This is a genomic window from Streptomyces rubellus (assembly GCF_036323805.1).
Taxonomy (GTDB): Bacteria; Actinomycetota; Actinomycetes; order Streptomycetales; family Streptomycetaceae; genus Streptomyces.
Window position 1 is genome coordinate 112,813 of the sequence record NZ_JAZDCX010000015.1, and the last position, 44,883, is coordinate 157,695.

Sequence of the window (44,883 nt, forward strand, 5' to 3'; positions counted from 1 at the left end):
GGGGTCGCCGATGCTTCCCCGGGCGAAATCCTTTCCGAGCGGGGCCGGGCCGTCCCACCCCAGTGCCTCTTCGATGGCGCGGACCAGACGGTGCTCCATGGGCTGTTCCCTTCCTTGCGTCAGATGGGAGGTGGAAGGTGGAGGGGCCGCGTGCGCGGCCCCTCCACCGGAGAGCCGGCGGTTACGCCGCGTGGTTCAAGCCGTCGCCACCGGGCCAGGGGCCGTCACCGGAGCTGCCCTGTCCCGGGTCGGAGGCGCTGCTGTCGTGCCGGTCGTGGACGCTCGCGAGGACTTCCACGGCGACCAGAAGACCCTCCTCCACGGAGGGGGTGGTGTCTCCCACTTGGTGCTCCTTCCTCTACCGGTTCTCCCGCCGGGTTCGGCGGGAAGCTGTGGTGTGCGGAGGTGCTGGTGTTGCCGGGGCCGTCCCCGTGGCCGTAGGGGAGTCGTCCACGGGGACGGGGTAGGAGGGGGCGGCTCGCCGGCCCGGGCGGTGTTCAGCCGCGCCGCGGGAAGCCGCCTCGCGCTCGGTGCCTTCCTCCACGTCGCCTGCCGGGCGGTTCGGCTCCGGCGGGAGCGCCGGGTTGCGCGGAGTGCGTCGGTGCGTCGTTGAGGAGGACGGCTTGCCAGACCTGCTCCTGCAGCTTCCGGATGCAGGGGCCGCAGGCGTACATCGGTGCCTGGACACCGGCCACGTTCACGGGACCGATCCACAGGACGCGGGTCCACCGCCGGCCGCAGTAGAGCCAGCAGGAGCCGTCGACCCACCGGTTTCCGTCGTCGGTGGCCGCCGGGGCGGGAAGCCCGCCCCGGGCGAAGTCGGGGATGCCCGGTGCCGCCCTGTGTGGCCCGGCCGGTTCCGGAAGCACGGTGCTCCCCCCGGGGTTCAGGTGCCCTGGGTGGGCACGGGGCGGGACTCGTCCTTCTCGGAGTCGGCGAAGAGGAGGGTGGGCTCGGAGAGGATGTCGCGGCCCGCCTCGCTCTTGTAGATCTCGTCGACGCTGCCGAACCGGGCCTCGGAGTAGTCGAGTTCGAGGAGGGCGGCGGCCTGGCGGACCGATGCCTCGTCCGGTCCCTCGATCTCGACGAAGGTGGGGAGATCCGGCCAGGTGTCGAAGTCGAAGACGACCTCGCCCAGGCGCCACTCCTCCCGGTAGTTCTCCTGGTAGCGGACCTCTCGCAGCCCGATACGGCGAAGGATCTCGGCCATGGCGTGCAGGTCGGCCACCTCGGTCTCGACCTCGGTGGTGCCGTCGATGGTGGTGGCGTCGGTGACCTGCTTGAGCGTGAGCGTGGACCGGGTGCCCTCGTCCCGCAGGCGGATCCAGGCGCCGACGTCGAGGGCGTCGTTCTCGAAGATCTTGCGGGTGAGGAGGGTGCGCGGGAGCACCTGGACGGCGCCGAGCCGGGTCAGCCTGGTCTGCAGGTCGGCGACGTCGACGGCGAGGAACTTCGCCTCGTACTCGTGCTTCATGAGTCCTTCTTCCCGTAACGGTGGGAGGGGCCGGGCGTACGGGCCGCGAGGAACAGACCCATGCGGTGGGTGTGGTCCTGGAGCCGGCCGACGTGGGCCCGCTCGGTTAACTCGTTCGTGCGCAACGTGAGCAGCACGTTCCAGTCGCCGATGAAGTGGCGCCGGAGCCTCTCCGGGGACGTGTAGTGCTCGACCAGGTGGTGGCGGTGTTCGACGGGCATCATGAACTCCGCGCCGAAGAGGCCACCCGGACCGACCAGGCACTGCATGCGGCGGACGAACTCGGCGAGCGGGCGGTGGTGGTTGGCACTGTAATGCCAGGAGCAGCTCGTCCAGACCGCGTCGCAGGGCGTGCCCAGCGGCTCGTCCTGGAGGAAGTCTCCCTCGATGACCTGCACCCGGTCCTGGAGCTCCTCGACCTTGAGCCGGTCGATCAGGCCCGTCATGTGGGCGTGCTCATCACCCGGAAGACGGACCTCGCCGCCGTGCAGGGCCAGCGGGTCGCGTTCGACGGCGACGACGCGGTAACCGGCGGCCGCCAGCGGCAGGACGAACTTGCCGTCGCTCGCGCCGACGACCGCGACGGTGGCGTCAGCGGCGGTGTGCTCCCTCAGCGCGGCGAGGAACTGGGGGAAGAAGGTGAGGGTGTGCTCCCACAGGCTCTGTGTCCGCACGGTGGTGGGCTCCTTGCGTGTCGAAGGTGAGGATCGCCCGGAGGACCTCGTCGGGACCGAGGCCGGTGGTGTCCACACGGTGCATCGGGAACAGGGCGTAGGCGGCGGTGAGCCGGTCGACGGTGGCCTCGGCGAGGGCGTCCCAGTGGGTCACCGGCTTGTCCCGCCCGGCCAGGCGCCGCCGGCGCTCGTCCTCGTCGCAGACCAGGTGGTAGGTGACGGGCTGCGGCAGGTCGGGCGGCAGCGTGATCCCGAGGCGGGTGCCGAAAGCGTGGTGGGTGGCCAGGCAGCGGGCGAAGTAGCTCTCCACGACGACCGGGATGCCGAGGGCGAGATGGCGCCGTATCTCGTCGGCCGCGGTGAACAGCGCGGAGAGGTAGAAGCACATCCGTGCCTCGACGTTCCCCCGCGTGTCCACGTCGCGCCGCAGGCGCTGGTAGGCGGGCGGTACGGTCGGGACCAGCACCGCGCCGCGGGCCGCCGCCAGCATCGGCGCGATGGTCGACTTGCCGGTGCCGCGGAGTCCTTCGAGGCTCTCGAACAGCGGGCGCTCAGACACGGCCGTACACCACGTCCGGCACCGCGAGGGCCAGTTCGTCGGTGGCGGTGGGCCGGTGGACGATGCGGTTGGCGCGCTTGTCGTACCAGAAGGCGTGCGCGTCCCTGCCGACGGCCTTGCAGGACATGGTGAGCGCACCGCGCGGGTCGGCCTCGATCCGCTCGATTTCGGCCGGGCCGCCGGCGGGTGCGCAGACCTCCGGGGCGCCGTGCTCGGACAGGTCCTCGTCGACGACCACCTCGATGGCCGGCTGGGCCTCCCGGAGCCGCTCGCGCAGGCGGGCGTACGCGGTGGGTTCGGTGACCAGGAGCTCCGGGTGGGCGGCGGCGTTGCCGACCGGACGCAGGCAGTGCATCTTCAACTGCCGTACCCCGAAGTGTTCCAGGACGCGGGCCAGCGGCAGTACCTCGTCGATGTTGCGGGAGGTGACCGTCATGGTCGCGCCCGTGGGGACGCCGAGTTCCCGGGCGAGGCCGAGCGCGTTCAGCGCACTCTGGTAGCTCCCGGACCTGCGGATGTGGTCGTTGGTCGAGCCGACACCCTCCAACGAGACCCGCAGCAGGTCCAGGTGCGGGGCGATCTCGGCCAGCCGGCGCTCGATCCGGTAGCCGTTGGTGCAGATCTCGACCCGCAGGCCCAGCTCCTGCCGGGCGTGCCGGACCACCCGGGCGAGGTCCTTGTAGACGAACGGCTCGCCGCCGAGGAGGGTGACGGCCTCGGTGCCGTACCGGTTCCGCATGAGCGTGAGGAGGTTGGCGGCCTGCTCGGCGGTGAAGGCGTCGGCGTGCTGGAGCCGTGTGCCGTGGAAGCAGTGCAGGCACTCGAAGTTGCAGCGGTACAGCAGCTGCAGATACAGCATCCGGATCCTGCGGATACCGGTGACTTCCGCGATCACGTGGGCCTCCTCCGGCCAGTCGCCTGGTTGGAGACCCGATGGTGGCGGAGCGTACGGGGACTGCGTCACCGCGTATCCGGACGCTCCGGGGACGTCCCGGGACGTTTTCAGTGCGCCGCGAAGGACTCCAGAATCCTCAGGAGGTCCGCGGTGTCCGACAGGTCGGGCAGTACGACGGACGCGCCGGCGGCGGCCAGCTCCTCGGCGCTGTGGATGCCCGAGGCGACCGCGACGATCCCGGAGCCCGTGGTGAGCGCGGACTCCACGTCCCGTGGCGTGTCACCCACCAGCACCACGGGCACGTCGGAACGCACACCGCGAAGAAGGCGGGCGCGCTCCCGGGCGACGGCCACGAGGCCGGGGCGCTGGAGCGCGTCGGCACCGTAGGCTCCGACCGACAGGTCGAGCAGAGGGTCGAGGTCGAAGGCCGACAACTTCACCCGGGCGTTGGCCGCGATGTTCCCGGTCAGGATCGATGACACCCAACCGTCCTGTACCGAGACGGCCTTGAGCGCGTCACGCACGCCCGGCAGAGCCGTCCCACGCCTGCGCAGCTCCTCAAGCCGCTCCTGGCCGGCGAGGGCGAGGGCGGCCTCGACGGCGGCCCAGTCCGGCTCGGGCAGGCCCTCACGCAGGAACATCTCCCGCATGATCAGGCGGTCCGTGCGGCCCTCGGTCCGTGCCGGTCCGGCCGGCGGGCGGCCTGCCAGCGCCGAGAACGCGGCCGCGTAGATCTCCTTGCTCACCCCTGCGTTGTCGATGAGCGTGTGGTCGATGTCCCACAGGATGATGAGCTGCATTCCGCCAGGGTAAGCACCTGGGCGCGGCACCAGCTTCGCAGGAACGTCCCATAACGTCCTTGCCCGATCACGCCCGCCTCGGCTTCCATGGGTTCTGTGAACGAGCGACTTCACTCCGTACTCGCCCAGCGCGGCGTCCCGCCCGAGTCGCTCGCCGAAGCCTGCGGGGTGGACCCCAAGACCGTCAGCCGCTGGCTGGGCGGGCGCGTACCCCATCCGCGGCACCGCTTCCGTGTCGCGCAACACCTGCGGGTGGAGGAGACATTCCTCTGGCCCGCCCCGCAACCCCGGACCGGCCGCCCCGCCGCAGGATCAGGCGCCGAACTCATCGGCACCTACGCCAACCGCGCCAGCGTCCCCCGCGAGACGTGGCTCTCACTGCTGCGGGAGGCCCGGAAGGAGATCGGCGTACTCGTCTTCTCCGGCACCTTCTTCGCCCAGTCCAACCCGCACGTCGCCAAGATGCTCGCCGAGCGCGCGGCCGACGGGGTACGGGTCCGCCTGTGCTTCGGCGACCCGACGGGCCGGGCGGTCGCCGTCCGGGGCCGGGAGGAAGGCATCGGCGACACCCTCGCCGCCAAGATCCGCGCCTCCCTGACCTACTACCGCTCCCTGCTCTCCGAGAAGGGCTGCGAGGTGCGGCTGCACGACACCACGCTCTACACGTCGATGTTCCGCTACGACGACAACCTGCTGGTCAACCCGCACATCTGGGGCCAGCCAGCCAGCGCCAACCCCCTGCTCCACCTCCGAAGAGTCGACGCCTCCGGGTGGTTCGACAACTACGCTCAGAGCTTCGACGCCGTCTGGGCCAGCGCCAGGCCCTGGACGCCCGACCAGGAGGGGATGGCCGCCCATGGGCAGGACTGAGTACTACCACGACCCCGACGCACCCAAGGCGAACACCCTCATCCCCGCCAGCAACCTGCTCGTCGTCGACGCGGATGGCGCCATCCTGCTCCAGCGCCGCCGCGACACAGGCCAGTGGGCCCTGCCCGGAGGCGCCCAGGACATCGGCGAAACGGCCGCGCAGTGCGCGGTCCGCGAGTGCCTGGAGGAGACCGGCATCATCGCCGAGATCACCGGCTTCCTCGGCGTCTACACCAACCCGCACCACATCGTCGCCTACACCGACGGCGAGATCCGCCAGCAGTACGAGAACACCTACATCGGTCGCCCCGTCGGCGGCGAGCCCACGGTCAACGACGAGGCCGACGGCGTCCGCTTCGTCCTCCCGGCCGACCTGGACCGGTACGACATCCACCCCAGCATGCGCCAGCAGATCGGCGACTACCTCGCCGGCACCTACCCTCACCTGGGCTGAGCTTCCCCCATGGCCCTCTCGGGCATGGGAGGTGCCCCCAGCGCGTCCGCCACCCGCCCCACCGCGGCAAAGATCTCCGGCGCCGCCCGGCGGATGAACCGCCCCACCACGCTGTCGTCCCCGTAGCGACCCCGAATCTCGGCCACCCGCTCCCCGGCGGTGGTCCGCTCGCCGTCGGGCGTCGTCGTCATGTCGCAGTAGACCAGCGCGTCCACCAGCAACTGGTCCTCCAGCAACGGAAACTCCGCCTCCAACACCTCCCGCAACCCGCGCTCCTCGGCCTCCAGCAGAGCGAACGAGTGGTTCGCCACCAACCGCACCAACCGCTCGTCCGCACCATGCTCATCACGCAGGAACCGAGCCCCGTCCAGCGGATGGAAGCCCGTCTTCGTCAGCCGTGGCGCGTATCCGACATCGTGCAGAGTGGCAGCAGCAACGAGCAGGGATGCCCCCTTGCCGAGTACCTGGCTTACTTCGACCGCGCGTTCGGCCACTCCTCGCGTATGTGCCCACCGTCGTGGAAGCGCAGTGCTGAGTTCGGCTTGCGCTACCTGCGTCGACCACTCCACAGTCAGATCGCCCATGTCGCACTTCCTGCCCTGAAGAGTTCCTGGTCACGCCACGCTGCACACCCCCGTGACTCAGCGGCGTATGTGTCATGTCTCGTGAAGCTGATTGGCAGCTCTTCACAGAGATCACCTACGCCCGACAAGCCCCTTTCGGTAGCATGCTCCGAACCGGGGGGGTCCGGCTGGTGTGGGGCGATTAGTAGCGCACTCAACACGTGAAGCCCGAGAAGTCCTACCACATGCGGCTCCCCCGGAGGACACAGAAGAATCGACCGCACAGGACTGACCGGGTGCACCGGGTACGGAGCGTGAAGATGGACTTCGACGTCGCCGCTCCCGACCCTGCCGGCATGGTGGCATCGCTCAGTTCGCTCGGCTACTCGCTTCCTGCCGCCATCGCAGATCTCGTGGACAACAGCGTCTCGGCAGAGGCCAAGAACATCGACATCGACTTCACGTGGGACGGACAGAGCTCCTGGATCGCGGTGACGGACGACGGTAAGGGGATGACGGAACCCGAACTGGTGACCGCCATGACGGTGGCTGCTCGCGGTCCGTCCGCCGAGCGGAGCGCCACGGATCTCGGTCGTTTCGGGGTGGGGCTGAAGTCCGCCTCCTTCTCCCAGTGCCGCAAGCTCACCGTCGCCACAGTCAGGGACGGGATCTGGCACATCCGAACGTGGGACCTCGGTGTCGTCGAGCACTACAAGGAGTGGCGGCTTCTCCGTGACCCCGGCGGCACGACCACGGCCCTACTGCGTCGTGTTACGGGAAGCATGCAGCACGGGACCGTCGTCCTGTGGGAGCAGCTCTCCGGCTACCACAACACCGCCGTGGCCAGTGACGACGAAAAGACACAGGCCCAGTTCTATGCCGAGGCGGAACGTACCGAAGCCCACCTCTCAATGGTTTTCGCCCGTTTCCTGCAGCCCCCGGCCCGGCGCCGGATCCGGGTTCGCGGCTCCGACCTCTCCCCGTGGGACCCGTTCCTGTCCAAACACCCGTCGGTACAGCGGATTCCCTGGGAGCCTCTGCCACTGGGACCGGAGTCGGTGCGTGTGGAGCCCTTCGTCCTCCCGACGGCACAGCGTCTCTCGGAGGCCGAGTACGAGTCGGCTGCCGGGCCCAGAGGATGGCTGGGGCAGCAGGGGTTCTACGTCTACCGCCGTGACCGCCTGATCCTGGCTGGCGACTGGCTGGGGATCCGCGGCCTGCGGCGCGAGGAGAAGTACAACCTCGCGCGGATCGCCGTGGACATCCCAGCGGAGGCCGACGCCGACTGGGGCGTGGACGTGCGCAAGGCGAGCGTGGTTCCCCCCGTCTCCTTGCGTCGTCACCTGGAGAGGATCGCCAAGCACACCCGCGAGATGGCCGCCCGTTCCGCACGACAGCGTGGTCAGGTGGTGTCACGGGCACACGGTGACCCGCTGAAGTTCGCCTGGAACGTGAAGCGTCAAGACGGCCGGATCCTCCTGCGCATCAACAGAAAACACCCCCTGGTGAAGGCAGCACTGCACGGCCAGGGCGGCAGTCCGGACGTCGTACGCTCAATGATCCGCCTCCTTGAGGAAACGGTCCCGGTAACGGCGCTTCGCATGCTCCACGAGACCGACACGGTCGACGACCCCGAGCCCTTCGGCGGTCCGGGGCCGGCCACTCCGGAGACCGTCAGCATCGCCCGCCAGGTGTACGAGGCACTCCTGGGGCAGGGTCGCTCCCCTGAGGACGCCCGGGAAGTGCTCAGCTCCATGCCTCCCTTCGACGAGCAACAGGGTTTCTGGAACTCCTGACCAACCTGGTAACCGCCTACTCCCAACTGACCGGCCACTGGAGGTCGCTGTGAGCACCGCCCCCGAAGACAGTCTCGAAAAGGCCGAGCAGACCGCGGTACTGCTCCTGCCGGGCGACCGCCAGGCAACGCCGGCCGAGGTGGACTTCGCCGTGAACACCGCGGTCAGCATCCTCGCTGCTCAGGGGATCACAGTGGAGCGGGACCAAGTGCGGAAGGTGCTCGAGGCCCGGGCTTCCGTGTTCCAGGCCGATTCTTCCGCGATGAAGAACGACGAGGGCCACGTCCCCTGGCTCGCCGACGCGAAGGCCGACCGGAAATGGGACTTCTGGGACCGCTACCGGCGCTACCTCCTGAGCGTCTCCAAGCTTCCGACGCAGGTCGTGCGCCGACTCGACCAGAGCACCGACGACGTCCTCGGCGAGCTGGAAGACCCTCAGCGGGAGGGCACCTGGCGCCGGACCGGGCTCGTGATCGGACAGGTCCAGTCCGGCAAGACAGGGCAGTTCATCGGGCTCGCCGCGAAGGCGGCCGACGCCGGCTACCGGCTCATCGTGGTGTTCGCCGGGATCCACAACGATCTGCGCAGCCAGACCCAGCTCCGTATCGACGAAGGACTCCTCGGGTTCGACACCCAGTACCAGTTCCGCTCGGATGACGACGCGCACCGTCATATCGGTGTCGGCGCGATGTCGCACGGCAAGCGCCTGAAGGCCGCGTCTCTCACCACCAGCCACGAGAAGGGGGACTTCGCCCGGAAGACAGCGATCTCCGCGAACGTCCCGGTGGGCAGCGTCCCGGTGGTCCTCGTGGTCAAGAAGAACCGCCGGATCATCGACAACCTGCGCGACTGGGTGATCGACAACCACGGCGTGGAGGAGCCGGAGACCGGCCGGATGGTCGTTCCCGACCTCCCCTTGTTCGTGATCGACGACGAAGCCGACAACGCCGGGGTGAACACCTCCAAGGACCCCGACACCAACCCGTCGGCGATCAACAAGGCCATCAGGCGGTTGGTCAACAGCTTCACCAAGGCGTCCTACGTCGGCTACACCGCTACTCCCTTCGCGAACATCTACATCAGTCCCGACACCGACCATGACGAGCTGGGCCCCGACCTCTTCCCGGAGAGTTTCATCCGCACTCTGCGTGCACCGTCCAACTACCTCGGTCCGGAGCGTCTCTTCGGTCTGCAGACCGACGGCGACGAGGAGGACATCGAACCGCTGCCGCTCATAAGGCATATCAAGGACACAGACCTCTGGGTGCCGGACAAGCACAAGTCCCACCACCAGGTGCCCGACTTCCTGCCCAAGTCGCTACAGCGTGCCCTCCGGTCCTTCGTCCTGGCCTGCGCGGCACGCCGAGCACGCGGACAGGTCGCCGTACACAACTCCATGCTGGTGCACGTGACCCGCTTCACCGCCGTACAACAGCAGGTCCGCGACCAGATCGACGCCCACGTACGTCTGCTCTTCGACGTTCTCCAGGACAGGTTCAGCAGTGCCCGTGAAGAACTCGAGGAAGAGCTGCAGCTGCTGTGGGAGGAGGACTTCGTCCCCTGCACCGAGAACATGACCGGGAACAGGCTCGATTGGGAGGACGTGGAACCCCATCTCCACGCCGCTCTCGCGAAGATCACCGTCATGGCCGTCAACGGTGCGGCGAAGGATGCCCTCCAGTACTACGAGCGCCGGGAGACCGGCCTGTCGGTCATCGCCGTCGGCGGCGAGAAGCTCTCCCGCGGTCTGACCCTCGAAGGGCTGTCGGTCAGCTACTACCTGCGTGCCTCCAAGACGTACGACACCCTGCTGCAGATGGGCCGCTGGTTCGGCTACCGCCCCCGCTACGAGGACCTGTGCCGGCTGTACACGACACGTACGCTGCAGCGCCAGTACGCAGAGATCACCGCAGCCACCGACGAACTCCGGCGCGACATCGAGGAGATGTCCGCAGTGGGACTCACCCCCCGCGAGTACGGCCTCAAGGTCAGGACCTCGTCGCTCGGCCTGGGCATCACGGCCTCCAACAAGATGAGGCAGGGCACGCGTGTCCGCCTCAGCTACTCCGGTGAGCTTCCCGAGACGACCATCTTCGACCTGTCCGAGAAGGTGGTTCGCCACAACCACGAGCTTCTCGGGTCGTTCATCGCACGCCTCGATGCTCTCTCCTCCGGGAAGGTGGACAAGCGGAGCGGGAGCATCACCTGGGGTGGCATCGCGGCCTCGGATGTCACCGAGGGTTTCCTCGACTCCTACCTCACCGACCGACACGCCCAGCGGGTTCGTCCGGCCTTCATCGCGGAGTATGTACGTCAGTGCGCCAGACAGGGCGAGCTGGGAAACTGGACGATCCGTCTGGCCAGCCGGCTGCCCGAGGGGGAAGCTGCCGAGATCGCGGGCCATTCCGTCGGCCTCATCACGCGCAGCCACTCCAAGTCCTCGGAAGTCGTTCCCGGCCGCTACACGATCAAGCGCGTACTCAGCCCCGCCGACGAGCTCTGCGACCTGACCAAGGAGCAGCGCGACCGTGCGCTGAAGGCCACGAAGGAGGCCGCGAGAGGGAAACTCAACAGGAAGGGCGAACCACTCGACCCCGACACTCCCCGTGGTCGGCCTCTGCGCCACCAGCGTCACCCTGACCAGCCATTGCTACTGCTGTATCCCCTCGACCCTGGCGAGGTGGCCAAGTCGCCGGAGAACTCCAGGCCTGTCGCTCCTCTGGTCGGGTTCGCCATCAGCTTCCCGTTCTCCCAGCACCAGCTGAAGACCGAGTACGTGGTCAACGACATCTGGTTCAAGCAGGACATGGAGTTCGACGACTTCGAGGACGAAGAGTGATCGACGAGAGTGTGTGGCAGGAGCTGGAGACTCGCCAGCAGACCCCGGGCAGGTCCACCAAGCGGCTCCACCCCGACTCCCCGCACGACATCCAGGTGTCGGTGACGCACCCCGCTCTGCGACGGATGCTGCTACTCGGCACCGACGCCAGGACCGCCAACACCGTACGGCAGGAGATTCACGAGCTGCCAGCCACCCGTGGCCTGCAGCTGAACCTGTCGTCGGTGTCCGGCAACCACTACGAGCTCCAAGTCGTGCTCACCGACGACGAACTCACGGAGGTGTTCACTCCCCTCGTCACGGACATCGCGGACGTGGTGCGAGACGCACCGACCACCGAGACGGCGGCGGAGGCCGCGGTTCGCCGCTACGTCCGATGGCAGCAGCTGCTGCGCTCCGTGTCGCGCGAGGGTCTTTCCCGGCAGGCCCGGTGCGGCCTGTTCGGTGAACTCCACTTCCTCCTCGAGTACGTGCTTCCGGCTGTGGACCAGCACACGGCCGTCAGCTCCTGGACCGGCCCCCGGCAGACGAACCAGGACTTCCAGTTGCCCGGTGCCGCGGTCGAGGTGAAGACGACCACAGCCCGTTCACCCCGGACGGTCCAGATCGCGAGCGAGCGGCAGCTGGACACGGCCGACTCGACGCCCCTCGCGCTGGCTCACGTCGTCCTCGACGACCGGCAGCGAGGGCTCGGCAGGAGCCTGAACGCCTTGGTGGGCGAGATACGGGCCCGTCTGACCTCGCCGTCCGCCTCCCAGCGCTTCGAGAGCCTGCTGGTCCAAGCCGGTTACCTGCCGAATCAGCGGGACCTCTACGACCACGATCGCTACACCCTGCGTCGCAGCGAGTTCTGGACGGTCGGGGAGGGTTTCCCCAGAATCGTCGAGGCCGAACTGCCGCTCGGGGTAGGCAACTGCACCTACACCATCGACGTGTCGGCCCTGGCCGCCCACAGCGTGACCGCCGAAGCACTGGTCGATCTGATCCGAGGAACCAATGGCTGAGCACGACCTCTACGAGTACTCACGCGCCCTGGTCACCGACATCCAGGCGCTGGCGGATGCCGAGGGCGGCTCGATCCCGAACACGTTCACTCAGCACGTACTCGAGATCCTCGAGGAAGCCGGTGTCGTCACCGACGCCGCACTCGCGTACCACTCCTCCCGGGGACTGGAGATCTACGGCTACGGTCTGCCCGAGGACGGTTCCAGCCTCGACCTCTACACCACGGACTTCAACCTGACCCCGTTGAGCAGCAAACTGACCAAGTCCGAGTCCGACAGGCTGTTCCGCAGGCTGTTCGCGTTCCTGGGCAAGCACGAGGCCATCCGCCCCAACCAGGAGGACAACACCGATGTTCACGACATGTGCGTGGGTGTGGAGAAGGCGCTGTCCAGCGTTCCGAAGATCCGCCTCTTCCTTCTCAGTAACCGGGTCAGCACGACGAGCGCCCCGGAGCCCAGGGAGTTCGAGGGGATCCCTGTCACGCACGAACTCTGGGACCTTGCGCGGCTCCACAGGCACGAGACCTCCGGGAGCATCGGCGAGCCCATCAAGGTGACCTTCGGCCGGCCCCTTCCCTGCCTGGCAGCACACAGCGACGAGCCGAACTACTCGGTCGTTCTGGCCGTCATCCCCGGCCGACAGCTTGCCGAGCTGTACAAGGAGCACCGGACCCGGCTGCTCGAACTCAACGTCCGGTCCTTCCTCCAGACCCGCGGCGCCGTGAACAAGGGCATCCGCGACACCCTGCTGAACGCTCCGGGCCGCTTCCTCGCCTACAACAACGGCGTGACCGCCACCGCCTCGGACGTGGACTTCGAGACCGACGAGTTCGGCAGTCCCATCGCCATCAGGAGCATGACCGGCCTCCAGATCGTCAACGGCGGTCAGACCACCGCCTCGCTGCACCACGTCCTGACTCGTGACAAGCGGGACCTGGACGGGGTTCATGTGCAGATGAAACTCACGATCGTCGATCCCGCGCACCTGTCCGAGATCGTTCCGAGGATCTCCCAGTACTCCAACACCCAGAACAAGGTGACGTTGGTCGACTTCAGCTCGAACCACGAGTTCCACGTCGCCTTCGAGCGTGTCTCCCGCAGTCTGTGGGCTCCTGCGACCGACGGCAGCGGTCAGGAGACGCGATGGTTCTACGAGCGGGCACGGGGCCAGTACACCGACAAGTCCGCCGAGTACGAGACCCGTGCCGCCCAGCGCAAGTTCAAGCTGATCACGCCGAGCCGGCAGAGGTTCAGCAAGTCCGACCTGGCCACCTTCATACACTCCTGGGAGCAGCTCCCGTACTGGGTGAGTCGCGGCGCCCAGAAGAACTTCGCTCACTTCATGGAGCGGATCGAGAAGTCCGATCCGGTCGTGGACGTGCAGTACTGCAAGCGCGCCATAGCCACCGCCCTCCTGTTCCAGGCTGCCGACCGGATCGCCCGTGCGCACTCGGCCGGCAGCCACAAACGGCTGATCACGACCTACACGGTCGCCCGGCTCTCTCTCGCCGCCGAGAAGCGGATCGACCTCGACCGGATCTGGAACGAGCAGGGCACCACGGACGCCCTGAGGGGCGCCCTCGACGAACTCTGTCCCTTGGTCATGGAGACGGTGATCTCCAGCGACCGACACGTGTCGGAGTGGGCGAAGAAGCCCGACTGCTGGGACGAGGTGTCCCGCATCCCGTGGACTCTCCCCGCCGCGCTGGCCGCCGAGCTCACAGCCGAGCCCTTCGAAATCGCCTCCCTCGAGAGCACCGAGTCCGACGAGGCCGAAGCCGCCGTTGAGGACATCCCCAGCGAGGAGTGGCGGGCTCTCGCGGACTGGGCCCGCGAAGGCCGGGTCCTGCGCTCTGTCGACAGACAGCTCGCCGACCGTGTCGCGCAGCGTCTGTCCCAGGGGCGACGGGTCGTCGGGGCCCAGGCAAGGCAGGCGATGGAGGTCTACGAAGAGGCTCTGCGGCAGGGATTCCACCCCGTACCCGTCAGCCTCGACCAAGAGACTGCATGAGCGCGGCAGTCCCGGAAGAGCTGGGGCTGCCGTTACAGGGTTCCCTCGCCCAGCAGGTCGTTGATCGCGTCTTCTGCACGCCTCAGTGCGATGCGTCCGTCTCCGTCGCTGAACGCGACAAGTGCGGCGCCTGGTGCAATACCGGCTTCGGCCAGCAGGCCGAGTGGCAGCTCGACACGGCCCTGGTCATCGACACGGAGTTCGGCTGGTTCTCGGAGCATGAGGAGAGTGTGGCACTCTCCGTCTCGGAGGGCGTGGAAAGGCTGAAAAGATGATCATGACCGAAGACGGCAGAACGCCGGGGCAGCAGTGGGTCGCCACTCCTGAAGGGGAGCACCTTCGTGGTCGACGGGTGAGGGACACCAAACCCGAGGTCGCTCTCAGGAGGGCAGTGCACCGACTGGGCCTCAGGTTCCGTCTCCAGCGGAAGGTGGCGCCGCGGTGCACGGCTGACTTCGTGCTCCCCGGGCGTCACATTGCCGTTTTCGTAGATGGCTGCTTCTGGCACGGTTGCCCCGATCACACTCCGAAGGAGTTCAGAGGGCCCAATGCCGCACTCTGGCAGAGGAAGATCGAAGCCAACAGAGAACGCGACCGCCGTAACACGGTGCAGGCCACGGCAGCCGGGTGGACCGTGGTTCGGATCTGGGAGTGCGAGATCCGCCGCGACGTGGAGGGTGCCGCACAGCGGGTGGCCGAGACTGCTGGCTCGAACGGCTCGGAGTGACGCCGCCGACCGGTCAGTCCTGAGGGATGGCCAGGGTCAGCTGGTCATAGGGCAGCTCTGGCCGACGAGCACAGTGAGCGACGAGCGGGCACTCCGAGCACCTGGGCTGCTCGTCCCTGCACAGATCCCTACCGATGAGTCGAATCGCACCCATGCGCAGAGGAGCATCCTTGCCTGCGCCCACGAGCTTCACCAGATTCACGCGGCCCTCGCTGAGGCGGTTCGCGTGGTACGTTTCGACACCGTTCACGCGAGCTGCAACCCGCAGCGTGCTCTGGCCGACCAGCATGAGGTCCTCTCCGATCAGCAGTCGGTAGAGGGATGCCTCGGCCGGCTTCATGGCCACCTTGGCGGGTACATCGAAGCGCTTTTTCCACTGCCAGTCGTAAGGCTTGTCCACCAACGGTGCCAAGCGGTCGAGGCGGGAGCGGACAGTCGTCGTGGGCGCCACGTCGATTAGCTTCTTGAACAGTGCCGCGGTGAGTGTCTTCGACCTCTTGACGGTGGTCATCAACTCCGCCATCACGACTGGCTTGATCTTCGCGCCGGAGAGTATGGCTACCACGGCAGCGTGGAGCGGTACCGGCTCCTCACCAGGCAGCTGATACCAGTCACCGCCTTCGCGCCTGCGCTTCGCCCAGTCCGTGAGGTCGTTCCTGACCGCACGCCAGTGGGGCTTGAGACCGACGGGCTCCACCACGTCATCAACCGGCTGGAGTACCTCGGCAGCGGCCTCTCCCAGAAGCGGGGGTACAGCGTTTCCGATCTGCCGGAAGGCGTCGCTCCGGGTGCCGGCAAACCGGAAGTGATCCGGGAACGTCTGCACGCGTGCGGCCTCCCGCACGGTGAGGGTTCGTAGTTGCTCCGGGTGGATGTACCAGTAGCCGTCCTTGGCGATGTGAGCGGTGATCGTACGGCTCAGCTCGTCCCACGCCAGCTTCTTGTACTTGTCCGTGTACTTTTCGGCGCTGTACCGCTGGTACCCCTTCTCGTCCTCGGCCAGCTTCTCCCGAAGCTGGGAGTACTTCGTGTCGGATTCCATGACCTCGAAGATCCGGTGGTCGTCCTTCCGGACCCTCCGGGTCATGTGGTCCCAGACCACACCACGCGGCGCCTTTTCGCGCATCTTCATGGCGAAAGGCGACAGTTTGTGAGGCTTCCGGTACTTCAGTACCCGCTCTCCCACCCGCTCCGTGGGGACGACCTCCAGCTCGGGCAGGTCACCGATGGCGTCGCGCAAGGTGGTGCGCCGGGAGTCGGGCTTCCGCCAGGTGAAGTCGTCGACGTCCTTCCTCGCCAGGAGGATGAGACGCTTCCGGTGTTGCGGGACACCGTAGTTCCACGCGTCAACAAGCCGCACCTGTGTCGCGTAGCCGAGCTCCTCCAGCTCGTCCTCAATCGTCCGGATGACGAAGAAGTCGTCGTGAAGCCCCATGTCGGGGACGTTCTCCATGAGAACCGCCCGCGGACTGATCCGCTTCACCATGTCCAGGTAGGCGCTCCAGAGCTCCTTGCGGCGATCTTCGGGATCGCGGCCATGGTTCTTGACCAGATCACGGATCTTGTTGCGTCCGGCCCTGCTGAAGGGCTGACAGGGAGGCCCCCCAGCCACAAGGTCGATCGCGGCTGGCTTGAGGATTGTTTCAAGCCGGTCGCGATCAGCGGGGTCACCAAGATCCATCTTCAGACTGAGCCCCGGGAAGTTCGCCCTGTGAGTTTCCAGCGCCCGCTCGTCGAAGTCGACGGCTGCTGCTGTAGTCCATCCCGCGCGCTCGAGGCCAGCGCTCAGTCCACCGGCGCCGGAGAAGAGATCGACAGCCAGCCTCTTACCCTTACCGAAGCCCTTCAGCCAGTCCTGGAAGCTGTCAGGGGTGCAGCTGTGATCGTTGGGGTCCAGCTTGAGGTAGTCGCTGCGTTCGAGAGGTACGCCGTAGTGCCCCTGCTTCACAGCACAACCCTTCGTACGCATGACATGAACCGGGACCAGGAGATCACAGAAGCGCTGGTGGAAGCAAGGATTCCAACGAAGTGAACCTGTGGAAACCTGCTGCTCACTCACCGCGCATCCCAGCTACCGCGGATCCTCGGACCCCCCGCACCCCAGGTCCGAGTTGGTGCTCTGTGGACTCTGAGACGACCAATCGTAAACGACTGAGAGATGATGATCCTCATCGGTTCAACGAGGGACTTCAGCAGAGACACAGTTGCCAGGTTTTCCCAGCTCAGCCAGCTGACGTACCAGCTGACCCCTCGGACGGGCAAGCTTGGCTCGTTCCGATGGACATCCGAGAGCAGGACTTGAGTGAGCCCTTCGGAAGCATGCTCACCGCAGGGAGCGCGGGGAAGAAGGAGTCGCGCCGTCGTCGCTCGTTCACTCCGGACCTCAAAGCCGAGGTTGCCGAGCTGTGCCGACGCAAGGACCTCTCGGTCGGCCAAGTTGCCAAGAACCTCGACCTGACCGAGACCACGGTGCGCGGTCGGACCAAGGAGACCGAAGTCGGCTCGAGCAAGCGGGAGAGCCTGACCACCACACCGCTGGCACCCGTCAAACCAGAACAAACTCAGCCAACCACCTACCGGGCAGACTGGCAACGAAACCGGGACCGAAGACAGGCAGCCGTGGTAGTCCTGAAGCCACGCTACTGCGATGAACGGACGACGAGGGGCATGGACATCTCCGATCTTGGGGCACTGGTCATCACACGCCGCAGTGGAAATGAGCCAATAACGGTCGGCGACGCGTCCGTGGGCACACTCGGCGAGTTCTGGAGTTGGGCGTGCTCAGATCTGGCCAACAACACCATGCGCGGCGTCCTGGCCGAGTACCTCGTGGCCACGGCCTTGGGCGCCGCCGCAGGCACCCGCACCGAATGGGACACCGTCGACATCCACACGCCTGAGGGCTGGCGCGTCGAGGTGAAGTCAGCGGCCTACCTCCAGTCGTGGACACAGTCCCGGCTGTCGGACATCTCGTTCTCCATCGCACTGGCATCCGGCTGGGACGCCCGGACCGGTACCGCCTCGGCCGATGTGCTGCGCCGTTCAGACGTGTACGTCTTCTGCCTCCTACACCACCAAGACAAGCAGACCCTCAACCCGCTGAACCTCGACCAGTGGACTTTCCACGTCCTGCCCACCCGCGTACTCGACGAGCGGTGCCCCGACCAGAGAACCATCCGGCTCTCCAGCCTGGAGTTTCTCAGCCCGCTGAAAACCTCGTTCGGCGGCCTGCACGAGGCAGTGGCCGCGTGCGCCGACAGCATCCATGACTCCTGAGCGACCGTGTGCTGCCTGGGCCGCCCCGGTCACGAACAGTTTCGTGTCCACCTCGACGAGCTGCCGGAGACGGCCCTTCCACGGGCGGTGCACTGCCAGGCAGTTCAAGGGTGTCCATCACTTGGAGGTCACCCTTCCGACACGATGCCGAGGTTTCCATGCTGGGAGCCGTCTGGGAGCCGACCTGCTCCCCAGACCCCTCCCAGACCACCCGAGAGCAACCGTGCCTCCCTCTCTGACCTGCTGAAACGTCATCGCGGCCGGTAAGATCAACAACCGGACCTCGTTCGGGACGAAGAGGTCTTGGGTTCAAATCCCGCCACCCCGACAGAGAAACACCAGATCAGGGGCCTGATCCGCACAGCGGATCAGGCCCCTGACGCGTTCCCGGGCCCGCTTGGGAGCCGTTTCGGAGCCAGGCTCCTGATCCAACTCCCGGAAGCACGGTGAGGCGGGCATCCGCAAGCAGGACCCACGTGATCATGTGACCGACTCTCACCCGGGATGACCTACTCCGACAGGTAAAAGTGAACCGCTCCGGGAATAGCGGGTCCGGCCGGCACTGTTGCATCGGCCGAGTGATCGGCGCCGCACGGGCGGGGAACTTCGGAGACCACGAGGTCGTCTACCCCGGCAGGATCCGGGCCCGGGATCGCGGTACGCCCGCCGCGCACTCGGACCAAGACGTGTTTCCGCAGGAGGACTGCTTGATGACTGACCGGCCCTTGACGCTCATGGCGGTGCACGCCCACCCCGACGACGAGGCCACCGGAACCGGAGGGGTCCTCGCGCGGTACGCGGCGGAAGGCATCCGCACGGTTCTCGTGACGTGTACCGACGGCGGTTGCGGTGACGGAGCGGGGGGTGTCAAGCCGGGCGACCCCGGGCACGATCCGGCGGCCGTCGCGTTGATGCGCCGTCAAGAACTCAAGGTGAGCTGTGACGTCCTGAAGGTCAGCAATCTGGAGATGCTGGACTATGCCGACTCCGGGATGATGGGGTGGCCGAGCAACGACGCCCCCGGATCCTTCTGGCAGACCCCCGTGGAGGAAGGCGCGGCCCGACTCGCGGAACTCATGCGGCACTACCGACCTGATGTGGTCGTCACCTACGACGAGAACGGCTTCTACGGCCACCCCGACCACATCCAGGCCCACCGCATCACGATGGCGGCGCTGGAGATGACCACGCTGACACCGAAGGTGTACTGGACCACGGCGCCCCGCTCGATGATGCAGCGGTTCGGCGAGATCATGCGCGAGTTCCATCCGGACATGCCGGAGCCGGATCCTGCCGAGGCCGCCGCGATGGCCGAGATCGGCCTCCCCGACGACGAGATCACCACGTGGGTGGACACCACCGCGTTCAGCGGCCAGAAGTTCGACGCGCTGGCCGCGCACGCCAGTCAGGGCGAGAACATCTTCTTCCTCAGGATGGGCAAGGAGAGGTTCGGCGAGTTGATGGGCACGGAGACCTTCGTACGTGTCCAGGACGCCACCGGCGAGGCCGTACCCGAGAACGATCTCTTCGCCGGACTGCGCTGATCCACTCATCCGGGGCGGAGCCCTGGAGAGCTCGGCCGGCGCCAGCCAGTGCGGAATCAGCCCGGCGGATTCGGGCTGAACCGCAGGCGTTGATCCGTAGACTTCGGCGGTCGACGCCGACGAGGTCCGGCCGTTGCGCGCGCCAGCGGGGAGGAGATCGGATGCAGGACTCTTCGGATTCGACGGAGAGAGCCGAGGCTGAGGAGAACGGCCGGAGCGATACCGCCGACTCACCTGTTGTGGACGATCCGACGTCCGACTCGGACATCGACTCGACGACGGCGTCGACGGTCCTGGTGGAGGTGCTCCCAGGGGTGGCTGTCGTCGCCGGTGAGGTCCCGCCGGAGCTGAAGCCCGATCTGATCGACTTCGGGATCGTGCCGGCTGCCGACCGCAGGCAGATCTCCGCGGTCCTCGCCTCGATCGGGAACGCGGCGACCGTGGCCGGCAATCTTGGAAACGCGTTCGCCGGCGTGCGGGGGCTCTACAGGATCGGCGACACGGCACAGGCCCTGCTGAGGAGCGGTGCGACGCTCGCGGTCAAGGACGGTGCGAACCTCGGAACGGTGATGGTTCCTGGCCGCTTCCTGCATGCGGCCCGCTTCTACCCTGTGAATGCGGTGAGCAAGGCGCAGACCGCGGCCTCGATCGGGCCGGCGCTGGCCATGGTCGCCCTTCAGATGATGCTGAGTGAGGTCTCGGGCCTCGTCAGGACCAACCTCGCGGTGACAAGTCAGGTCCTCACCACCATCCGCAAGGACCAGTGGGCCGAACTGACGGGGCTCGTCGCCGCCATCGATCGCGCGGTCGACCAGGCGCGAGAGATCGAATCTGTTCCGACGTCCCTGTGGGAGGACGTCGCGGGCAGTGGAGCGCTGCTGCAGAAGCAGCTTGAGCTCTACCAGGGGAACGTCCGCGACCACGTCAGGCAGATCGGTCGGCCCGACGCGCGCAGCCACCGTGAGTATCTGCAGACGAACGCCGAGGCGATCGTCTTCGACGCCCACGCCCTCCTGTCCTCCGTCAAGGCATGGACCGGGTATCACGCGCTCCGCGCAGCGAGGGCGAGAGCCGCTGGACGCGAAGACGCCGCCGAGGCGCAGTACGCCGAGGTCATCGCGCGCGACACCCGCGCGGAGTTCGACTCCGCTCTCGCCGGGACGACGAGCCTCGTCGACGCGCTGACGCGGGAGCTGCGGATCATCGCCGAGCTCCCCGGACCCGACGCATGGCCGCTGCCGGGGAAGCGGAAGGACGTGAAGGCAGCCCGCGAAACCTCCGCCCTTCTTCTGGAGACGATCGAACCTCTTGCCGATGCCCTCCATCCGCCGGCCCCTCCGCTCGAGGCCCCGGGCGCCGTCTGCGCACCCGACTCGCTGGATCTCGATCCGTACCTTCGCATCCTGCGATGGCTCCTCGAGGACGGTGAGACCCTGCGTGTCCTCGGCTTCCCCGACCAGCTCGATGCCCTCGGTCCCATGTCTGCGATCCTCGGCGGAGCGAAGGAGAAGTTGGCGGCAGCGAGGGACAAGGCTGCGGCGAAGACACTGGTCGCCGTCACTGATCGCCGCATCATCACGGCCAAGACGAACGCGTTCCTCGAACAAGCCGAGATCCGTCAAGACATCCCGGTCGACCAAGTGCGATACGTCCGGACAACGACCGCACAGGACAGAAGCGCGCGTTTGGCGATCGACCTCATCACACGCGACGAAAACATCCGGTGGCTCTTCCACGCTGACATCGACAACACCCGAGTGGACGCGCTCGCCGCCGTGCTTGCCGAGTCGATGAGGATCCCGGACGTTGAACGCGACGAGCTCCAACGGCGGCGCCACGCCCCCACCGAGGCGGGCGAGAAGAGCGAGAGCACTGGCACGATGCCTTCCGAACCGACTGGCCCCGAGGCCACGACCTGCGATGCCGAGTAGGCTCCGAGCCGATTGACCAGTTCGTGGCCGGGGCCGACGGGGAAGCAGCCACCACGTGATCACCAGGGGTTGCGTGGGCTTCTGAAGGGAGATGGTGCGGCGGCCGTGGGCCGGCGCACCTTGTGGCAGTCGGCGCGCGCCGTGGCTCAGCGGCGTCCTCGACCATGGTCTACGAGGACTGCCCGGTCAGGGAAGGCGGGGCGTCGTATTCGGGGGCTGCCTTCGTGACCGGGTCAGTTGGCGGTGCGTGGTGTCCCACCAGCGGCACCGAGGGGGAATCGGCCGCTCCCCCGGCTGCTGGGGCCTCCGTATGACTCGACAGGGGCGGGTGAGGTGGGGCGGGATGCCTGCCGTGGCGCGGCTCCCGGAGCTGGCCGGCTACCTGATGTCGATCATTCGGACCGGCTGCCCGGTGGTGCGGGCGATGGTTTCGAAGTCCCGGTCGTAGTGCAGCAGGGTGAGCCCTGCTTCTTCCGCGGCCGCGGCCACGAGGAGGTCGACGGCTCCGGCACTGCGGTGCTCCCCCTTGGCGGTGAGCCCGCGCTGTACGACGCGGGCACGCCGGTAGACGCCGTCGGGCATGGGGCACCAGGTGAACTGGCTCAGTCGTCCCTGGATGGCTTCACGGTCCTTCTCGGAACGTGCGGAGTAGAGCACCTCCAGTTCGGTGAGGTAGCACAGGGCGACCAGTCCGGCGCCCATTCGCTGCTCCCACTCCTCGGTTGCCCGGCGCAGCAGGATGCGGACCAGGGCCGACGTGTCGATGAGGTAGTCGGCCACGCTCACCGGGTGGGGCCGCCTCGGTAGTTGCGCTTGTCGAGGAGGAGCTCGGCGTCGAGGGCGCCTTCGTCCGCGAGGTCCTGCAGTTCGTGCAGGGCTCGCAGGCGGCGGTTGCGGGCCACGATCTCCCGCAGGGCGGTGTTGATGGTGTCCCGCTTCGTGGAAGTGCCCAGCTCCTTCGCCGCTGCCTCCAGGGCTTCGTCGTCGAGGTCGATGACGGTCCTGCTCATGAGCACCACCTCCATATACATCAACCAATGCATCAATATACATGATTCAATGTATCACAAGGGCGGACCAGACCGTCCCTGACACCTGCGGACCGGTGAGCACACCACGGACAGCAGGAGGCGGGGTCCACCGCCGAGGCGGTCCGGTTCCGGTCCGGTGCCGGCAGGTCTCGCCGGTGCCGTCTATGCCGCGTCGGCGGCCTCGGCCGCAGACGCCGGCAGCAGCCGGGCCAGTTCCTCACGCCCGCGCCTGATGACATCGAGCGCAGACGCCGGATCCGTGCCCGGTGGCAACGGGGTATCGGTGAGCACATCCGTAAGGGTGTACCGACCGAGCAGCCACCGCTGCAGTGCGCGCCAGTCGGTGCTCCGGTTGAAGGGGAGGCTGTCCGCCCAGGGCGATGCCTCGTACCGGGTGCCGTCGCTGCCGTTCGCGTGGAGCAGCCCGGAGCGGCGCACCAGACACGGGAAGCAAACGCCACAGTTGGCGACGGGAGGGCCACCGCTGCGGCGGGTGGGTGGCTTGCCGCAGCTCAGAGTGGATTCCAGGTCCGACGGAGTGAGGCCCGCGTCACGTCCTGCCTTGCATACCTCGCCTTTCGTCGGCTGCGCCAAGGGGTTGACCACCCGTACCGCGCTCCCGGCGTCGCTCACGGCGGTAACCAGAGCGTTCAGACCGGCCAGTGTCCGCGGGTGCACGGAACGGGTGGAGCAGGCGGCCGAACGCGCGGGCGTCAGAGGTGGATTGAGGGCGAGCTGGCCGTTCTCGGGGATGTGGACGGTGACCACTCCGTGCGCGGTGGCAGCGCGGATCGCTCCCGCCGCGTACAACAGGCCGCGAGTACGTGAGGAGGTCTCCAACCGCAGCCCGGAGCCGTCGCCTGCCGGGGTCTGGCTCATCGGCAGCAGCATCACCGGCCGTGGTCCGCCCAGTCGCTCGACGGCCTTGTACACCCGCTGCTGGAGACGCAGCAGGCCGATCTCACGGAACATGACGAGCAGCAGCGGCCGGGGGTCGGCGGCGCGCGAGCGGGTGGCGGCCCAGCTGAGGGAATCCAGTCCACCGGAGAACAGCGCGACTTCCGAGGCACGAGGGTCGTCGGGGAAGATCATCGCTTCCTCGACCCGGTGGCCGGTGAGAGGCCGGAAGTCCACATTCCAAAGGTCCCCGGTGAGGGTCTGGAGGAGTGCGGTGAAGTGGGTACGGACGGCTGCGCTCTGCCACCGCTCGTGTTCCGCGACGGGCACGGTGAGGCTGATGCGGCGGGTCCACCGGTCCCGGACGCCGGCCCGGCGCACGTATTTGTCGGCGATGAACGAGGCCCTGGCGACGCGGAACAAGTCCTCGGCCCAGTCGGGGACCGGACCGGGCAGGTGGTGCCGGCCGGTGATGCGGCGCTCCTTTTCCTGGAAGGCTTCCTCGCCGATCTCCGTCCAGCGGGCATCGCGCGGCCTGTCTCCGCGGTGGCCACGCCACCAGAGGAAATGGTTGGAACCGGTCACGCCGCGGCCCCCTCTTCTCCGGCGATCTCGTCAGTGATCAGGCCAAGCACCCTGCCGACCGCCCGCGGTACCAGCGACTCGGCGATCCTGGGCAGCACGGCTGACGGATCCTGCGCACCGCCCACCACCGACTGTGCTGTGTCCACAGCCTCTGCAGGATCCGTCGCTTCAGCGGCCACCTCGCAGGGATTCGGCACCAGGTCCACCGTCTTCTCCGCGACCCAGTCGGCGATCCTGCCTTCCGGATCGGTCACGATGAGCACCGGCACTGCCAGTTTGACGTGCTCGGCGACAACGGACCGGAGGAACTCCCCCACCACGTCGGCGAAGAAGACCTGGTAGAGATCGCACAGGATGTCCCAGGCGAAGCCCCCGCGCGCGGCACCGCCGTCCAAGGCGCCGTCCAGTTCGGGGTGCCTGTCCCAGACCTCGCGGACCGCCGCGGCCACCGCCCTGCGCACTGCGGCGTCGGCGAGTGTGCCGCCGTCTCCGCCGACCTCCGGGACCAGACGCGCGACGAGCGCGTCCGCCGACTCGGCGCCCTCCGCGGCCAGCGGGCCCAGGGCTCCGGCGAGCTTTTCACCGGCCGCACGGGTCGCGTCGTACAGCCCGAAAGCCGATCGGTCCGCACGGAGTGTCTCGTGCAGGGCACGCAACTGGTCCGCGGCGATCTCCTCCAGGCGCTGGTCCGCGTTGCGCGAGTCCTCCCGCCAGCGCGCCAGCCGCCCCGCCGCGGAGCTCCACCGGTCGCCACTCGGCCCTCGCCATCGCGTGGACGTCCCCACACCGCACCCCCAGCCCGATGGTGTCCCGCCCCGCTCTCCCAGCCATGGCATCAGATCGGACGATCCCCAGGTAGGGCGCGACTCGGCCAGGGCGGCGCGGAGCAGTGCAGCGGCCGGCCGGCCGGAAGTGTCGTTCTCCGCGACATGAACGCCCGGAATGCGACCGTACGCAACACCGGGTCACGCGTGTCGCGCCGGGCTTCACTCCACGGCAGGCCGAGGAGCCGGCAGGGTCGGTCCGCGCCTGCTGCGGAAACGCCAGGCCGGTATCGCGTGGTCCGGGGCGGGTCACCCGGCGGCCGGAGGGGCCGGGAGGAGGCGGGTGATGTCGACGGTGCCGGTGGCGGTCTGCGGCTGGGGGATGAGGAGCCACAGGACGGCCAGGGCGGCGAAGGTGGCCAGGAGGGCGGCGAGCCCGGTGCGGCCCTTCGCCCAGCGGGCCCGGTGCCGGACCGGATCCTCCACCAGCGTCTTGGAGAGCCGGGCGGCGGCCGTGGAGACGGCGAGGACGACGGCCGTACGGCTCCAGCCCGACAGACCGAGGCGTTCCTCGCTCAGCAGCAGGCAGGCGGGCCAGTGCCACAGGTAGAGGCTGTAGGAGAGCAGGCCGAACCAGCGCAGGGGAGGCGCGGCGAGGAGGCGGCCGGCCAGGGTCCGGGGCGCCCGGGCGAGGAGGCCGATGAGCAGGGCGGCGGCCAGCGCGTGGAGGAAGAGCCCGCCCTGGAACAGGGAGAGGTCGTCCTGTCCGTCGGCCGTGGCCCAGTACGCCCCGATCCCGCACACCAGGACCGCACCCGCCCAGCCGGCCGCGCGGTCTCCCGCCCGGGCCAGGAGGCGGGAGGCCGGTGCCGTGGCCGCCAGGGCGCCGAGCAGGAGGGAGAAGGCGCGGGTGTCGGTGCCCTCGTAGACGCGCGTGGTGTCGGCCGGGACGGTGAGCACGATCATGAGGGCCAGCGAGACGGCGGCTCCGGCCGTGGCCAGGACGGCGACGCGCCGGTGTGCGTCGCGGCCCCGGGCCGCGAGCCCGAGGAGCAGCGGCCAGACCAGGTAGAACTGCTCCTCGACGGCGATGCTCCACAGATGGGCGAAGACCCGGGTGTCGGCCGAGTCCCAGTAGCCGACCTGTTCGGAGACGAAGTGCCAGTTGGCGAGGTTCGCCGCCACCCACGGCGCGTCGTCGAGGGCGTGGCGGAGCAGGGCCGGCGGGCCGAGTGCCCAGACGAGGACCAGGGTCCCGGCGATCATGACGGCGAGCGCGGGGAGCAGGCGGCGTGCGCGCCGCCCCCAGAAGGCGACGAGGTCGATCCGGCCGTCGCGGGCCCCGGTCTCCCTCAGCAGAAGGCCGGTGATCAGGAAGCCGGACAGCACGAAGAACAGGTCGACGCCCAGGAAGCCGCCGCCGAGGTGGCCGGTGTGGAAGAGCAGCACGCCCAGGACGGCCAGACCGCGCAGGCCGTCCAGGGGTGCGATGTGCCCGGTCGCGTACGGCCCCGGGACGGGGGCGGCGGAGACGGCCGGGGCGGTGCGGACGGTGCGGGGGCGGCGGCCGGCGCGTGCCGGCGGGAGCTGAGTGGCCATGGTCTCTCTCGGGAAGGGCGGGGCGGGCCCGGGCCGCCCCGCGGCGGGCGTACGGTCACGGCGGGGCGGCGGCCCGCTCCGCGCGGGTTACCGGCAGCCGAGCCGGCCGTAGATCTCGTCGCCGGTCCACTCCCCGTTCGCCCACTCCTCCGCCGGGGCCGGGGTGAAGTCGTAGTGCCTGCCCAGCTCCTCGCCGAACCACTTGGCGAACGCGGCCGAGCCCTGCTGGCAGGAGTGGATGCCGTCCTTGCTGCGCTGCGCCCGGTCCGCCGTGCTGTCGGTGCCCCACAGGGCGGCGGATTCGAGGAAGCGGACGGTGTCCGGGTGCTCGTCCGCGACCTCCTCGGCGGACTTCGGCGCGGCCTCGATCTCGGCCTCGTGCGGCTTGTAGAACTCGTCCATCTTGATGGGCGGCGCGGACACGATGACGAGTTCGGCGCCCGCGTCGTTCACCGTCCCGGCCAGCCGCTCGTAGGCGGCGCGCTGTTCGCCGGGGGTGCCCCAGTCGTAGGTGGAGATCTGGTAGGCGACGACGTCCGGGGCGAAGGACTCCAGTTTCTGCGGGAGTGACTTCCAGGTCGGTTCCGCGACCTCGCCGACGACACCGCCGCCCCCGGTGGCGGCCATGGACGCGAACTCCACCCGGGCCGCCTCCAGCGCCGCGCCGAGGGCGGGGGCCTCGACCTCGGCGATGGAGTCGCCCATCCACAGCAACCGCTGCGGCTTCGCGCCGTTCTCCGGGGTGCCGGACGGCTGCCCGTCGGTGGTCGCACCGGTGCCGGAGCCGGTGGCGGCGGTGCCGTTGTCGGTCTCGATGCCGGTGTCGGCTCCGCCGCAGGCGGTGAGGCCGAGTACGGCCGCCGCGGCGGCGAGGCCGAGTCCGGTGGTGCGGCGCGCCGGGTGCGCGGAGACAGTGCTTCCGGCGGGCCTGACAGTTCTGGTGGTCTTGTTGTCCATGTCTCCAGCAGAACCCGCGCGACCGCCGCCCGGACGGCCCGTCATCGTTTCATCATGTGACGCGGAAACAGGCGTCATACGCTTCGAGCACCCTGGTGGAAGAAGGCCGCCAGCCGGAGAAGCCGGAGAAGAGTGCGTCACCCATGGCACGAGTCCTGCTCATCGAAGACGACCCCGCCGTGCAGAGGGGCGTCACCCTCGCGCTGCGGCGCCGGAGCCACGAGGTGGAGGTCGCCGGCAGCGGCGAGACCGGACTGCCGGCCCTGGAACGCTGCCGGCCCGACCTGGTGCTGCTCGATCTGATGCTGCCGCGGATGAGCGGCCTGGAGGTGTGCCGCCGGATCCGGGAGAGCAAACAGGTCCCCATCATCATCCTCTCCGCACGCGGCGACGAGATCGACATGGTCGTCGGCCTGGAGGCGGGCGCCGACGACTACATCGTCAAACCGGCCGGCGCGGAGATCATCGAAGCCCGGATGAAGGCCGTCCTGCGCCGGGTCGCACCCGCCCAGGACACACCGTCGGCGGCGCATCCGGCGACGGGGCCGGAGCGCCACGGGGACCTCACCGTGGACCGCACCACCCTGGTGGTGTCCAAGCACGGCACCGAACTGGCCCTGGCCCCCTCCGAACTCAAGCTGCTGCTGTTCCTCACCGCCTGCCCGGGCCAGGTCCACAGCCGCCAGCAGCTCCTGGAACAGGTCTGGGAGCACTCCTTCTACGGCGACGCCCGTCTCGTCGACGCCTGTGTGATGCGGCTGCGCGCCAAGATCGAGGACGATCCGCGCAGGCCGGTGTACGTGCAGACCGTCCGCGGTTTCGGCTACCGCTTCGGACCCCTCCGGTGAGGGTCGCCGGGCCGCGCCTCCCCAGCGGGCTGCGGGCGCGGTTCGTCCTCGCCTTCCTCCTGGCGACCGCCTTCGGCGCGCTGCTCACCGCGGGCCTCACCTTCCAGCAGGCCCGCTCGTCCATCCTGGAGCGCAGCCGGAGCACCGCCGTCGCCGATCTGCGCGCCCAGCTCGACTCCCTCGTCCCCGACCTGGCCGTCCCGCCCGGCACCGGCGAGCTGCGCGGCCTGGCCCGCCGGCTCGACCAGGCCGGCGGCTCCCGGGAATGGCACTCCGCCGTCTCGTACGATGGCGGCGATCCGGTGCCGGCCTCCCCCGGCGCGCCGCCCGTACCGGAGGCGCTCCGCGAGACCGTCCGGGAGAAGGGCCAGGCGGCGTACCAGCACGTCGAACGCGACGGCCGTCCCTGGCTGGCCGTCGGCATGCCCGTCGCCTACGCCGACGCGCCCGGGCGGCCCGGCGGCGGGGCCGGCGACGACGGCGGGGACGGCGGGGACGAGGCCGGCGACGGGGACGGGCTCTCCGGGCTGACCGCGTACGCCTCCTTCCCCCTCGACGAGGACCGGACCGACATCGCCGCCCTGGTCACCGCGGCCCAGGCCGGGGCGGTCCCCGCCCTCGCCGTCGCCGTGGTCCCGGCCCTGCTGGCGGCCCGCGGCGTCCTGCGCCCCGTACGGCGGCTGCGCGGCGGCGCCGAACGCATCGCCTCCGGTGAGTTCGGGACCCGTCTCGCCGTCGCGGGCCGCGACGAACTCGCCGATCTGATCCGCTCCTTCAACACCATGGCCGAGACCCTGGAGCGGGAGGACGCGGAGCTGCGCCGCATGGAGGCGGGCGCGCGCCGCTTCACCGCCGACGTCTCCCACGAACTGCGCACCCCTCTCGCGGCCATGGCCGCCGTCACCGAGGTCCTCGACGAGGACGCCGCCTCGGGCGTGCTGCCCGCGGACACCGCCGACGCCGTCCGGCTGATCAGCGAGGAGATCCGCTCCCTCGCCCGTATGACGGAGGACCTGATGGAGATATCCCGTTTCGACGCCGGGGCCGCCCCGCTGCGCGCGGAGGAGCTGGACCTGTGCACCCTGGTGGCCAAGACCCTCCAGCTGCGCGGCTGGTCCGGCGACGAGCGCGTATGCGCCGACCTGCCGGTTCCGGTCCCGGTGCGCGCCGATCCCCGTCGCGTCGACGTCGTCCTGGCCAATCTGGTAGGCAACGCGCTGCGCCACGGCCGGCCTCCGGTCACCGTCGCCGCCCGTGCCGAGGGCGGCCGGGCGGTCGTCACCGTCACCGACCGGGGGCCCGGCATTCCCGAGGACGTCCTCCCGCACGTCTTCGAGCGCTTCTACAAGGCCGACACGGCCCGCACCCGTTCGCGGGGCAGCGGTCTCGGCCTGGCCATCGCCCACGAGAACGCCCGCCTGCACGGCGGCACCCTGACCGCGGCCAACACCCCCGGCGGCGCCGTCTTCACCCTCGCCCTCCCCCTCGCCGCCGCACCGCGGGAGCGGCGATGACGCGTCCTCCGGCCCGGTCCGGCCGTCCCCCGCGCGGCGCGGCGGCCGTCCTCGGCGCCCTGTCCGCCCTGCTCGCCGCCACCGCCGCCGGCTGCGGAATCGCTCCCGGCGGGCCCGTACCGGCCGGGGCACCGGCCTCCGGCGTCCAGCTGCCCGGCACCGAAGCCCGCCTCGTCCGCCTCTACTTCGCCGACTCCCACGGCATCCGCGCCGTGTCCCGCCCGGTGGAGCGGCCGCTCGGCCCGCAGCAGGCCCTCGACCTCCTCCTGGCGGGCCCCACCTCCGCCGAGCGCGAGCGCGGTCTGACCAGTCAGGTACCGCCGATGGCCGGCCGGCTCACCGCCACGGCGGCCGACGGGGCCGTCGACATCTCCGTCCCGGTGAAGGTCGCCACCGGTGAACTCGACGTCACGGCGGTCAGCCAGCTCGTCTGCACCGCCGCCCACGCCGAAGTGCCCGGCGACCGGCCCCCCACGCGGGTCGACGTCCGCATCCGCGAGGGCGGTGTCCACTCCCGGACGCACTGGACGGTCCGCTGCGGGCCCAACGGCAACGCGGTACCGGTGACCGGCTGACGGGCCGCGCGGGTGACGGACCGGCCCCGGCGGGCGTACGGTCGGCGGGGCCGGCCGGCGGACCGCACGTCCCGGCGGTCTCCGCGGCCCGGGTCCGTGTGCCGGTGTCAGGGCCGGCGGGCAGGATGGGGGCGGCGGCCGGCACGGGACCGGCCACCGGGAGAGCGACCACGGGGAGCGCCATGTTCCGCACCGTTCACCTCGTACGCGACGAGGGCGGTCTCGCACCGGACGAGGGCGCCGACGCCCTGGGGCCGGAGTACGCGGTGGTGGACCTGGAGACGACCGGCCTCGACCCCCGGCACGGCCACCGGGTGTGCGAGATCGCGGTGGTGCGCGTCCGGGGGGACGGCGAGGTCGTCGAGGAGTTCTCCTCACTGGTGGATCCCGGCCGGAGCATCCCGAAGGAGACCGCCGACCACCACGGGATCGGAGACGGGGACGTCGCCGGGGCGCCGGCGTTCGGGCAGCTCGCCGACACCCTGCTCCGGCTGCTGCACGGGGCCGTGACGGTCGCGCACAACCTGCCCTTCGAGGAGCGGTTCCTGGCCGCGGAGTTCGGCCGGCTGGGCTGGACGCCGCCGGAGCCGGGCCTGCCCGGGCTGTGCACGGTGAGCGCCTTCCGCGCCCAGCTCGACTGGCCCGCGTACCGGCTGCCGGGCGCGGTGCGGAGCCTGTCGGGCCGGTGGCCCCGCACCGAACACGTCGCGCTCGCCGACGCCCGCAACACGGCGGCCGCGCTGACGACCCTGCTGGCCGCGGCGCCGAGCCGGCTCGTGCTGCGGCCGGTCCCCGTATGGCCGTCCCCGCTCGTACCGCCCGGTGGTGACGGCGGTGGCGGGGATGGCGGCGGTGACGGGGATGTGCGCGCCGTGCCGCGCGCCTACCCGGCCACGGGGCGCCGGGGCGACCTCGCCGGGCTGTGCCGTTCCCTGCCGGTCGGGGCGCGTACGGTGCCGGACGCGGCGGGCGCGGCGGCGTACCGCACGGCGCTGGAGGCGCGCCTCGCCCGAAGCGGCCGCGTCACCTGGGACGGTGCCGCCGAACTGGGCGCTCTGATGGGCCGGGCCGGTTTCGGCCGGGAGTCGCTGCGGGCCCTGCACCGCGAGGTGTGGCACGCCGCGTTGCGCCGGGCCGGGAGCCCGGTGCCGGAGGACGCGGCCCGGCGGCTCCACGGGCTGGCCCGGCTCCTGGACGTGCCGGAGCTCGCCCGCGAACTGCCCGCCGTCCACGAGGAGTTGAGCGGCGTACGCCTGGTGCCGCGCGGTGAGGACGCGGAGGTGCGGGCCGTGACGGCCTGGGCCGGGCGCCACGGCGCCACCCTCGGGACCGCCGTCTCGAAGAACACCGACCTGGTCGTCGCCGCGGACGTCGGGCGGGCGGCACGGCTCAAGGCCGTACGGGACCACGGCATCCCCGTCCTCACCCCCCGGCAGGCCGAGGACGAGCTGCGCCGCCGGATCGCGCGGGCGGAGGAGGAGCGGGAACGGGAACGGGAGAAGGGCGGGACGGAGGCGGCCGGCGGGGACGGCGGCGGGCAGGCGGGCCGGGCGGGCACCCGGCTGGTGTTCCCCGTCTCCGGCCCTCCCGTGGGCTGGCGGCGCCACGAGCTGCCCGCCGAACTGTGCGACAGCGGCAACGGCGGCGGCTACGCCCGTGCGGTCCGGCGGCTCGTGGAGGACGCGGCCGACCCGGCGGTGCCGTACGTCCGCTTCACCCGGGATCCCCGCCCCACGCTGACGGTCCACCGGGACGGTGTGCCCGGGGAGCTGCGGGAGCAGGTGGACGAGGCGCTGGACCGGCTGCGGCGGCACCGGGGCGGTCCGGCGGTCGAGGTGCGGTAGGCCCGGTGCCGTGCAGGACGCGGCCTCCCGGGGGCGGGCGGTGCCGGACGGCGCCGGGAGGCGGGGGCGTCCGCGCTCGTCACCGCCGTTCCCCCAGCCAGACGGCGAACGGCACGCTGCCGCGGACGTCCGGCCGTGCGGTGGTCGCTCCACCCGCGCGCAGTGCCCGGCCGAGCCCGCCGGGCAGCGGCAGCGGCAGCGCGTACCGGCCGGTGACCGCGCGGGCCACCTCGGTGACGGCGACGGGCTGGATCCGCGCCCTGGGCACCGGCAGCACCCGCCACCGCCCGGCCGAGTCGAGCATCCCGGCGACGTACTCGTGGAACTGGGTGGCGCGGACGACGGTCCAGGGCACCGGCCCGTTCGCCACCACCCGCTCCTGCTCGGTCTTGACCCGGTAGTAGGCCGCCGGCACCCGGTCGCAGCCGACGACCGACACGCAGACGTGGTGGCCCACCCCGGCTTCCGCCCCGGCACCGAGCAGCCGCCGCGAGCCCTCGACGAGGGTGCGCCGCGCCTGTCTCACCGTCGGGGCGTCGGCCGTGTCCACGACGGTGTCGCAGCCCTCCAGGGCGGCGCGCAGTCCCCGCCCGGTCGTGAGGTCGACCGGGTGCCCGGTGGAGGCGCGGCTGAGCACCCGCACCTCGTGGCCGCGTGCGCGCAGCTCGTCGGCGACCTGCCGTCCCAGGGTGCCGGTCCCTCCGACGATGGCGATTCTCACACCCCCTGGACGGGGACGGAGGGCGGATGTGTGACATCCGCCGCCGGGCGGGAGCCGGGTGTCGTGGGCGGGTACGCCGTGCCGCCCCCGGGAACGTGACGCGCCTCCGGGTGGCGGACCGGGCGGATACGGGCCGGGCCCCTGCCCCGGCCTCAGGGACCCGGCGGCGTCCTGCCGTCGAGCCGCGCGAGGACCTCGTCGCCGGGGCCGGGAGCGGAATCCCCGCCGGGGCCGGGCTCGGGCTCGGAGCCGGGGCCGGGCTCGGGCGGAAGGCCGAGGGCGAGATCGTGCGCGGTCTCCGCCTCGCGGCGGAACAGCCGGTACCACATGAAGATCACGAAGCCCGCGAAGACGAACCACTGGGCGGTGTAGCCCAGGTTCTGGAACGCCTTCAGATCCAGTCCGGCGCCGGCCGGCGCGACCGGCGGCACGGCCGCCATCGGCTCCCGCGGCCGCTCGACGGTGATCCACACGTCGCGCACCTCGTACGGCACCATGTTGACCAGGGTGGCCGCGCTGATGATGCCGAGCTGCCCGTCCGGCAGGGCGCCGCCGGCGCTCACGCCCCTGGAACTCTGGGTCTCCGGGGCCTGGACCGCGCCGGTCACGGTCACCTCGCCGCCGGGCGGCGCGGGCACCCGCGCCGGGTCCGCCGCGCCGGGCAGCCAGCCGCGGACGACGGGGAGGGCCGGGCCGTCGCCGGTGCGCAGCATGGTCAGCACGTAGAAGCCCTCGCGGTCGTCGATCCGGCGCCCGGGTACGAGGAACTCCCGGCCCGTGTCGTAGCGGCCGGTGGCCCGGGCCCGCTCCCCCACGGTCTCCTCGGTGAGCGGCAGCAGCTCCTCCAGCGGCCTGGCCGCGGGCCGCGCACGGTCGCCGGACCGCGCCTCGGACCGCTCCTGCCGGGCCTGGTGGGTGTCCACCCGGTCCTCGAAGCGGCCCAGCTGCCAGCTCCCCATGAAGAGGCAGAAGGGGATCGACAGCAGGACGAAGACGTTGATCGCCCACCAGCGCGGCGTCAGCAGGAACCGGTACACGTCCTCAACGGTACGGTGACGGACCGGCCGGGTCCCGGCCGCCCCCGCCGTGCGCCGCCGGACGGACCGCCGTCACTTCGCCTGGAGCGGTTCGGTGCGGTACACCGTCCCGGCGCAGGCGTTCGCGATCTCGACGCGGCCGATGCGCGGCTCCCCGGCCGCCGGTACGTAGCGCAGGAGCACCCGGGGCGAGGCGGTGCCGCCGTCGGGGCCGCCGGTGTCGTACCCGAGCTGGGGGGCGGCGGCGTTCGTACCGGTGCCGTCCGGGCTCTCCTCCGGAAGGGCGTCGCCGCCCTCCACGCCGTCCCCGCTCCCGGTACTGGTCCCGGTGCCGTCGCCGGTCTCGCCGCCGGTACCGCCGGTACCGCCGCCGGTGCCGTCCGTACCGCCGGAACCGGAGCCCCCGCTGGAGCCGGAACCGGAGCCGCCGCTGGGCGTCGGGCTCGGGCCGGAGGAGGGGGGGCAGCCGGGGGCACCGCCCTCGTCCGGCACCCAGGCGAACCGCACCTCGTACGACCGGCCCGGCGCCAGGATGATCGACTCCGGTGCCGACCCGGGGTCGGGCAGCCCGGTCGCCCGGCTCCCGCCGGTGTGGTGGACCACGGTGACGTCGCCGTCCCCGGTGCCGCCCAGCACCGTGGCGCTGACCGTGTCGGGGCCGGTGACCCGGCAGGAGGAGTCGGAGACGTTGGTGATCCGGAACACCCCGTACACCTGGCCTCCGGCGCCGGCGGGCTCCGCGCCGGTGCCGCCGTCGTCGAGCTGGGAGCGCAGACAGACCGGGGAGACGGGGGCGAGGGTGTCGTCGGTGCCGGGCTCGGCCGGCCGGCCGTCCGCGGAGTGGTCGTCCCGGCCGGGTGCGCCGGCCGCCTCCTCGCCGTCCCGGAGGCTTCCGTCGGCCTCGACGCGGGCGGAGTCGCCGCCGTGTTCGCCGGTCGCGGAGCCGCCGTCCTGCCGGGTGCCGTCGGCGGCGCTGGTGCTGGTGCCGTCCAGGACCCGGGAGACGACGCCGCTCTGCGTCAGGACGGGGACGGCGAAGCCGGCGACGAGGGTCGCCGCGACCGCGCCGACCGCCAGCTGGCGGCGGCGGGCCCGGCGGGCGGGTACGGCCCGGTGGATGCGGTCGAGGGCGTCCGGGGACGGCTCGACGTCCTGCACCACGTCCCGCAGCAGCAGCCGCAGCGACCGCTCGTCCAGTTCCAGCAGGTCCGGCCCGTCCGCGGCCCGGTCGTCCGGGGCCCGGTCGTCCCGTTCCGGGGCCGCCGGGGTGCGGCCCTCCGTCCGGCCGCGGTCGCCGCCGGAGTCCGGGGCGGGGCCGGAGTCGGAGCCGGGATCGTGCGCCTCGTGCCGTTCGCGCCGTTCCTCGGGTCGGCTGTCGCCGCTCATGCGGGCGCCTCCATCGCGACCCGCAGGGCCGCGATGCCCCGCGAACCGTACGCCTTGACCGAGCCCAGCGATATGCCGAGCGCCTCGGCGACCTGGGCCTCGGTCATGTCCGCGAAGTAGCGCAGGACGAGCACCTCGCGCTGGCGGCGCTGGAGCTTGCGCAGCGCCCTCTTCAGCTCGTCCTGCTCGATCCGTGCGTAGGCGCCCTCCTCCGCCGAGGCCATGTCCGGCATCGGCTTGGAGAGCAGCTTGAGCCCCAGGATGCGGCGGCGCAGCGTGGAGCGGGAGAGGTTGACGACCGTCTGGCGCAGATAGGCCAGGGTCTTCTCCGGCTCCCGCACCCGGCTGCGCGCCGAGTGGACCCGGATGAACGCCTCCTGCACGACGTCCTCGCAGGAGGCGGTGTCGTCGAGGAGCAGGGCGGCGAGCCCCAGCAGGGAGCGGTAGTGGGCGCGGTAGGTCTCGGTGAGGTGGTCGACTGTGGTGCCCGCTGCCATCGCCATCGCGCCGTCAGCGTCCGTCGGCCGCGCGGGAAGCGGGGTGGACGTCGGCGCCGGCGCCGGACGGGACGCCGGCCAGGGAGCGATCACGGGCATGCCCCTGCCCGCCGTGCCGCCCCGTTCGGGGATCCGTACGGGCGCCGTCGCGATTCCGAGTACCTCTGCCACGCCAGTTGGACACACTGCCCCCCGTCAGGGTTGTACGCGTGGGCCGTCGTTGTCGACGACGATTCGAAGAACCGCATGCGCACCACCTCTTCCTCCGCACCGCCACCTCGGCGTCCCCGTTCTCCGGCAGGAAGGTGAAGACGCCCGCACCCGGACCGCGGTTCCGGATGCGCGAAGACAAAATCCTCGTTCAGAACATTGATCCGGATCAAGCGGTTGCGGGGCGTGGCTTCATTACGACTCCTTCACAGTCCCGCGCCCGGCGCGCGCCGGGCCGCACCGGACGGCCCGTACCCGGATCTTCCGGACTTCCGGGCACCCGCCGGCCGCCTCCCCCGCCGGCCCCCGTCGGCCGCCGTCAGCCGCCGCCGGCCGCCGACTCCACCGCGAGCAGCTCGCCGAGCTGCGCGATGTTGAGCGCGGCCCCCTTGCGCAGGTTGTCGCCGCACACGAAGAACTCCAGCGCCCGCGGGTCGTCCAGCGAGCGCCGCACCCGCCCCACCCAGGCCGGGTCGGTGCCCACCGCGTCGGCCGGGGTGGGGAACTCGCCCGCGGCCGGGTCGTCGCACACCACCACGCCCGGCGCGCTCGCCAGGATCTCGTGGGCCGCGGCCACCGACACCTCGTTCTCGAAGCGGGCGTGGACGGACAGCGAGTGGGTGGTGACCACCGGGACGCGGACACAGGTCGCGGTGACGCGCAGCCGCGGCAGTCCGAGGATCTTCCGCGACTCGTCGCGGATCCTCAGCTCCTCGGTGGTCCAGCCGTCCCGCGCCGCCGCGCCGGCGAAGGGCACCACGTTGAGCGCGATCGGCGCCGGATACGGGCCGGTGCGGTCGCCGACCGTCCGGCGCAGATCGCCGGGCTGGGTGCCCACCTCGGTGCCGGCCACGGCGGCGAGCTGCTCGCGCAGGGTGTCCACGCCCCGCCGCCCGGATCCGGAGACGGCCTGGTACGAGGAGACGACCAGCTCGTCCAGGCCCCACTCCGCGTGCAGGGCGCCCAGCGCGACGATCATCGTCAGGGTGGTGCAGTCGGGGGTGGCGACGATGCCGCGCGGGCGGTTCCGGGCCGCGTGGGCGTTCACCTCGGGAACGACCAGCGGCACCTGCGGGTCCATCCGGAACGCGGCGGAGTTGTCCACCACCACCGCGCCCCTGGCGGCCGCCACGGGCGCCCACCGGGCGGCGACCTCGTCGGGCACGTCGAACATCGCGACGTCCACGCCCTCGAAGACCTCCTCGCCCAGGGCGAGCACCTCGGTCTGCTCACCGCGCACGGTCAGCTTGCGGCCCGCCGACCGGGGCGAGGCGACCAGCCGGATCTCGCCCCAGACGTCCGCGCGTTCCGACAGCAGCCCGAGCAGCACGGTGCCCACCGCACCGGTCGCGCCGACGACGGCCAGGGTGGGCCGGCCGGCGCGGTCCCCGGTGCGCGGAACGCCCGAGGCGGCGGGGGTCATCGCCCGGTGCCCCCGTAGACGACGGCCTCGTCGCTGTCGCTGTCCAGGCCGAACGCGGTGTGCACGGCCCGCACGGCCTCGTTGACGTCGTCCTTGCGGGTCACGACCGAGATGCGGATCTCGGAGGTGGAGATCAGCTCGATGTTGACCCCGGAGCCCGACAGCGCCTCGAAGAAGGTCGCGGTCACGCCCGGGTTGGTCTTCATCCCGGCGCCGACCAGGGAGATCTTGGCGATCTGGTCGTCGTAGCGCAGCGAGTCGAAGCCGATGCCGCCCTTGGCCTTCTCCAGCGACTCGATGGCGCGCCGGCCGTCGGTCTTGGGGAGGGTGAAGGAGATGTCGGTCAGTCCGGTGGAGGCGGCGGAGACGTTCTGCACCACCATGTCGATGTTCAGCTCGGCGTCCGCGATCGCCCGGAAGATCTTCGCGGCCTCGCCCGGCTTGTCGGGCACCCCGACGATCGTGATCTTCGCCTCGGAGGTGTCGTGCGCGACACCCGAGATGAGCGCCTGCTCCATCGGCTGGTCTCCCTGCGGTTCATTGCTGACCCATGTGCCCTGCAGTCCGGAGAAGGACGAGCGGACGTGGATCGGGATGTTGTAACGGCGTGCGTACTCGACGCAGCGGTGCAGCAGCACCTTGGAACCGGAGCTGGCCAGCTCCAGCATGTCCTCGAACGAGATCCAGTCGATCTTGCGGGCCTTCTTCACGACCCGCGGGTCGGCGGTGAACACGCCGTCCACGTCGGTGTAGATCTCGCAGACCTCGGCGTCCAGCGCGGCGGCCAGCGCCACCGCGGTGGTGTCCGAGCCGCCCCGGCCCAGGGTGGTGATGTCCTTCTTGTCCTGGGAGACGCCCTGGAAACCGGCGACGATGGCGATGTTGCCCTCGTCCAGCGCGGTCTTGATGCGGCCCGGTGTGACGTCGATGATGCGGGCCTTGTTGTGGACGGAGTCGGTGATGACACCGGCCTGGCTGCCGGTGAACGACTGCGCCTCGTGTCCCAGGGATTTGATCGCCATCGCCAGCAGCGCCATGGAGATCCGCTCTCCGGCGGTCAGCAGCATGTCGAACTCGCGCCCCGACGCTACCGGGGACACCTCTCCAGCGAGATCGATCAGCTCGTCCGTCGTGTCACCCATCGCCGAAACCACGACGACCACCTGGTGGCCGTTCTTCTTGGCTTCGACGACTCGCTTGGCGACGCGCTTGATGCCCTCGGCATCGGCAACGGAGGAGCCGCCGTACTTCTGCACGACAAGGCCCACGTGCGCTCCTCGTAACTTTGTCTTCCGGGGTTCCCGTACAGGAACCCAGCGGTCGTTCCAGTTTACCGAGCAGGCCTTTCCGACCCCGCCTCTACCACATCGTGAGATGTTCCGCCCACGGGCAGTGGTGGCGCGGCGCCACGTCGCACCGGCTCAGCGGCCACCCATGCCCGGTGCCGGGCGTCCTCACACGGAAACACCGGTGAAACGTAAGACAGGTCACATTCTGGGCGGGGCGCTTTCGGGGTACACGCGGGGTTTCACCGCCGGGCGACCGCCGTCGGATCTATGTCCAGCTCGAACGGCACGGTCACCTCGAGCCGGTCGTGGTGGATGCCGGTCACGGCGTAGGTGCGGGTGGCGGGCTCCAGCTCGAAGACGTGGACGACCGGCCGTCCGCCGTCCTCCTCCATCCGCCAGAAGTGCGGGATACCGGCCGCCGCGTACTTGCGCGGCTTGGTCTCCCGGTCCCGCGCCCGGGAGTCCTCCGACACCACCTCGACGGCGAGGAAGACGTCCGCGGGGCGGAAGGTCGTCTGGTGGGGACCGGTGTCCGCGTCCGCTCCGACGAGCATGACATCCGGTTCCGGACGGTCGCGCTCGCCGAGGGTGACGGTCATCTCGCGGACGACGTCCAGCCCGGGGGGCACCGCGTGCAGGAGGCGGTTCTCCAGCAGACGCAGGGCACGCATGTGGAAGACGTTCTGCGGACCTGCGAAGACGAGGCTCCCGTCGATCAGCTCCGTGTGGGGCGGCAGACCGGGCAACCGGTCCAGATCGCCGGCGGTGTACCCGCCGACCGGCGGTCGCGGCCACACGTACTCGGGCTCGTCACCCGTCGCCCCTCTCATGGGGCGGATCCTCGCCGACTCTCCCGCGCCGCCCGGCCGCTTCCCGCCTCCGTCACCCGCACGAGTGAGCGAACGCCCACCGGGCCCGGCCGGAGCAGCGCACGCCGGGATCCGGCGGGCGCATGGGGCCACCGGACACGGGTACCCCGAAGCCCCTGGAACAGCAGGAAGCCGGCATGCGCGGCAGACGTACGCCCGTGTGCGGCAGACGAGAGGCGGAAAGCCCATGAAACACGCGGCGCGCACAGCGCTGGTCCTCGCCGGCGCCGGGGCCGGTGCGGTGGCCCTGCGCAAACTCGCGTCCCCGCCGGCGGACGTCCGGCGGGGCGAGCGGTGGCTGGTCGTCACCGTCAACCGCCCGCCCCAGGCGGTGCTGCCCGACGGCGGCCGGCCGCCCCGCCCGCTGGACGAGTTCGGCGACGACCTGGAGGTCACCGTACGGCCCGCCCCCGGCGGCCGCGGCACCGAGCTGGCGGCGCGGCTGCGCGAGGGGAGCACACCCGTCCGGGCGCAGCCCGCCCAGTACTCGCTGCCGGCCCGGCTCGCGGGCGAGGACCCGCGCCAACCGGTACGGCAGGCGCTGCGGCAGGCCAAGGCGCTTCTGGAGACCGGCGAGGTGCTGCGTCCGGACGTGCCCACTGCCCGGGAGGAGACCCTCGGCAGCAGGCTCGTGGGGCTGGCCACCCGGCGCGCCGGCGGGGAGGGAGTGCTGTGAGGGCGGTCTGCTGGGAGGGCGTGAACAAGCTGTCCGTCGAGCAGGTCCCCGATCCGGAGATCCGCAACGACCAGGACATGATCGTGAAGTTGCTGGCGAGCACCACCTGCGGCTCCGACCTGCATCTGATCGGCGGCTACATCCCGGCCATGCAGGCCGGCGACGTGATCGGGCACGAGTTCGTCGGCGAGGTGGTGGAGACCGGCTCCGGGGTGCACCGCCACAAGGCCGGCGACCGGGTCGTGGTGTGCTCCTTCATCGGCTGCGGCAACTGCTGGTACTGCGAGAACGACCTGTGGTCGCTGTGCGACAACAGCAACACCAATCCGGGCATCGGCCAGGCCCTCTTCGGCTACGAGACCGCCGGGATCTTCGGCTACTCGCACGCCATGGGCGGCATCCGCGGCAGCCACGCCGAGTACGTGCGGGTGCCCTTCGCCGACCACGGGGCGTTCACCGTCCCCGAGGGAGTCGACGACACCAGCGCGCTGTTCGCCTCCGACTCGGTGCCCACCGGCTGGATGGGCGCCGATCTGGGCGGGGTGCAGCCGGGCGACGTGGTCGCGGTGTGGGGCTGCGGCGCGGTCGGGCAGATGGCGGCGCGGGCGGCGGTCCTCAAGGGCGCCGAGCGCGTCATCTCCATCGACCGGATCCCCGAGCGGCTGGCGATGACCGAGGAGCACATCGGCGCCGAGACCATCGACTACACCACCACCGACGTCGCCGCCGAACTGCGCGAGCGGACCGGCGGGCGGGGTCCGGACGTGTGCATCGAGGCGGTCGGCATGGAGGCCCACAGCACCGGCCCCGACTACCTCTACGACCAGGTCAAGCACCAGCTCCGGCTCCAGACGGACCGGCCCACCGCCGTGCGCCAGGCGATCCACGCCTGCCGCAAGGGCGGCTCGGTCTTCGTGCTGGGCGTCTTCGCCGGGGCGGTCGACAAGTTCCCGCTGGGCATGGTGGTCAACAAGGGGCTGACCCTCCGCGGCGCCCAGATGCACGGCCAGCGCTACATCCCGATGCTGCTGGACCGCATCGCAGGGGGCGAGATCAGCACCGCCCACCTGGCCACCCACCCCATGTCCCTGGACGACGCCCCGGCGGGCTACGACATGTTCAAGCACAAGAAGGACGGCTGCGTGCGGGCGGTCTTCCGGCCGTGACGCGGCCTGAGCGTGCCCAGGAGGAGTGATCACAGGACGATCAGAGAGTGGTCAGAAAGTGATCACGCCGCGGCCAGGTCCGTACCGCCTCGGTCGTGGCGGCGCGGAAGGCGGGCAGCCGCTCGGGAGAGGACGGCGGTCGCGGCGCGAGGGCCTTCAGGGCCGGGGAGGCATTGGCCCCAGGCCGTGACCGGGCCCGGGAGGGTGGCCGTGAGGTCGACGGGCTCGGTCCGGGCGCTGGCGCTCCCCGCCGCCCGGGCCCGGGCGGCGGCGTCCGGCTTGGCGCGGTAGGCGTCGAGTCCGCCGCGCCCGGCGGCCTGGCGGGCGGTCGTCGACACCGACCTCACCGGTGCCTGTCCCGGCATCCGGGCGGCGGCCTCCGCCATGCGCCGGGCCGCCGGCGGCTCCCGCCGCCACCTGACCGCCGCGGGCCGTGGCTCACCCGGCCGCGGCGGAGTGCACGGACGGCCCGGTACCGGCCGGGGGACCCTCGGACGGCACGGCGACCCCTGGGATCCGCCGTGCGGCGGGAGCCGCCGCCGGTGCGGCCCCACGTCCGCGGGTCCGGCCCGCCAGCCGGCAGCCCGGGCAGTCGCCGTGCCCCGTCATGGGATCCTTGACGCGCCAGTCCCACTGATCCGCCGGCCGGGGACCGCTCGGCTTGCCCCAGCCCATCAGGTGCAGCGCCCAGGTGACCAGCCCGCCGAAGGTGACCACCGCCGACCCGAGCACGACGCCCGGCGGCCAGGCCGCGCACAGGGAGACCCCCGCACCCGTGAACCCGACGAGGGCGGCGGCCGTGCCCGTCCATCCGGCGACGGTGTGGCCCATGTCGTGGTCACCGTGCACGCTGCCCATGACTCCCCCAGTGATCCGTCGGCGGCCGGACCGGTGATCCGGCAGAGACGCTTTAGCTTACTTACTAATTATCTTAGATTCTAAGGAGAATGTGGATGGAGGGCAGGCCCCGCTCCGAGGCCACGGCCGATCAGGCACTGGCCGCCATGGACCGGCTCATCGCGCTCAGCCTGGTGGGACAGCACGACATCGCCCAGCGACTGGGACTGAACGTCACCGACCTCACCTGTCTCGGCCACCTCCTCGGTGCGGGCGACCAGCACCTCAGCGCGGGTGATCTCGCAACCCGGGCCCACCTCACCACCGGCGCGGTCACCGGTGTCCTCGACCGTCTGGAACGGGCCGGTTACGCCCGCCGGGAGCCCGACCCGGCGGACCGCCGCCGGGTGCGGATCGTCCTCCGGGAAGCCGCATCCGAACGGGTCACGGCCGTGTACGGGTCCTTCTACCGGGGGCTGCTGGAGCTGTTCGCCGACTACACGCCGGACGAGGTCGCCGTCCTCCACGACTGGTTCACCCGGGCGGCCGAGCTGATGCGCACGCAACTGGAGGAGATCCGGCGGGGCCGGGGAACCACCGGCTGACCCCGGGAGGGGAGGACCGCGGGGACAAGTGCTCCGGCGGCCGCACCCGGCCGCGCGGTCTTCACCGCCGTGGTGCGCGGCCCGGCCCCGGCTTCGGCCCCGGGACAGGACTGACGGCGGCCTGCCCGGGCCCGGGGCACCGCCCGTACCCGCCGGTCAGCGGGCGAAGGCGTCCACCCCGGTCAGCTCCGCCGACAGCGCCCACAGCCGCGCCGCGCCCGCCGGGTCGACGGCGTACTCCCGCACCCCCTCGGTGTACCCCTCGGCGGTGGGCACGGCGTACTCGGCGATGTCGCAGTCCTGGCAGTAGACGCCGCCCATGCCGGCCAGCCGCGGGTAGGTGGCCGCCCACACCTGGGTAGCCGCGCCCTGCTCGGGTGTGCGGAAGAAGTCCGCCCAGGTGCCGTCCGCCTTCATGAACCCCAGGGCGATCAGCTCCCCGTCCGTCAGATGGCGCCCCAGCTCGGTGGCGATGACGCCGGGGTGCGCGGAGAAGGCCCGTACGCCGGACTCCCGGCCGAGCGCGTCGAGGTGCACGGCGAACAGCGCGTTCGCCGTCTTCGCCTGCCCGTACGCCTGCCACTTGTCGTAGCCGCGCTCGAAGTGCGGGTCGTCCCAGCGGATGTCCGAGCCCTGGTGGCCGTTGGAGGACACCGCGACCACCCGCGCCCCGCCGTTCCCGCCCGCCCGGGAGAGCGCGGGCCACAGCCGGTTGACGAGGGCGTGGTGGCCGAGGTGGTTGACCGCGAACTGGGCCTCCCAGCCGTCCGGCCCGACCCGGGTCTCCGGGCAGGCCATGATCCCGGCACTGTTGATCATGATGTCGATGCCGCGCCCGGAGGCGAGGAAGCGCTCCGCGAAGGCGCGGACGCTGTCGAGGTCGGCCAGGTCCAGCTCGTCGACCTCCACCTCTGTCTCCACCTCCGCCGCCGCGCCGCCGATCCCGGCGACGGCCTCCCGCGCGGCCTCCGGCCGCCGTGCGGGCACCACCACCCGGGCGCCCGCGCGGGCCAGCGCCCGCGTCGTGGCCAGTCCGATGCCCGAGTAGCCGCCGGTGACGACCGCGAGCCTCCCGGTGAGGTCGATCCCGTCCAGCACCTCCTCCGCCGTGCTCGTCGCCCCGAAACCCGATCCGATAACGCGCTGTGGAGTGGCCATGCCGTGACGCTACGAACTGGAGCGCTCTCGAAGTCAAGGGCGGACCGGCGGCGGGTCTCAGCGGGCGTAGTCCTTGAGCCGCTCCGTCTTCAGCGTGATCCCGACCGGGGCGGGAAGCTCGACGACCGCGCCGTACGGCCGGGTCGTCCGGGTGCGGTACGTGCCGCCCTCCGGCTCGGAGTGCACGGTGAGGCTGTGGTCGTCGCGGTCGGCCAGGAGGTACACGGGGATGCCCGCCGCCGCGTACCCGTCGCGCCTCTCCACCCGGTCACGCCGGTCGGTGTCCGCGTCGTACGACGTGACCTCGACGGTCATCAGCACACCGTCGGGCTCGGCCCACTCCCCCTGGCCGGCGAAGGTTCCCTCGGGCGCGAGGGAACCGTCCGGACGGACCGAGCCGCCGCGGTACTTCTCGACCCTGAGTCCCTGCTCCGGGTACAGAGCCGGCTCGGGGCGCTGCTGCATGCACTGCTTGAGGAGCCACATGACGATTGCCCCGTGATCACCGTCCGGCACCGGCTTGACCTCCAGCTTTCCGTTGATGAACTCCAGCCGCACGGTTTCCGGCGCCGTGCGGGCAAGCTGCTCGAACCCCTCGACGAGCAGCTGCGGCCGGCCAGCGGTCCCAGGGGTCGTGACTCCGCCCACGCGTGAACGCGCGGGTTTCCTGCGTCGGTGGCTAAGCCGCCGCACAGAGGGCCAGCCCGGCCCTGTTGAGGACGTTCGATGCGCCGGCACGGTCCGCGTTCGCCGCGAACCCGCACGCCGTGCACTGGAACTTTTCCTGGGTGACGCGGTTCTCCTTCGCGACATGCCCGCAGTCGGGGCACGTGCGGGTGGGGGTGCCTCCCGGGCGGAGCCCAGGGGGCGTGTTGCGCGCGTCCACGGGAACCGTGCGGCGACCGGCACTCTCGGCCTTGTTCGCCAGGATTCCGGGGAACTGCGCCCAGCCCGCGTCGAGGATGCTGCGGTTGAGTC

45 protein-coding genes (1 of these 45 only partly in view) are annotated in these 44,883 nt (G+C 70.7%); 18 read left to right on the top strand and 27 right to left on the bottom strand.

Going from position 1 to position 44,883, the window contains the following annotated elements:
- The 7 genes from V1L54_RS18910 to V1L54_RS18940 form a co-directional block, all read right to left on the bottom strand.
- Positions 1–99 carry the start of a JmjC domain-containing protein gene (locus V1L54_RS18910; protein WP_330119223.1) on the bottom strand. Its footprint begins 1,107 nt before the window's first position, so the window shows 99 of its 1,206 coding nt (coding positions 1–99); the start codon lies at positions 97–99; its stop codon lies off the left edge, out of view.
- Between the two features lie 82 nt (positions 100–181).
- Positions 182–343: a hypothetical protein gene (locus V1L54_RS18915; RefSeq protein ID WP_155071312.1), complete on the bottom strand. Its 162-nt coding sequence runs from the start codon at positions 341–343 to the stop codon at positions 182–184.
- A 543-nt stretch (positions 344–886) separates the two neighbouring features.
- The gene (locus V1L54_RS18920; protein WP_330119224.1) at positions 887–1,474 is read right to left on the bottom strand and encodes a class IV adenylate cyclase; all 588 of its coding nucleotides are present in this window, start codon (positions 1,472–1,474) and stop codon (positions 887–889) included.
- Entirely contained in the window at positions 1,471–2,148 is a 678-nt protein-coding gene (locus V1L54_RS18925; protein WP_330119225.1) for a class I SAM-dependent methyltransferase, read from the bottom strand. The genes V1L54_RS18920 and V1L54_RS18925 overlap by 4 nt, the downstream gene beginning before the upstream one ends.
- The gene (locus tag V1L54_RS18930) at positions 2,066–2,707 is read right to left on the bottom strand and encodes a P-loop nucleotide/nucleoside kinase family protein (protein WP_330119226.1); all 642 of its coding nucleotides are present in this window, start codon (positions 2,705–2,707) and stop codon (positions 2,066–2,068) included. The genes V1L54_RS18925 and V1L54_RS18930 overlap by 83 nt, the downstream gene beginning before the upstream one ends.
- The gene (locus tag V1L54_RS18935) at positions 2,700–3,602 is read right to left on the bottom strand and encodes a radical SAM protein (RefSeq protein WP_330119227.1); all 903 of its coding nucleotides are present in this window, start codon (positions 3,600–3,602) and stop codon (positions 2,700–2,702) included. Before V1L54_RS18935 ends, V1L54_RS18930 begins: the two co-directional genes overlap by 8 nt.
- A gap of 107 nt (positions 3,603–3,709) precedes the next feature.
- The gene (locus tag V1L54_RS18940; protein ID WP_330119228.1) at positions 3,710–4,402 is read right to left on the bottom strand and encodes an HAD family hydrolase; all 693 of its coding nucleotides are present in this window, start codon (positions 4,400–4,402) and stop codon (positions 3,710–3,712) included.
- Positions 4,403–4,498: 96 nt separating this feature from the next.
- Here V1L54_RS18940 and V1L54_RS18945 point away from each other — a divergent pair, with 96 nt between their 5' ends.
- On the top strand, positions 4,499–5,272 hold the full coding sequence (locus tag V1L54_RS18945) for a DUF5919 domain-containing protein (protein WP_330119229.1): 774 nt from the start codon (positions 4,499–4,501) through the stop codon (positions 5,270–5,272).
- Positions 5,259–5,726 carry an NUDIX hydrolase gene (locus tag V1L54_RS18950; RefSeq protein ID WP_330119230.1) on the top strand — a complete coding sequence of 156 codons (468 nt, stop codon included), beginning with the start codon at positions 5,259–5,261 and terminating at the stop codon, positions 5,724–5,726. The genes V1L54_RS18945 and V1L54_RS18950 overlap by 14 nt, the downstream gene beginning before the upstream one ends.
- Here the strand turns inward: V1L54_RS18950 and V1L54_RS18955 are convergent.
- A complete protein-coding gene (locus V1L54_RS18955; RefSeq protein ID WP_330119231.1) occupies positions 5,714–6,310 on the bottom strand; it encodes an HD domain-containing protein in 597 nt (198 codons plus the stop codon). The two genes, V1L54_RS18950 and V1L54_RS18955, sit on opposite strands and share 13 nt — an antisense overlap.
- Before the next feature lie 299 nt (positions 6,311–6,609).
- Here V1L54_RS18955 and V1L54_RS18960 point away from each other — a divergent pair, with 299 nt between their 5' ends.
- The 6 genes from V1L54_RS18960 (at position 6,610) to V1L54_RS18985 (ending at position 14,666) form a co-directional block, all read left to right on the top strand.
- The gene (locus V1L54_RS18960) at positions 6,610–8,085 is read left to right on the top strand and encodes an ATP-binding protein (protein ID WP_330119232.1); all 1,476 of its coding nucleotides are present in this window, start codon (positions 6,610–6,612) and stop codon (positions 8,083–8,085) included.
- A 262-nt stretch (positions 8,086–8,347) separates the two neighbouring features.
- A complete protein-coding gene (locus V1L54_RS18965) occupies positions 8,348–10,924 on the top strand; it encodes a Z1 domain-containing protein (RefSeq protein WP_330119233.1) in 2,577 nt (858 codons plus the stop codon).
- A complete protein-coding gene (locus tag V1L54_RS18970; RefSeq protein WP_330119234.1) occupies positions 10,921–11,928 on the top strand; it encodes a PD-(D/E)XK motif protein in 1,008 nt (335 codons plus the stop codon). Before V1L54_RS18965 ends, V1L54_RS18970 begins: the two co-directional genes overlap by 4 nt.
- Positions 11,921–13,939, top strand: coding sequence for an AIPR family protein (locus V1L54_RS18975; protein WP_330119235.1), 2,019 nt, complete (start codon positions 11,921–11,923; stop codon positions 13,937–13,939). The genes V1L54_RS18970 and V1L54_RS18975 overlap by 8 nt, the downstream gene beginning before the upstream one ends.
- A complete protein-coding gene (locus V1L54_RS18980; RefSeq protein WP_330119236.1) occupies positions 13,936–14,214 on the top strand; it encodes a hypothetical protein in 279 nt (92 codons plus the stop codon). The genes V1L54_RS18975 and V1L54_RS18980 overlap by 4 nt, the downstream gene beginning before the upstream one ends.
- Complete coding sequence (locus V1L54_RS18985; RefSeq protein WP_330119237.1) at positions 14,211–14,666, top strand: very short patch repair endonuclease; 456 nt, start codon at positions 14,211–14,213, stop codon at positions 14,664–14,666. The genes V1L54_RS18980 and V1L54_RS18985 overlap by 4 nt, the downstream gene beginning before the upstream one ends.
- 13 nt (positions 14,667–14,679) lie before the next feature.
- Here the strand turns inward: V1L54_RS18985 and V1L54_RS18990 are convergent, their stop codons facing one another.
- Entirely contained in the window at positions 14,680–16,614 is a 1,935-nt protein-coding gene (locus V1L54_RS18990; RefSeq protein ID WP_330119238.1) for a DNA cytosine methyltransferase, read from the bottom strand.
- Between the two features lie 329 nt (positions 16,615–16,943).
- Here V1L54_RS18990 and V1L54_RS18995 point away from each other — a divergent pair, with 329 nt between their 5' ends.
- The 3 genes from V1L54_RS18995 (at position 16,944) to V1L54_RS19005 (ending at position 21,417) form a co-directional block, all read left to right on the top strand.
- Entirely contained in the window at positions 16,944–17,942 is a 999-nt protein-coding gene (locus tag V1L54_RS18995; protein WP_330119239.1) for a helix-turn-helix domain-containing protein, read from the top strand.
- A 710-nt stretch (positions 17,943–18,652) separates the two neighbouring features.
- The gene (locus tag V1L54_RS19000) at positions 18,653–19,486 is read left to right on the top strand and encodes a PIG-L family deacetylase (RefSeq protein WP_330119240.1); all 834 of its coding nucleotides are present in this window, start codon (positions 18,653–18,655) and stop codon (positions 19,484–19,486) included.
- Between the two features lie 161 nt (positions 19,487–19,647).
- Entirely contained in the window at positions 19,648–21,417 is a 1,770-nt protein-coding gene (locus V1L54_RS19005) for a hypothetical protein (protein WP_330119241.1), read from the top strand.
- A 378-nt stretch (positions 21,418–21,795) separates the two neighbouring features.
- Here V1L54_RS19005 and V1L54_RS19010 read toward each other — a convergent pair whose 3' ends face one another.
- The 6 genes from V1L54_RS19010 to V1L54_RS19035 form a co-directional block, all read right to left on the bottom strand.
- Positions 21,796–22,203 carry a PIN domain nuclease gene (locus V1L54_RS19010; RefSeq protein WP_330119242.1) on the bottom strand — a complete coding sequence of 136 codons (408 nt, stop codon included), beginning with the start codon at positions 22,201–22,203 and terminating at the stop codon, positions 21,796–21,798.
- Positions 22,200–22,427, bottom strand: coding sequence for a type II toxin-antitoxin system VapB family antitoxin (locus V1L54_RS19015; protein ID WP_330119243.1), 228 nt, complete (start codon positions 22,425–22,427; stop codon positions 22,200–22,202). Before V1L54_RS19015 ends, V1L54_RS19010 begins: the two co-directional genes overlap by 4 nt.
- A 183-nt stretch (positions 22,428–22,610) precedes the next feature.
- Positions 22,611–23,930, bottom strand: a complete 1,320-nt coding sequence (locus tag V1L54_RS19020; protein WP_330119244.1) for a 7-cyano-7-deazaguanine synthase — start codon at positions 23,928–23,930, stop codon at positions 22,611–22,613.
- Entirely contained in the window at positions 23,927–24,715 is a 789-nt protein-coding gene (locus tag V1L54_RS19025) for a hypothetical protein (protein WP_330119245.1), read from the bottom strand. The genes V1L54_RS19020 and V1L54_RS19025 overlap by 4 nt, the downstream gene beginning before the upstream one ends.
- A gap of 288 nt (positions 24,716–25,003) precedes the next feature.
- Positions 25,004–26,293, bottom strand: coding sequence for an acyltransferase family protein (locus V1L54_RS19030; protein ID WP_330119246.1), 1,290 nt, complete (start codon positions 26,291–26,293; stop codon positions 25,004–25,006).
- A gap of 87 nt (positions 26,294–26,380) precedes the next feature.
- Entirely contained in the window at positions 26,381–27,250 is an 870-nt protein-coding gene (locus V1L54_RS19035) for an SGNH/GDSL hydrolase family protein (protein WP_330119247.1), read from the bottom strand.
- A 143-nt stretch (positions 27,251–27,393) separates the two neighbouring features.
- On the opposite strand from V1L54_RS19035, the gene V1L54_RS19040 reads away from it, so the two are divergent.
- The 4 genes from V1L54_RS19040 (at position 27,394) to V1L54_RS19055 (ending at position 32,031) form a co-directional block, all read left to right on the top strand.
- Positions 27,394–28,098 carry a response regulator gene (locus V1L54_RS19040; RefSeq protein WP_330119248.1) on the top strand — a complete coding sequence of 235 codons (705 nt, stop codon included), beginning with the start codon at positions 27,394–27,396 and terminating at the stop codon, positions 28,096–28,098.
- Positions 28,095–29,612 (top strand): sensor histidine kinase, encoded by a 1,518-nt coding sequence (locus V1L54_RS19045; protein ID WP_330119249.1) that lies wholly within the window; start codon positions 28,095–28,097, stop codon positions 29,610–29,612. The genes V1L54_RS19040 and V1L54_RS19045 overlap by 4 nt, the downstream gene beginning before the upstream one ends.
- Positions 29,609–30,187, top strand: a complete 579-nt coding sequence (locus V1L54_RS19050; protein ID WP_330119250.1) for a GerMN domain-containing protein — start codon at positions 29,609–29,611, stop codon at positions 30,185–30,187. Before V1L54_RS19045 ends, V1L54_RS19050 begins: the two co-directional genes overlap by 4 nt.
- A gap of 182 nt (positions 30,188–30,369) precedes the next feature.
- Positions 30,370–32,031, top strand: a complete 1,662-nt coding sequence (locus V1L54_RS19055) for an exonuclease domain-containing protein (protein ID WP_330119251.1) — start codon at positions 30,370–30,372, stop codon at positions 32,029–32,031.
- Positions 32,032–32,110: 79 nt separating this feature from the next.
- Here V1L54_RS19055 and V1L54_RS19060 read toward each other — a convergent pair whose 3' ends face one another.
- The 7 genes from V1L54_RS19060 to V1L54_RS19090 all read right to left on the bottom strand — a co-directional run bounded on the left by V1L54_RS19060 (position 32,111) and on the right by V1L54_RS19090 (position 39,424).
- Positions 32,111–32,752: an SDR family oxidoreductase gene (locus V1L54_RS19060; protein WP_330119252.1), complete on the bottom strand. Its 642-nt coding sequence runs from the start codon at positions 32,750–32,752 to the stop codon at positions 32,111–32,113.
- A 152-nt stretch (positions 32,753–32,904) separates the two neighbouring features.
- Entirely contained in the window at positions 32,905–33,789 is an 885-nt protein-coding gene (locus V1L54_RS19065) for an SURF1 family protein (RefSeq protein ID WP_330119253.1), read from the bottom strand.
- Between the two features lie 72 nt (positions 33,790–33,861).
- Entirely contained in the window at positions 33,862–35,175 is a 1,314-nt protein-coding gene (locus V1L54_RS19070) for a hypothetical protein (protein ID WP_330119254.1), read from the bottom strand.
- Complete coding sequence (locus V1L54_RS19075; protein ID WP_330119274.1) at positions 35,172–35,771, bottom strand: SigE family RNA polymerase sigma factor; 600 nt, start codon at positions 35,769–35,771, stop codon at positions 35,172–35,174. Before V1L54_RS19075 ends, V1L54_RS19070 begins: the two co-directional genes overlap by 4 nt.
- 430 nt (positions 35,772–36,201) lie before the next feature.
- Positions 36,202–37,305 carry an aspartate-semialdehyde dehydrogenase gene (locus tag V1L54_RS19080; RefSeq protein WP_330119255.1) on the bottom strand — a complete coding sequence of 368 codons (1,104 nt, stop codon included), beginning with the start codon at positions 37,303–37,305 and terminating at the stop codon, positions 36,202–36,204.
- Complete coding sequence (locus V1L54_RS19085; protein ID WP_330119256.1) at positions 37,302–38,573, bottom strand: aspartate kinase; 1,272 nt, start codon at positions 38,571–38,573, stop codon at positions 37,302–37,304. Before V1L54_RS19085 ends, V1L54_RS19080 begins: the two co-directional genes overlap by 4 nt.
- A 260-nt stretch (positions 38,574–38,833) precedes the next feature.
- Positions 38,834–39,424, bottom strand: coding sequence for a Uma2 family endonuclease (locus V1L54_RS19090; protein ID WP_330119257.1), 591 nt, complete (start codon positions 39,422–39,424; stop codon positions 38,834–38,836).
- Positions 39,425–39,650: 226 nt separating this feature from the next.
- Here V1L54_RS19090 and V1L54_RS19095 point away from each other — a divergent pair, with 226 nt between their 5' ends.
- Both V1L54_RS19095 and V1L54_RS19100 read left to right on the top strand, forming a co-directional pair.
- Positions 39,651–40,139: a hypothetical protein gene (locus V1L54_RS19095; RefSeq protein ID WP_330119258.1), complete on the top strand. Its 489-nt coding sequence runs from the start codon at positions 39,651–39,653 to the stop codon at positions 40,137–40,139.
- On the top strand, positions 40,136–41,305 hold the full coding sequence (locus V1L54_RS19100) for a zinc-dependent alcohol dehydrogenase (RefSeq protein WP_330119259.1): 1,170 nt from the start codon (positions 40,136–40,138) through the stop codon (positions 41,303–41,305). The genes V1L54_RS19095 and V1L54_RS19100 overlap by 4 nt, the downstream gene beginning before the upstream one ends.
- A gap of 62 nt (positions 41,306–41,367) precedes the next feature.
- On the opposite strand, the gene V1L54_RS19105 is transcribed toward V1L54_RS19100, so the two are convergent.
- A complete protein-coding gene (locus tag V1L54_RS19105) occupies positions 41,368–41,643 on the bottom strand; it encodes a hypothetical protein (RefSeq protein WP_330119260.1) in 276 nt (91 codons plus the stop codon).
- Between the two features lie 100 nt (positions 41,644–41,743).
- The gene (locus tag V1L54_RS19110) at positions 41,744–42,163 is read right to left on the bottom strand and encodes an HGxxPAAW family protein (protein ID WP_330119261.1); all 420 of its coding nucleotides are present in this window, start codon (positions 42,161–42,163) and stop codon (positions 41,744–41,746) included.
- 95 nt (positions 42,164–42,258) lie between these two features.
- Here V1L54_RS19110 and V1L54_RS19115 point away from each other — a divergent pair, with 95 nt between their 5' ends.
- The gene (locus V1L54_RS19115; RefSeq protein WP_330119262.1) at positions 42,259–42,747 is read left to right on the top strand and encodes a MarR family winged helix-turn-helix transcriptional regulator; all 489 of its coding nucleotides are present in this window, start codon (positions 42,259–42,261) and stop codon (positions 42,745–42,747) included.
- A 156-nt stretch (positions 42,748–42,903) separates the two neighbouring features.
- Here V1L54_RS19115 and V1L54_RS19120 read toward each other — a convergent pair whose 3' ends face one another.
- From V1L54_RS19120 to V1L54_RS19130, 3 genes are all read right to left on the bottom strand, one after another.
- Entirely contained in the window at positions 42,904–43,905 is a 1,002-nt protein-coding gene (locus tag V1L54_RS19120) for an SDR family NAD(P)-dependent oxidoreductase (protein ID WP_330119263.1), read from the bottom strand.
- A gap of 57 nt (positions 43,906–43,962) precedes the next feature.
- The gene (locus tag V1L54_RS19125) at positions 43,963–44,553 is read right to left on the bottom strand and encodes a Uma2 family endonuclease (protein ID WP_330119264.1); all 591 of its coding nucleotides are present in this window, start codon (positions 44,551–44,553) and stop codon (positions 43,963–43,965) included.
- Positions 44,554–44,584: 31 nt separating this feature from the next.
- A partial coding sequence (locus V1L54_RS19130) for a zinc ribbon domain-containing protein (protein WP_330119265.1) occupies positions 44,585–44,883 on the bottom strand: 299 nt, incomplete at its 5' end.

Bases quoted from the DNA above. Each gene is read 5' to 3' on its own strand.
- V1L54_RS19120 (WP_330119263.1), bottom strand. From the start codon at position 43,905: ATGGCCACTCCACAGCGCGTTATCGGATCGGGTTTCGGGGCGACGAGC.
- V1L54_RS18985 (WP_330119237.1), top strand. From the start codon at position 14,211: ATGATCATGACCGAAGACGGCAGAACGCCGGGGCAGCAGTGGGTCGCC.
- V1L54_RS19055 (WP_330119251.1), top strand. From the start codon at position 30,370: ATGTTCCGCACCGTTCACCTCGTACGCGACGAGGGCGGTCTCGCACCG.
- V1L54_RS19015 (WP_330119243.1), bottom strand. From the start codon at position 22,427: ATGAGCAGGACCGTCATCGACCTCGACGACGAAGCCCTGGAGGCAGCG.
- V1L54_RS18965 (WP_330119233.1), top strand. From the start codon at position 8,348: ATGAAGAACGACGAGGGCCACGTCCCCTGGCTCGCCGACGCGAAGGCC.
- V1L54_RS18955 (WP_330119231.1), bottom strand. From the start codon at position 6,310: ATGGGCGATCTGACTGTGGAGTGGTCGACGCAGGTAGCGCAAGCCGAA.
- V1L54_RS19040 (WP_330119248.1), top strand. From the start codon at position 27,394: ATGGCACGAGTCCTGCTCATCGAAGACGACCCCGCCGTGCAGAGGGGC.
- V1L54_RS18960 (WP_330119232.1), top strand. From the start codon at position 6,610: ATGGACTTCGACGTCGCCGCTCCCGACCCTGCCGGCATGGTGGCATCG.
- V1L54_RS19115 (WP_330119262.1), top strand. From the start codon at position 42,259: ATGGAGGGCAGGCCCCGCTCCGAGGCCACGGCCGATCAGGCACTGGCC.
- V1L54_RS19070 (WP_330119254.1), bottom strand. From the start codon at position 35,175: ATGAGCGGCGACAGCCGACCCGAGGAACGGCGCGAACGGCACGAGGCG.
- V1L54_RS18975 (WP_330119235.1), top strand. From the start codon at position 11,921: ATGGCTGAGCACGACCTCTACGAGTACTCACGCGCCCTGGTCACCGAC.
- V1L54_RS18920 (WP_330119224.1), bottom strand. From the start codon at position 1,474: ATGAAGCACGAGTACGAGGCGAAGTTCCTCGCCGTCGACGTCGCCGAC.
- V1L54_RS18980 (WP_330119236.1), top strand. From the start codon at position 13,936: ATGAGCGCGGCAGTCCCGGAAGAGCTGGGGCTGCCGTTACAGGGTTCC.
- V1L54_RS19035 (WP_330119247.1), bottom strand. From the start codon at position 27,250: ATGGACAACAAGACCACCAGAACTGTCAGGCCCGCCGGAAGCACTGTC.
- V1L54_RS18995 (WP_330119239.1), top strand. From the start codon at position 16,944: ATGGACATCCGAGAGCAGGACTTGAGTGAGCCCTTCGGAAGCATGCTC.
- V1L54_RS18950 (WP_330119230.1), top strand. From the start codon at position 5,259: ATGGGCAGGACTGAGTACTACCACGACCCCGACGCACCCAAGGCGAAC.
- V1L54_RS19030 (WP_330119246.1), bottom strand. From the start codon at position 26,293: ATGGCCACTCAGCTCCCGCCGGCACGCGCCGGCCGCCGCCCCCGCACC.
- V1L54_RS19095 (WP_330119258.1), top strand. From the start codon at position 39,651: ATGAAACACGCGGCGCGCACAGCGCTGGTCCTCGCCGGCGCCGGGGCC.
- V1L54_RS19090 (WP_330119257.1), bottom strand. From the start codon at position 39,424: ATGAGAGGGGCGACGGGTGACGAGCCCGAGTACGTGTGGCCGCGACCG.
- V1L54_RS19075 (WP_330119274.1), bottom strand. From the start codon at position 35,771: ATGCCCGTGATCGCTCCCTGGCCGGCGTCCCGTCCGGCGCCGGCGCCG.
- V1L54_RS18940 (WP_330119228.1), bottom strand. From the start codon at position 4,402: ATGCAGCTCATCATCCTGTGGGACATCGACCACACGCTCATCGACAAC.
- V1L54_RS19080 (WP_330119255.1), bottom strand. From the start codon at position 37,305: ATGACCCCCGCCGCCTCGGGCGTTCCGCGCACCGGGGACCGCGCCGGC.
- V1L54_RS19000 (WP_330119240.1), top strand. From the start codon at position 18,653: ATGACTGACCGGCCCTTGACGCTCATGGCGGTGCACGCCCACCCCGAC.
- V1L54_RS19110 (WP_330119261.1), bottom strand. From the start codon at position 42,163: ATGGGCAGCGTGCACGGTGACCACGACATGGGCCACACCGTCGCCGGA.
- V1L54_RS19050 (WP_330119250.1), top strand. From the start codon at position 29,609: ATGACGCGTCCTCCGGCCCGGTCCGGCCGTCCCCCGCGCGGCGCGGCG.
- V1L54_RS19005 (WP_330119241.1), top strand. From the start codon at position 19,648: ATGCAGGACTCTTCGGATTCGACGGAGAGAGCCGAGGCTGAGGAGAAC.